Annotated in this window: 53 protein-coding genes, 2 pseudogenes and 2 CRISPR repeat arrays (2 of these 57 cut by a window edge); of the genes and pseudogenes, 22 read left to right on the forward strand and 33 right to left on the reverse strand. The window is 42.0% G+C overall.

The annotated features are described in order from the left end of the window. Nucleotides 1-176 carry the 3' end of a YadA-like family protein gene (locus I3B46_RS13700; RefSeq protein WP_036943751.1) on the forward strand. The gene continues 544 nt to the left of window position 1, outside the view, so the window shows 176 of its 720 coding nt (coding positions 545-720); its start codon lies off the left edge, out of view; its stop codon occupies nt 174-176. 135 nt (nt 177-311) lie between these two features. Here the strand turns inward: I3B46_RS13700 and I3B46_RS13705 are convergent. Both I3B46_RS13705 and fliE read right to left on the reverse strand, forming a co-directional pair. Continuing rightward, a pseudogene (locus I3B46_RS13705) lies at nt 312-430 on the reverse strand (IS200/IS605 family transposase); the annotation flags it as partial. A 675-nt stretch (nt 431-1105) separates the two neighbouring features. Next, nucleotides 1106-1417 carry a flagellar hook-basal body complex protein FliE gene (fliE, locus tag I3B46_RS13710; protein ID WP_014658077.1) on the reverse strand — a complete coding sequence of 104 codons (312 nt, stop codon included), beginning with the start codon at nt 1415-1417 and terminating at the stop codon, nt 1106-1108. A 238-nt stretch (nt 1418-1655) separates the two neighbouring features. Between fliE and fliF the strand changes: the two genes are divergently transcribed. The 14 genes and pseudogenes from fliF to I3B46_RS21835 form a co-directional block, all read left to right on the forward strand. After that, nucleotides 1656-3344 (forward strand): flagellar basal-body MS-ring/collar protein FliF, encoded by a 1689-nt coding sequence (gene fliF / locus I3B46_RS13715; protein WP_004918690.1) that lies wholly within the window; start codon nt 1656-1658, stop codon nt 3342-3344. After that, entirely contained in the window at nt 3341-4333 is a 993-nt protein-coding gene (gene fliG / locus I3B46_RS13720) for a flagellar motor switch protein FliG (protein WP_036944176.1), read from the forward strand. Before fliF ends, fliG begins: the two co-directional genes overlap by 4 nt. Then, the gene (gene fliH, locus I3B46_RS13725) at nt 4326-5057 is read left to right on the forward strand and encodes a flagellar assembly protein FliH (protein ID WP_014658075.1); all 732 of its coding nucleotides are present in this window, start codon (nt 4326-4328) and stop codon (nt 5055-5057) included. The genes fliG and fliH overlap by 8 nt, the downstream gene beginning before the upstream one ends. Continuing rightward, on the forward strand, nt 5054-6418 hold the full coding sequence (gene fliI, locus I3B46_RS13730) for a flagellar protein export ATPase FliI (protein ID WP_004918680.1): 1365 nt from the start codon (nt 5054-5056) through the stop codon (nt 6416-6418). Before fliH ends, fliI begins: the two co-directional genes overlap by 4 nt. 10 nt (nt 6419-6428) lie before the next feature. After that, entirely contained in the window at nt 6429-6872 is a 444-nt protein-coding gene (fliJ, locus tag I3B46_RS13735) for a flagellar export protein FliJ (RefSeq protein WP_004918676.1), read from the forward strand. Next, nucleotides 6873-8234, forward strand: coding sequence for a flagellar hook-length control protein FliK (locus tag I3B46_RS13740; protein ID WP_104873397.1), 1362 nt, complete (start codon nt 6873-6875; stop codon nt 8232-8234). It abuts the gene before it with no gap. Between the two features lie 165 nt (nt 8235-8399). Then, entirely contained in the window at nt 8400-8882 is a 483-nt protein-coding gene (gene fliL / locus I3B46_RS13745; RefSeq protein ID WP_004918672.1) for a flagellar basal body-associated protein FliL, read from the forward strand. Nucleotides 8883-8887: 5 nt separating this feature from the next. Continuing rightward, nucleotides 8888-9895, forward strand: a complete 1008-nt coding sequence (gene fliM, locus I3B46_RS13750) for a flagellar motor switch protein FliM (RefSeq protein ID WP_004918669.1) — start codon at nt 8888-8890, stop codon at nt 9893-9895. Next, nucleotides 9888-10304, forward strand: a complete 417-nt coding sequence (gene fliN / locus I3B46_RS13755) for a flagellar motor switch protein FliN (protein WP_004918665.1) — start codon at nt 9888-9890, stop codon at nt 10302-10304. The genes fliM and fliN overlap by 8 nt, the downstream gene beginning before the upstream one ends. A gap of 24 nt (nt 10305-10328) precedes the next feature. After that, nucleotides 10329-10757, forward strand: a complete 429-nt coding sequence (fliO, locus tag I3B46_RS13760) for a flagellar biosynthetic protein FliO (protein ID WP_004918662.1) — start codon at nt 10329-10331, stop codon at nt 10755-10757. A 12-nt stretch (nt 10758-10769) separates the two neighbouring features. After that, entirely contained in the window at nt 10770-11513 is a 744-nt protein-coding gene (gene fliP, locus I3B46_RS13765; RefSeq protein WP_014658072.1) for a flagellar type III secretion system pore protein FliP, read from the forward strand. A gap of 9 nt (nt 11514-11522) precedes the next feature. After that, complete coding sequence (gene fliQ, locus I3B46_RS13770) at nt 11523-11792, forward strand: flagellar biosynthesis protein FliQ (protein ID WP_004918656.1); 270 nt, start codon at nt 11523-11525, stop codon at nt 11790-11792. A gap of 2 nt (nt 11793-11794) precedes the next feature. Beyond that, nucleotides 11795-12577 (forward strand): flagellar biosynthetic protein FliR, encoded by a 783-nt coding sequence (fliR, locus tag I3B46_RS13775; protein WP_004918654.1) that lies wholly within the window; start codon nt 11795-11797, stop codon nt 12575-12577. A gap of 1273 nt (nt 12578-13850) precedes the next feature. Next, nucleotides 13851-14006 (forward strand): annotated as a pseudogene (locus I3B46_RS21835) (type VI secretion system tube protein Hcp); the annotation flags it as partial. Between the two features lie 10 nt (nt 14007-14016). Further along, nucleotides 14017-14405: a CRISPR direct-repeat array (repeat unit 28 nt; unit sequence TTTCTAAGCTGCCTATACGGCAGTGAAC). 140 nt (nt 14406-14545) lie between these two features. Here the strand turns inward: I3B46_RS21835 and cas6f are convergent. From cas6f to flgB, 17 genes are all read right to left on the reverse strand, one after another. Continuing rightward, a complete protein-coding gene (gene cas6f, locus I3B46_RS13785; RefSeq protein WP_004918644.1) occupies nt 14546-15181 on the reverse strand; it encodes a type I-F CRISPR-associated endoribonuclease Cas6/Csy4 in 636 nt (211 codons plus the stop codon). An 8-nt stretch (nt 15182-15189) separates the two neighbouring features. Beyond that, nucleotides 15190-16215 (reverse strand): type I-F CRISPR-associated protein Csy3, encoded by a 1026-nt coding sequence (csy3, locus tag I3B46_RS13790; RefSeq protein WP_104873396.1) that lies wholly within the window; start codon nt 16213-16215, stop codon nt 15190-15192. Between the two features lie 2 nt (nt 16216-16217). Beyond that, nucleotides 16218-17165: a type I-F CRISPR-associated protein Csy2 gene (gene csy2 / locus I3B46_RS13795; protein WP_004918642.1), complete on the reverse strand. Its 948-nt coding sequence runs from the start codon at nt 17163-17165 to the stop codon at nt 16218-16220. Further along, entirely contained in the window at nt 17162-18433 is a 1272-nt protein-coding gene (locus I3B46_RS13800) for a type I-F CRISPR-associated protein Csy1 (protein WP_150376673.1), read from the reverse strand. Before I3B46_RS13800 ends, csy2 begins: the two co-directional genes overlap by 4 nt. 150 nt (nt 18434-18583) lie before the next feature. Further along, nucleotides 18584-22132, reverse strand: a complete 3549-nt coding sequence (gene cas3f / locus I3B46_RS13805; protein ID WP_004918638.1) for a type I-F CRISPR-associated helicase Cas3f — start codon at nt 22130-22132, stop codon at nt 18584-18586. After that, on the reverse strand, nt 22129-23106 hold the full coding sequence (gene cas1f / locus I3B46_RS13810) for a type I-F CRISPR-associated endonuclease Cas1f (protein ID WP_104873394.1): 978 nt from the start codon (nt 23104-23106) through the stop codon (nt 22129-22131). Before cas1f ends, cas3f begins: the two co-directional genes overlap by 4 nt. 342 nt (nt 23107-23448) lie before the next feature. Further along, nucleotides 23449-23777: a CRISPR direct-repeat array (repeat unit 28 nt; unit sequence TTTCTAAGCTGCCTATACGGCAGTGAAC). Nucleotides 23778-24034: 257 nt separating this feature from the next. Then, the gene (gene flgL, locus I3B46_RS13815; protein ID WP_014658063.1) at nt 24035-24970 is read right to left on the reverse strand and encodes a flagellar hook-associated protein FlgL; all 936 of its coding nucleotides are present in this window, start codon (nt 24968-24970) and stop codon (nt 24035-24037) included. Between the two features lie 27 nt (nt 24971-24997). Then, a complete protein-coding gene (flgK, locus tag I3B46_RS13820) occupies nt 24998-26638 on the reverse strand; it encodes a flagellar hook-associated protein FlgK (protein WP_014658062.1) in 1641 nt (546 codons plus the stop codon). Between the two features lie 244 nt (nt 26639-26882). Further along, complete coding sequence (gene flgJ / locus I3B46_RS13825; protein ID WP_004918619.1) at nt 26883-27863, reverse strand: flagellar assembly peptidoglycan hydrolase FlgJ; 981 nt, start codon at nt 27861-27863, stop codon at nt 26883-26885. Then, nucleotides 27863-28966, reverse strand: coding sequence for a flagellar basal body P-ring protein FlgI (locus tag I3B46_RS13830; RefSeq protein WP_014658061.1), 1104 nt, complete (start codon nt 28964-28966; stop codon nt 27863-27865). The genes flgJ and I3B46_RS13830 overlap by 1 nt, the downstream gene beginning before the upstream one ends. Before the next feature lie 41 nt (nt 28967-29007). Beyond that, nucleotides 29008-29775, reverse strand: a complete 768-nt coding sequence (locus tag I3B46_RS13835) for a flagellar basal body L-ring protein FlgH (protein ID WP_004918615.1) — start codon at nt 29773-29775, stop codon at nt 29008-29010. 89 nt (nt 29776-29864) lie between these two features. Further along, on the reverse strand, nt 29865-30647 hold the full coding sequence (gene flgG, locus I3B46_RS13840) for a flagellar basal-body rod protein FlgG (RefSeq protein WP_104873393.1): 783 nt from the start codon (nt 30645-30647) through the stop codon (nt 29865-29867). 19 nt (nt 30648-30666) lie between these two features. Then, nucleotides 30667-31422 carry a flagellar basal body rod protein FlgF gene (locus I3B46_RS13845; RefSeq protein ID WP_004918610.1) on the reverse strand — a complete coding sequence of 252 codons (756 nt, stop codon included), beginning with the start codon at nt 31420-31422 and terminating at the stop codon, nt 30667-30669. 15 nt (nt 31423-31437) lie between these two features. Then, complete coding sequence (gene flgE, locus I3B46_RS13850) at nt 31438-32658, reverse strand: flagellar hook protein FlgE (RefSeq protein ID WP_004918608.1); 1221 nt, start codon at nt 32656-32658, stop codon at nt 31438-31440. Nucleotides 32659-32688: 30 nt separating this feature from the next. After that, entirely contained in the window at nt 32689-33528 is an 840-nt protein-coding gene (locus I3B46_RS13855) for a flagellar hook assembly protein FlgD (protein ID WP_061064158.1), read from the reverse strand. A gap of 12 nt (nt 33529-33540) precedes the next feature. Beyond that, on the reverse strand, nt 33541-33945 hold the full coding sequence (gene flgC / locus I3B46_RS13860; protein ID WP_004918605.1) for a flagellar basal body rod protein FlgC: 405 nt from the start codon (nt 33943-33945) through the stop codon (nt 33541-33543). A gap of 5 nt (nt 33946-33950) precedes the next feature. Next, on the reverse strand, nt 33951-34364 hold the full coding sequence (gene flgB / locus I3B46_RS13865; protein WP_004918603.1) for a flagellar basal body rod protein FlgB: 414 nt from the start codon (nt 34362-34364) through the stop codon (nt 33951-33953). 276 nt (nt 34365-34640) lie between these two features. Here flgB and flgA point away from each other — a divergent pair, with 276 nt between their 5' ends. The 3 genes from flgA (at nt 34641) to I3B46_RS13880 (ending at nt 36224) form a co-directional block, all read left to right on the forward strand. Further along, nucleotides 34641-35297, forward strand: coding sequence for a flagellar basal body P-ring formation chaperone FlgA (gene flgA / locus I3B46_RS13870; RefSeq protein ID WP_104873391.1), 657 nt, complete (start codon nt 34641-34643; stop codon nt 35295-35297). A 173-nt stretch (nt 35298-35470) separates the two neighbouring features. Beyond that, complete coding sequence (gene flgM / locus I3B46_RS13875) at nt 35471-35773, forward strand: flagellar biosynthesis anti-sigma factor FlgM (protein WP_036943741.1); 303 nt, start codon at nt 35471-35473, stop codon at nt 35771-35773. 10 nt (nt 35774-35783) lie between these two features. Further along, nucleotides 35784-36224: a flagella synthesis protein FlgN gene (locus I3B46_RS13880; protein WP_169342339.1), complete on the forward strand. Its 441-nt coding sequence runs from the start codon at nt 35784-35786 to the stop codon at nt 36222-36224. Between the two features lie 810 nt (nt 36225-37034). On the opposite strand, the gene flhA is transcribed toward I3B46_RS13880, so the two are convergent. Next, on the reverse strand, nt 37035-39131 hold the full coding sequence (gene flhA / locus I3B46_RS13885) for a flagellar biosynthesis protein FlhA (protein ID WP_014658057.1): 2097 nt from the start codon (nt 39129-39131) through the stop codon (nt 37035-37037). Continuing rightward, nucleotides 39124-40275, reverse strand: coding sequence for a flagellar biosynthesis protein FlhB (gene flhB / locus I3B46_RS13890; protein WP_004918591.1), 1152 nt, complete (start codon nt 40273-40275; stop codon nt 39124-39126). The genes flhA and flhB overlap by 8 nt, the downstream gene beginning before the upstream one ends. Nucleotides 40276-40579: 304 nt before the next feature. On the opposite strand from flhB, the gene I3B46_RS13895 reads away from it, so the two are divergent. Then, nucleotides 40580-41137 carry a hypothetical protein gene (locus I3B46_RS13895; protein ID WP_102781066.1) on the forward strand — a complete coding sequence of 186 codons (558 nt, stop codon included), beginning with the start codon at nt 40580-40582 and terminating at the stop codon, nt 41135-41137. An 84-nt stretch (nt 41138-41221) separates the two neighbouring features. On the opposite strand, the gene I3B46_RS13900 is transcribed toward I3B46_RS13895, so the two are convergent. From I3B46_RS13900 to flhD, 12 genes are all read right to left on the reverse strand, one after another. Then, nucleotides 41222-41860 carry a protein phosphatase CheZ gene (locus tag I3B46_RS13900; protein ID WP_004918584.1) on the reverse strand — a complete coding sequence of 213 codons (639 nt, stop codon included), beginning with the start codon at nt 41858-41860 and terminating at the stop codon, nt 41222-41224. Nucleotides 41861-41884: 24 nt separating this feature from the next. Further along, complete coding sequence (gene cheY / locus I3B46_RS13905; protein WP_004918582.1) at nt 41885-42277, reverse strand: chemotaxis response regulator CheY; 393 nt, start codon at nt 42275-42277, stop codon at nt 41885-41887. A 40-nt stretch (nt 42278-42317) separates the two neighbouring features. Beyond that, nucleotides 42318-43385, reverse strand: coding sequence for a protein-glutamate methylesterase/protein-glutamine glutaminase (locus I3B46_RS13910; RefSeq protein WP_014658053.1), 1068 nt, complete (start codon nt 43383-43385; stop codon nt 42318-42320). After that, a complete protein-coding gene (locus I3B46_RS13915) occupies nt 43385-44221 on the reverse strand; it encodes a CheR family methyltransferase (protein ID WP_104873390.1) in 837 nt (278 codons plus the stop codon). Before I3B46_RS13915 ends, I3B46_RS13910 begins: the two co-directional genes overlap by 1 nt. Nucleotides 44222-44291: 70 nt before the next feature. Next, nucleotides 44292-45857 carry a methyl-accepting chemotaxis protein gene (locus tag I3B46_RS13920; protein WP_004918577.1) on the reverse strand — a complete coding sequence of 522 codons (1566 nt, stop codon included), beginning with the start codon at nt 45855-45857 and terminating at the stop codon, nt 44292-44294. A gap of 114 nt (nt 45858-45971) precedes the next feature. Continuing rightward, the gene (locus I3B46_RS13925) at nt 45972-47657 is read right to left on the reverse strand and encodes a methyl-accepting chemotaxis protein (RefSeq protein ID WP_014658052.1); all 1686 of its coding nucleotides are present in this window, start codon (nt 47655-47657) and stop codon (nt 45972-45974) included. Between the two features lie 94 nt (nt 47658-47751). Beyond that, nucleotides 47752-48249, reverse strand: a complete 498-nt coding sequence (cheW, locus tag I3B46_RS13930; protein WP_014658051.1) for a chemotaxis protein CheW — start codon at nt 48247-48249, stop codon at nt 47752-47754. Nucleotides 48250-48265: 16 nt separating this feature from the next. Further along, the gene (gene cheA / locus I3B46_RS13935) at nt 48266-50341 is read right to left on the reverse strand and encodes a chemotaxis protein CheA (RefSeq protein ID WP_004918571.1); all 2076 of its coding nucleotides are present in this window, start codon (nt 50339-50341) and stop codon (nt 48266-48268) included. A gap of 69 nt (nt 50342-50410) precedes the next feature. Further along, on the reverse strand, nt 50411-51364 hold the full coding sequence (motB, locus tag I3B46_RS13940; protein ID WP_004918569.1) for a flagellar motor protein MotB: 954 nt from the start codon (nt 51362-51364) through the stop codon (nt 50411-50413). 7 nt (nt 51365-51371) lie between these two features. Next, a complete protein-coding gene (motA, locus tag I3B46_RS13945; RefSeq protein ID WP_004918567.1) occupies nt 51372-52259 on the reverse strand; it encodes a flagellar motor stator protein MotA in 888 nt (295 codons plus the stop codon). 95 nt (nt 52260-52354) lie between these two features. Next, nucleotides 52355-52942, reverse strand: a complete 588-nt coding sequence (gene flhC, locus I3B46_RS13950; RefSeq protein ID WP_040133449.1) for a flagellar transcriptional regulator FlhC — start codon at nt 52940-52942, stop codon at nt 52355-52357. Then, nucleotides 52942-53289 (reverse strand): flagellar transcriptional regulator FlhD, encoded by a 348-nt coding sequence (flhD, locus tag I3B46_RS13955; protein WP_004918564.1) that lies wholly within the window; start codon nt 53287-53289, stop codon nt 52942-52944. Before flhD ends, flhC begins: the two co-directional genes overlap by 1 nt. A gap of 1899 nt (nt 53290-55188) precedes the next feature. Between flhD and I3B46_RS13960 the strand changes: the two genes are divergently transcribed. The 3 genes in view from I3B46_RS13960 to I3B46_RS13970 are tightly spaced (at most 41 nt apart) and all read left to right on the forward strand, a layout consistent with a single transcriptional unit that may run on beyond the window. Beyond that, nucleotides 55189-55716, forward strand: a complete 528-nt coding sequence (locus I3B46_RS13960) for a Csu type fimbrial protein (RefSeq protein ID WP_223854747.1) — start codon at nt 55189-55191, stop codon at nt 55714-55716. A gap of 41 nt (nt 55717-55757) precedes the next feature. Further along, the gene (locus I3B46_RS13965) at nt 55758-56471 is read left to right on the forward strand and encodes a fimbrial biogenesis chaperone (RefSeq protein WP_104873389.1); all 714 of its coding nucleotides are present in this window, start codon (nt 55758-55760) and stop codon (nt 56469-56471) included. Further along, nucleotides 56443-57671 carry the 5' portion of a fimbria/pilus outer membrane usher protein gene (locus I3B46_RS13970; RefSeq protein ID WP_104873388.1) on the forward strand. 1168 nt of this gene lie beyond the right edge of the window, so the window shows 1229 of its 2397 coding nt (coding positions 1-1229); its start codon is at nt 56443-56445; its stop codon lies beyond the right edge, outside the window. Before I3B46_RS13965 ends, I3B46_RS13970 begins: the two co-directional genes overlap by 29 nt.

The raw sequence follows: 57671 nt of genomic DNA on the forward strand, positions 1-57671 counted from the left end.
ATTCGTTAAATACACGTTTTAGTGCTGGCATTGGCTTGGGTCATTACCGTAATGGCAATGCTATTGCTGCTGGAGCACAATACCAATTAAAAAAGGATCTGAATCTGCGTAGCTCTATCGCATGGAATAATGCCGATAGTGCGGTTGTTGGTGCAGGTATCGCCATTGGTTGGTAACTCATCATTTTTGATGATATTTATGCTTAAGTAAAAAATATCCTCCGGCGTAGCCGGAGGTTTTTAATATGCGCCGATAAGGCTTTGTTACCTACCGCGCCCTAACAGGCGCACAACGGCTCTGACATTCTTCTACTCACATAACTTTCTTAAAATACTGCCTACCGCTCTACGTTTTTCACCGTGAAAAACTTGTCTTCTATATTTGGGTGCAAATTCCATCGTGTATGCGCTAAGCTCTTTTCGTCTCCCATTGGAACCCCCCTTTTGATTTCTTATTTGACTCTTCCCGTTGCCAGGCCGCAAGATGTTTTAACAAATCAAAAGGGGTTTTTATATCTTATTCAAAACTGAAAGCTTTACGGCCCCCCAGCCTAGCTGGGGTTTTCTATATACAATGAACTGTTTCCATTTACTGAGCGCCTTCTCAACTTTCTGCTTCAATTGAAAGTAAAAAGAAACAGTTAAAATATTTATTTATCCACCCCCAAAATGTTCAAAACAATTTAATCAACAGAGTAGTTGTCTAAAAAAACACGTAAATTAATCCCTCAACCCAATATATGATGACATAGCTTATCTTTAATTTATTAATGTAGCGTTTCATTTAAGTTTTTCACTCGCGGAGCCAATACCTCTGTGCCTTCTTTTGCAAGGTATAATTGACCCAATATCTAGCTCTATGACTTTTGTGCTCCAACAAAGTAATAAAAGAAAGAGACTCTAGAGCATACACAAGTATGTAACGAGGGCGAGCGAGCGTCGCCAACACACGAGGGTGCAAACAGTGGCAAGCTAGCGCTATAACATTAGTGTTCCGACAAAATAGCAAAGGCAAGAAACCCTAGGAGCATACATAAGCATGTCACTAGGGCGAACGAGTGTGGACAACATCGTTAGGTGAAAAAGGTGACGAGCGAGGGCGACTGCTAAACAGGAATCGACATCACCTCTTGGTACGCCGCAACCAACTTATTACGCACTTGGATCCCCATTTGTAGGCTCAAGCTGGCTTTTTGCATATCCACCATAACATCATTTAACGAGACATTACTTTTACCTAATGTAAAGTCTTCTATCTGTTTTGCCGATTGGTTTCTCACGGTATTGATTTGATTAACCGCTGAAACCAGATGATCGGCAAATCCAACGGGTTCAACCACCGGTTTTTGATGGTTTGCGGCCTGTAATGCCGTTGTCTGTAGCTGCGACAACACCCCTTCAATTGCTTGGATTGTCATTTTCTTCTCTTCAATGTCTGTGCGAACAACCATCGCTGTTTTATATAGCTGCATACCCTAACACAGCCTTTTTAACTTGAAGCCGATAAATAACACCAAAATGATAGGCTGATTCCGTCATTAGATTTATCAGAGTCATCAATAATAGCAGCGTAAAAAAGTGACGTTACGAAGAGGGAATAACATTGTTTCGCCAAAAGTGTTTTCATCTGTTGATTCTGCAAGGCAGGGAATATCTATGAGTGCCGCATCGAAAGAGACGGGAGAAGCTTCAAAAGGGTTTGCATCTATTGCAGCACGCTTCAAAGCATCCCCAAAAATCCCATTAATGATTGCTGGCGCCGCAGCGATTGCCGTCGTTGTCGCCCTACTTCTTTGGCTACGCAGTCCGGATTATCGTGTATTGTTAAGCAATCTCAGCGCAAAAGATGGCGGTGATATTGTCAGCCAATTAACCCAAATGAACGTACCGTATCAAATTGCGGATAACGGCAGTGCAATTTTAGTACCCGCCGAAAAAGTTCATGAACTTCGTCTGAAATTGGCACAATCAGGATTACCTAAAGGTGGCAATACAGGCTTTGAACTATTAGATAAAGAGCAGTTTGGGATTAGCCAATTTAGTGAGCAAGTTAACTATCAACGTGCATTAGAAGGTGAATTATCGCGCACGATTGAATCACTCAGTCCTGTTCAAAATGCACGAGTGCATTTAGCTATCCCCAAACCGACATTATTTGTCCGTGAACAGAAACTCCCCACCGCTTCGGTGACCGTCGGCTTATTGCCCGGACGCATGCTAGACGAAGGACAAATCACGGCAATTGTCCATATGGTATCAAGCAGTGTCTCTGGCCTAACGGCGGCTAACGTGACCATCGTTGATCAAACGGGTCGCTTGCTCACAAATAATGATAATAGCCAACAATCTGCCAACAATGCGCAAATTAAAATGACCAAAGAGATGGAATCCCATCTAAAACAGCGCATTGAAGACATCATTTCGCCTTTAGTGGGGCGCGCTAATGTGCATGCCCAAGTCACGGCACAAATGGATTTTTCGAAGGTTGAACAAACCTCCGAAGAGTATAAGCCTAATCAAACGCCAAATAGCGCAGCCGTACGCTCTCGCCAAAATAGCCAAAGCTCGCAAAACAATACCAGTGGTGTAGGTGGTGTGCCAGGTGCGCTATCTAATCAGCCACCAAGTGCGCCAAGTGCCCCTATTTCTACCGATAATAAAGGTGCAAATTCGGCACAAAATAGCCCTTCTAATAATGGCTCTAGCCTTTCACAAAGTGATGAAACCACAAACTACGAAGTCGATCGCAAAATTAGCCATACCCAACGTCAAATTGGCGTTATCGACAGACTATCCGTAGCTGTGATCATCAACTATTTACCGCAAGATGGTGAAGATGGCACACAACAGATGAAACCATTATCACCAGAAATGATGCAGCAAATTGAGTCGTTAACCCGTGAAGCGATGGGCTATTCCAGCACACGCGGCGATTCACTGAGTATCACTAACTCATTGTTTACCAACGATACTGTCGTTGAAGAACAACCATCCATGCTTGAAAACCCTCAATTTATCGCTCAAGTGTTGGATTACGGCAAAATCATCTTGATAGCCATCATTGCTTGGTTGATGTGGCGTTTCGGCGTCAAACCACAATGGGTGAAATATCGTCAAACTCAACAAGCCCAATCGGCGGCAGAAGTGTTTGTGGCGGCTCAGCCTAAAACCCCTCTCGTGGTTGATGAAGAAATTAATGAAGATATGGACGAGCAAACCCGTCGTCGCTTAACTCGCCAACGTGTGAGTGCAGAGATCCAAAGTCAGCGTATTCGTGAAATGGCTGAAAAAGATCCACAAGTCGTGGCAATGGTTATCCGTCAGTGGTTAGGAAAAGCACAATAATGTTAAGTGGAACCGAAAAAAGTGCCGTGATGCTAATGACTCTCGGCGAAGATCAGGCCGCTGAGGTCTTTAAGCATTTGAACCCAAAAGAAGTGCAGCAACTAAGTATGGCTGTTTCAAACATGCGCCAAATCTCTAACAATGAGTTAGCAGAAGTGCTCACTGAGTTTGAAGAATCGGCGATTCAATTTGCGGCATTAAATATCAATACCAATGATTATCTCCGTTCGGTACTGGTTAAAGCGCTGGGTGAAGAGCGCGCAGCTAGCCTACTTGAAGATATTTTCGATAAGCAAGAGAGCACATCAGGTATTGAAAGTCTTAACTATATGGAGCCACAAACTGTGGCCGATATTATTCGTGATGAGCATCCACAAATTATCGCAACCATATTAGTTCACCTTAAGCGTAACCTTGCTGCCGATGTTTTAGAGCTGTTCGAAGAGCGTCAACGCAATGACATTATGTTGCGTATCGCAACCTTTGGTGGTGTGCAACCTGCTGCTTTAGCAGAACTGACGGAAGTCCTCAATAATCTGCTTGATGGACAAAATCTCAAACGCAGCAAAATGGGTGGCGTAAGAACAGCGGCTGAAATTATTAACTTAATGAAAAATCAGCAAGAAGAAAGCGTTATCAACGCAATGCGCGATTACGATGGTGAATTGGCACAACGCATTATTGATGAAATGTTCCTATTTGAAAACCTTATCGAAGTCGACAATCGCAGTATTCAACGCATCCTACAAGAGATCTCCAACGACTCTCTGGTTATTGCGCTCAAAGGCTGCAATCAAGCTCTACGCGACCACTTCCTCAACAATATGGCTGTTCGTGCGGCTGAAATTGTGCGCGATGATTTGGAATCCCGTTCACCAGTACGCATGTCTCAAGTGGAAAACGAGCAGAAAGCTATTCTTATGGTTGTCCGTCGCCTAGCAGAAAAAGGCGAGATCACCATCGGTGGTGGAGACGATGTCTATGTCTAAATCCCCGATTAATCCAGAAGCATGGCAACCTTGGCAGTTGCGCGAACTGAATCAATGGGATCTCAACGCCTCCGGTGTCTCTTCACCGGAGGAACTCCCTGAGCCAACCAAACCAGCAGTACCGTGTCTTGAACCCCAAGAGGTACTCGAACAAATTAATATTCTTGATAACTTAAAAGAAGAAGCTCAACGAACAGGTTTCCAACAAGGTTATGAGCTAGGTAAAAAAGAAGGCTATCAAGCTGGTTTTGAGCAAGGCCAACGCGAAGGTACAGAGCAAGGCCGCCAGCAAGCACTGGCTCAAGAGCAACCAATTATTGATACATGGCAAAAGCTGCTATCTGAATTTCATTATTCATTAGATAGTTTCGATACCGTGATCACCACTAAGCTTTTACAAATTGCTTTAACTGCCGCAAAACAAGTGCTCGGTCAATCCACCATTTGTGATGGCACGGCCTTGCTGGAAGAGATCAGCCATTTGTTACAGCAAAAACCGCTGTTTTCTGGGCAACCTGAACTACACGTTAACCCAGCTCACACAGCATTGATCGAGCAACATTTAGGCTCGCTGCTGAATTTGAATGGCTGGCGCTTAGTTGGCGATCCGAAGCTGCATCTTGGTGGTTGTCGTGTCGTCGCTGAAGATGGCGAAATCGATATGACAGTGGCAACGCGCTGGCAAGAGCTATGCCGCCTCTACGCGCCGGAGACACTCTCATGACCGTACGAATGAGTCGCTGGATTGCTGCACTTGAAGGCTTTGAATCCCGAATGAAAGGGATCCCAATGATACGTCGCTATGGACGACTGACAAAAATAACCGGGTTAGTCATGGAGGCAGAAGGGATCAAGATGCCATTAGGCGCCACCTGCTTTGTCGAACGAGCCATTAACGATCGCCATGACGAAGTGGTTTGTGAAGTTGTCGGTTTTAATGGCCCACGCATGCTACTGATGCCACTTGCTGACCTAGAAGGGATTGCGCCGGGCGCGCGCGTCTATGCACAAACTAACGGTGATGATGGACAAACCAGTCGTTTGTTGCCATTAGGGGATGAACTATTAGGACGTATTCTTGATGCGCAAGGTACACCGCTCGATGGAAAAGGCCCATTGGACGCCAAGCAACGGGCGCCATTGATCACGCCTCCTATTAACCCATTAGAACGCACGCCTATCCATAGTGTTTTGGATGTGGGCGTACGCGCCATTAACGCCTTACTGACCGTTGGGCGAGGCCAACGCATGGGGCTATTTGCAGGTTCAGGGGTCGGAAAAAGTGTTTTACTCGGCATGATGGCGCGTTTCACTCAGGCTGACATTATTGTGGTTGGCTTGATTGGTGAGCGTGGTCGTGAGGTCAAAGATTTTATCGAAAATATTTTAGGGGCCGAGGGCTTAAAACGTGCCGTTGTGGTTGCGGCACCTGCTGATGTCTCGCCACTATTACGTATGCAAGGGGCTTCTTATGCGACACGGATTGCCGAGTACTTCCGTGACCTAGGAAAAAACGTATTGCTGATCATGGATTCCCTCACCCGTTACAGTATGGCTCAACGAGAAATTGCCTTAGCCATCGGTGAACCTCCTGCAACAAAAGGCTATCCACCTTCTGTTTTTGCCAAATTACCTGCATTAGTCGAACGGGCAGGTAACGGCAAAAATGGTGGCTCTATTACCGCTTTTTATACCGTATTAACCGAAGGGGATGACCAACAGGATCCTATCGCAGATTCTGCCCGCGCCATTCTCGATGGGCATATCGTGCTATCAAGATCACTGGCGGAATCAGGCCACTATCCGGCTATCGATATTGAGGCATCAATCAGCCGAGCGATGACAGAGTTAATTGATAAACAACATTATCGCCAAATCCAACGCTTCAAGCAGCTCACCTCCAGTTATCAACGCAACCGCGATCTGATTAATGTGGGTGCGTATGCAACAGGCAGTGATCCGCTGTTAGATATGGCAATCCAATATTACCCCCGTATGTCGAAGTTTTTACAACAAGACATTGATGAGCGCTGCGATTATCAAAGTGCTTGCGAACAATTGGTGCATGCTGTTCCAAATGAGTAATGAGGGTTAAATGAGTAAAAACAATGCGTTAGATACATTATTGAGTTTAGCCGTTGAGGCCTCTGAAGAAGCCGCAAAGGTGTTGGCCCAAGTTCGACAAACGCAGGTACAAATGACTCAACAACTCAATATGTTAGAGAACTATCAGGCTGAATATCGGCAAAAATTAAACCAAACACTGCACAGTGGGATAGATGCTGATAAATGGCAAAACTACCAGCAGTTTTTAGTCACATTAGAACTCACCATTGAGCAACAGCAGCAACAGCTTTCATTATGGGAGCAACGTGTTAGCGAAGCTAACCGCCATTGGCAAGAAAAACAGCAACGCGTCAATGCATTCGACACTTTAATTCAACGTGCTGAGCAAACTAAAAACCAACGTTTAAACCGCCTAGAGCAAAAGCAGATGGATGAATATGCTCAGCGCGCAATGTTACGGAGAAATCAATAAATGGACGTCAATAATACAGGCTCTCCAGCCATTACGGCAGCAAATGGCGCTAAAAACGGCCATACGCAGCCAAATCAATCACGTGCTGATGATAACCAAGAGGTGGTGGTGCCTTTTCAAGCCGCGTTGGAAAGCCAGCAACCCACGCCACAAAAAGCGTCTACGTCTGAACCAACGATGGACAAGCAGGCTAATCAAAAGCCTACAAGTGCTGATGAGCGTTTAACAACCAAAGCCCATGAGCCATCCACGGGAAAAGAAAAGGAACAAGCAGAGCAGGCAATTGAGCAACTAAATTATAGCCGCCACTTACGCAACGGTAGCGAGCAACCTGCTTTACAATCGCAATTATTGGCGCAATCAGACGCTGTTGAGCAAGTGTGGTTAGCTAACCTGAAAAATGCCGTTGATCAGCAAACCCTGTCGTCAGCAACAACAAAATTTGCTGATGGTCAGCGAGCGGCTTTAGTGCCATTTGCCCAAAAAACTCAACCTTTAAATGACTCGTTGGTGGCGATGGCAACAATGGATGAGCCAATTGACCTAAGTGCTCAAATGCAATTAGCCGGCGAAGAAGAATCGCCATCATTAGGGGCTTTCATTAAAAATGAGCGAGAGCCGCGTAAAGATCAACCACTTTTCTCACTCAATGAAGGCCGCGAGAGCTTAACCAAAAACTTATCCTCAGACTTTATGCCATTAAATAAAAAACTGGCGGATAAAGAGGCACCAAGCTCCATCGTACCTACCTTTGCGACGGCAGATAACGGCGCCCTAATTAAAGGGGCATTTACCCCGACAACGGGCAGTGATGCCATTCAAATGGCACCTTCATCACCCACTCAAACGGTCAGCTTAACGCCGCTGCCTAACAGTTCTCAAATAGTTTCGACGAATGTGCCCGTTATCCCCATGCAGCCGGGAGTACCATTAGGCAGTGAAGCCTGGCAACAGCAATTGAACCAACATATGCTGTTTTTCTCACGCCAAGGGGTCTCACATGCACAAATTCGCTTACATCCGGAAGAGCTTGGCTCGTTAAATGTTCACCTACGCATTGAAGATAACCAAGCCGTTATGCATTTTGTGTCGCCTCACAGTCAAGTACGTGCCGCGATGGAAACCATGATGCCAATCTTACGTAATGCGTTACAAGAAAGTGGCATCCATTTGGCTCAAGGCTCGGTTGGGCAAGATAACTTTAGTGATCAATCGAATGCGGATACGCACTCAGAGCAAGGTCACGAAAAAAATCTGTATGGCGGACAAACGCTTAGCAGCGTGACAAGTACTGAGATGGCGGCAGTGTCACCGACGACTTCCACCATTCGCACACGAGGTGGGATCGATACATTCGCTTAATTTTTAAACGAGAGGTGGTGATTTCGTAATTAAAGCGCCGAGTTACCCCCTTTTTGTTTCGTTTTTCCCCCCTTTAGTCTGGCTCAATCAAGCCATAATGCTAAAGATAACAAAGTAAAAAACCCCGAGGTGGGTTTGGTCTTCATAAATAGGAATTTTGCTAACATGTCGTCTTCAAGCAATACATCTAAGAATTCAAACAAAGGGTTGCTCGTGCTGTTCGCCCTTCTCGCCATTGCCGGTGCGGGTTTTGGTGGTTATACATGGTGGACAACGCAACAGACGGCAAATTCAGTTAATGAGGAAGAGAAATCACCTAAGCTATCCCAACCTATTTTTATGGATTTAGAACCTTTTACCGTCAACCTTCCGGGACTGAACGAATCCCCCGATCGGGTTCTGTATATCAATATCACGTTACGATTAGCAAATGAGAAATCACGCAAGCAACTGCATGATTTTCTACCTGAAGTCCGTAGCCGTTTGTTGTTATTGCTATCAGAGCAGAAGCCGAAAGCACTCAGTACTCATGACGGTAAATTGCAATTAATGCAAGCCATTAAAAAAACTTTGTCTCCAACTGTGATCCCCGGCGAAAACGATCAGGAGATCACCGACGTGTTATTTACGACATTTATTTTGCGGTAATTCAGATGAGCGATAATATTTTATCTCAGGCTGAAATCGATGCGTTGCTCAATGATGACGCACCATCGTCAAATGAATCAGCGACACAACCTAAAGACAAAGAGCAGGTTCGCCCTTACGACCCGAATACCCAACGTCGTGTTATTCGGGAGCGGATGCAATCACTCGAAATTATTAACGAGCGGTTTGCACGCCAATTCCGTATGGGGTTGTTTAATATGTTACGCCGTAGCCCTGACATTACTGTTGGTGGCATAAAAATCGAGCCTTATCATGAATTTGCTCGTAACTTACCTGTTCCTACAAACTTGAACCTTATTCATATGCCACCGTTACGCGGTACGGCATTATTCACATTCGAACCTGCGCTGGTGTATATCGCGGTCGATAACTTATTTGGTGGCGATGGACGTTTTCCTGTTCGCTCAGAAGGCAAGGAATTTACCAATACCGAGCAGCGCATTATTCATCGTATGCTGAAATTGGCATTAAGCGCTTACCGTGATGCTTGGAGGCCTATCGCTGATATTGATGTGGAATATGTTCGTTCCGAAATGCAGGTGAAGTTTACCAATATTACGACATCGCCTAATGACATCGTGGTCACGACACCTTTCTTAGTCGAGATAGGAAATACCATTGGTGAATTCAGTATCTGTATCCCTATTGCCATGATTGAACCGTTACGTGAACGGTTGATTAACCCACCTGTGGAGCAAGGACATCAAGAAAATGAAGCTTGGGTGAGTAATTTAGTCACCCAAGTCAAGCGCTCAGAGTTAGAGCTAGTCGCAAATTTTGTCGATATTCCACTGCGGATATCTCGCTTACTGCAATTGCAAAAAGGGGATGTTATCCCTATTGAGAAGCCAGATCGCCTCATCGTTAGTGTTGATGGCGTGCCTGTGTTGACCAGTCAATACGGAACCCAAAATGGCCAATATGCATTGCGTGTAGAACATTTGATTAACCCTGTTTTAAACACTCTAGATGAGGAAAGTACCAATGAGTGAGGCGAAGAATTCTCCTGATGCATCAACCAATCACGACAGTGAGGACTTATGGGCTGAGGCACTGGAGCAACAAAAGAAAGCGGAATCCGCCTCTGCCGGTGCACAGGCGTTTGCAAATCTTGATGGGCAAAATGCACTCAATCAGCTTTCTGATATCAATCTTATTATGGATATCCCCGTTCGCCTCTCTGTCGAACTGGGGCGCACAAAAATGACGATTAAAAAGCTATTAAGTTTGTCACAAGGCTCTGTCGTTTCTCTCGATGGATTAGCCGGTGAGCCATTGGATATTCTCATTAATGGTTACTTAATTGCACAAGGTGAAGTTGTAGTCGTTTCTGATAATTACGGTATCCGTATCACGGACATCATTACACCTTCAGAGCGTATGCGCCGTTTAAGTCGTTAATAAGACAGCGGAGACTAGACTGAAATGAAAACAACACCTTTTATCAGCCAGACCGAACAACCTAGCAGCCAAATATCCCCTGCGATTAGCAATAGCGATAGTTTAGTGCAAGTTTCAGGGGCGTTAGGTGGCATCATTTTGTTGATATTGGCCGGTGCTTGGCTAGTGAAAAAACTTGGTTTTGCGCCTAGAAATTTAGGTAAACCCTCATTAATAAAAGTCAAATCGAGTTGCTCACTAGGCAATAAAGAGCGTGTTGTTGTGGTTGAAATGAATAACGAATGGCTGGTGCTTGGTGTCACGGCACAATCTGTTAATTTACTCCATCAATGCCCAGCTAAAAATGAAACTGCACTCACTTCAGTGACTGAGCCACTCACATTTCAGTCTATCCTAAAGAAAAAACAAGATGCCGCCAACCATGCGGCTTCAAATCTCTCTAATTATAACTAACTGGAAGCGCTCATGTTTTCTGTGAAATCCCCAGCAATGATCGCTTCGTTATTATTGATGCTGCCTATGCAAGCTCTAGCATCATTACCACCTGTAATCAGTCGAACATTACCCGATGGTGGGCAAAGTTGGTCGTTACCTGTCCAAACCTTACTTTTTCTAACATTGCTGGGTTTTATCCCTGCACTGTTATTGATGATGACAAGTTTTACGCGCATTATCATTGTGCTAGGTTTGCTGCGTAATGCGCTTGGAACCCCTTCTGCACCACCAAACCAAGTACTATTAGGCCTTGCGTTATTTCTCACATTTTTTGTGATGTCGCCTGTTGCCGACCAAGCCTATCGTGAAGCTTATCAGCCATTTAGTGAAGATAAAATCAGTTTAGAAACCGCTTTAGAACGCGGCACAGCCCCCTTTCGTACTTTTATGTTAGGGCAAACTCGAGAAAGTGATTTGGCTCTTTTTGCACGCATTGCCAAAGTCGGTGAGATCCAAGAGGCAAAAGATGTTCCAATGCGGATTTTAGTACCTGCATTTATCACTAGCGAACTAAAAACCGCATTCCAAATTGGTTTCACTATTTTCATTCCATTTCTGATCATTGACTTAGTGGTTGCCAGTGTCTTGATGGCGCTTGGGATGATGATGGTACCACCCGCCACTGTCTCTTTACCGTTCAAATTAATGCTTTTTGTTCTGGTTGATGGATGGCAATTATTACTTGGCTCTTTATCACAAAGCTTTTTTAATTAAGGGATCACAATGACACCCGAATCGGTTATGGCACTGGGCACTGAAGCAATGAAAATTGCCTTAATGTTAGCGGCCCCACTATTATTGGCGGCACTCGTTGCAGGGTTGACGATCAGTTTGTTGCAGGCTGCAACCCAAGTGAATGAGATGACGCTGTCATTTATCCCTAAAATTTTGTCGGTCATCGCGGTAATTATTATTGCAGGGCCTTGGATGCTCAACCTATTACTGGATTATATGCGTACGCTATTCAGTAATCTGCCCTTTATTATTGGCTAATCATGTTAACGATTACCAGTGAGACACTCACACTCTGGTTAAGCCAAGGTTTCTATCCTTTTATACGCCTTTTAGCGCTGTTTGGTACAGCGCCCTTTTTTAATGAAAAGCAATCCATTACTAAGGTACGAGTTATCTTAGCGTTTTTTATAATCTTAATAGTTTCTCCGCAACTTCCTGTCGTTAACATTCCCTTATTTTCAGCGATGGGGTTATGGGTCATTGTACAACAGATCGTGATTGGCGTGGCTATTGGACTGACCATGCAGATGGCATTTGCGGCTGTGCGCCATGCCGGTGAAGTGATTGGTTTACAGATGGGGTTATCTTTTGCAACGTTCTTCGACCCAACCGGTGGGCCAAATATGCCTATTTTGGGGCGTATTCTAAATTTAATTATGTTGCTGCTTTTTCTCTCATTTGATGGGCATTTATGGTTAATTTATATTCTTATTCACTCATTTGAATTGATCCCAATTCAAGTTTCCCCTCTTAGTCGAGATGGCTTTTGGTCATTGGCTCAATTTGCGAGTAGCATTTTTATTAATGGATTAATGTTGGCATTACCATTTATCACGCTGTTTCTGATACTTAACCTTGCTCTCGGTATTCTTAACCGAATGACTCCGCAGTTATCGGTGTTTGTGGTCGGTTTTCCACTGACTCTAACTATCGGTATCAGTATGCTTGGGTTAATTATTTCGATTCTTCCTCGTTACAGTGAACGACTGATTCATCAAGCTTTTGAGCAGCTATCCTTGATGTTTGGGTTACTTGGGGGGTGATTCAGAAGATGCGAATTATTGAAATATTCATGGTCATAAATAATTAAGTAGGATAGAAACATCCTACTTATGTTCTTTTATTGAGTTATCAAAAAATACATTTTCAAAAGAATGATAACATTATCCGCAATAACATCTCTTTTAAATAAAATATTATAAAAATTTCAATCATCATAATTATCCCTCGTTTTATACACTGCACCAGACAAGGGAAAATAGTAACAGTAAAATTACCGAGGTATTATTCACAAAAAATAACACACAGAGATAAAAATCATAATTGAATTTTAACTAGTCTTAAATACTATTAAGACAATAAAAATCTAATAATGGTTATTCTAAAAGCTGCTCATATAGCAGTGAACATATATAAATAACAGTAAAATCACCGATTTCTAAGCTGACCTACGTCAGTAACTATGTTATTCCCCAATAATTCAACCTAAGCATCAAAATGTATATTTATGGCTATCTCAGTCTATTCTCTAATTTAGTATTAAAAACAAAAAAGTAAAATCTTTATTTAAAAAAAACTCATCAGAGAATTATCATAATTTGTTAATCTATATTTAGGATATATTTAATTTTCAAACCACCTATACAACAATATAGGTAGCCTACTGACTTGTAATCAAAAAAAGTGAAGCGACAGCGTCTGCTTTTCTCCGAGGTCAGTTATCGATGATGGCTTTTTAGCCCATTAACTTAGCTAAGCCTGGTTAGGTTGGGCTTCTTTTGACGGTGCAATCCAAAATATCCCTAGTCCATTGATTGGTGCTCTTATCAGGTACACGTTGTAATCTTTCGATACTACAGCGTGATTCAGAGGCTGAGTCGAAAAACGCTAATGGCGATATTGAGGTGTTTCGAGTTAATTCGAAAAAAGAGCTCCGCTTAAAAGGCGGAATTTTGCCCTATTCTATTTATGATCAGCTGTCCGAGGTTGACCAAGGGCTATCGTTGATAATACACGCTTAGGCCGCACATTAGAATTGATAAAATTGGTTCAGGATAAATGGTAATACGCGTTCTCAAGGCGCTCCTCCGGATAATGGGCCATCTAACTGACGGAAAAGAAGCCGCAACGCACACTCAATCATGATGATATACTTGAAGCCTTAACTCAACTTCAAACTCGCACTAAGGAAATATTTGTTTTATTTCAGTAGGATGCTTATCTCAGAGCTCAATTGATAATCGTTATCAAATTGGTCATAAAGATGAAGTCTAAGTGATTGGGGCTAACTAATATGGTTCTTTTCGTGAGCAAAGTGTCTCATATAAACCAGTTGTATTTACAAAGCCGATTGATAAATCCTCGCCTCTATTAGCGGTGACTTTGGACGAAAATAAAGAATTAGAAGCTACCTTTGTATTTTATAGAACAAGCCAAAATGGTCACCTTGAAAAATATTATAAAATCAAGTAGATGTTTCATTTTTCTAAGCTGCCTATACGGCAGTGAACTCGGTTTCGCCTTGTTCAACACGAACAACAACTTTCTAAGCTGCCTATACGGCAGTGAACGGCGAGACTCAGTGCATGAAGAGGTCCAGCAATTTCTAAGCTGCCTATGCGGCAGTGAACTTCTTGATGACACTCCAATAGCAAATGCGGACTTTCTAAGCTGCCTATGCGGCAGTGAACATGTTAGACGGATATCACTATATGTAAATCGTTTTCTAAGCTGCCTATGCGGCAGTGAACGTAGCGTAACTTTGCGTCAATCACTTCCGTGATTTTCTAAGCTGCCTATGCGGCAGTGAACCAAATGAAGGCTTGAAAAAATAATCTTTGTCATTTCTAAGCTGCCTATGCGGCAGTGAACTATAGCGTATCAAATAAAAAATAAGTCACAACAAACAGTTAAAGCTATTTTTATCAAAATACCTTCTTTTTTACAGCCTGCTGCAACTTATTGTTTTTATGTTTAATTTTTAAAGAGCAAAAAAACAAGGGTAAAAAAGGTCAAAAATGTGGAACGGTGGCAACCTCTTCGCCTTTCCCCATAGACTGACTTAACCCATAACAATTAAACGTGCCTGCCTTTGCTTCCTTCGCAGCAACACACCGAATAAAGAGTGGAAATGGACGATGCCCATCGCCTTCTGTTTTAGACTTTGTTTGCTGACTTTCCATCCAAATAAAAGGTAAACGACTACGCGTTTGAGGCTCTTTTATTGCGCTTAAACAGACCTCAATAGGCTGCCCTGATTTTACTGAATACAGTTGAGCTTTCTTATACCTATCCAGTTCAAGACGCTTTGCACCTTTTACATGTTGACGCACATAACTAATTGGCGTGGCATGCTCTGGCACCGCTTGAATCGACTTAATATGCACATAATCCGCTAGCCTCATTAGCCAGTGACTGATATTTAACTGAGTCAGCGTTTTTTCAGTCTTTGCGAGCAAACGCAATTTTTTTCCTAACCGGAAGCCAACACTTCCATATTCAGGAAATGCAACCGCAACTTCGCTATCACCGGCCTCAGACTTATTTTCTACCAACGCAATATGTATTTGCTGATAGACCTTTTGCCATAAAAAGTCCAACGGTATCGTCGAATCAGGCAGTAATGTGATCTCCTGATAATAGTCCATAGTTCACCTTATTTGTCACTTTCCCCAAAGACACCACCACGCACCAAGACCGCCATAACATAGTGTTCATCTTCGAGTCGTGCCAATTTTTCACCACGAGCCCATTTATCAAAATGCGTATAAAAGTCCTGTTTATCGCTAGGAGTTCGATATGCACGACCAAGGTTAGTCACGGCACCATAAGGTTCAATAGCAATTGCCCCCGCACTATTAACTTCATCGTTATAATCAGGATACCAAGTATCGATAGAGCGTAGAGCATTGCCTATTTTTTGTGAATGCATCGCCGCATGACCGTTCACATGATAAAGGATCTTACTTTTATCACCTTTACCTTTATCCAATACCAACTCTTCACTAGGATAAACTTCCTGAGACTGCCCGAGTTGGGCATAGGTGGTAATTTCAAGAAGTAGTGCCCCTTCACTGTTTGCCAGTGCAGCAGCAATTTTAGCGCCTAACTCATTCACTTTATCATCTTGCTTTTCAAAACTACGAATGCTGTATTGTGTCGCATCAAATGTCCATTGCTGCTCTTGCCCTTTATTTAATACTCTCACTTCAACTTCAATTTTTTCAGCGCCCACGCGGTTGCGCCATAAGAAGCGTGCATTAGCAATATTATGCGCATAACGGCGACCAAGCTCACGGAAACCTTCCCTAGCAATATATTCTTTTGCCGCTTTAGTATAACTTTCTTTAAAAGAGGCATTATTACAAGCAGATGGCGTCTCTACACCCCCCAAAATTTTGAGTGTAAATTGATGCTTTAACGTATCTTGTTGAGTGCCTAATGCACAAGCATCAACTGTTTGTAAGTTGGCTTTTTCTACTTCAGCGTTCAATTTTAATGGGTCGTTTTTAACCGGACCTTTTAAACGATTTGAAATGGTACCTCGGACTGACTTTTCTTGTAGCACGAGCGGTGTACATTGTGATTTATGATCCCAACTCGTACCATAAAAATAACCATCTGAAGGAACTAATTTTTTTTCAAATGCCAGTACTGATGCTACATCATTATTCTTCGCCATTGTTACTCTCCGCTCGTAAAATATTTTGATTCAACTTGTTGGCATAAATAGAGACTATTTTCTAAGTTATTACTGTATTTCCATAATATTTCATTGGGATGGCCTATCTTATTGACCATGACAAATTGACCAAGCGTCACAAGACTTTCCGCAAACCGATGGGGAACGTTTGGGTCTCGTTGATTTTTAGCCTGACCTAATGGGGAAATACCTTGGTAACCTGTCGCTATTGGTACAATCCAGCCCGCTGTTTTACGCTGAACTTTCCACTCATAGTGTTTGTTTTTTGATTCATTTTGAATGTCTACTTCAACGCATTGATTATGGACAGTCACATAGTCTAAAAGCGCATCCATGGCATCTTGACCATCTTCCATTGCAGATACCATTAAGTCTCTACGCTCAATCAAAGCGTAGCCGGGCATTAAACTATTGAATAAGCTACGTCTATATTTCCCCATATCATCATTGGCAGGCAAATAATGCATCTGAGGCAGATCCACAGACAAAATATCGCCACCAGCCAGTTTCATCATTGGGATTAGCTCATAAATCCGGTCAACGATTGATTTATCCGTTAACACATTACCGTACTCATCATTTCTATCTGAAAATTCAATCAGTAATGAAACGTCTAAATGACACCGGGCTTCTTCAATAAACGCTGAACGGTTACCCTCTTTATCGAGTGGGTTACCCGTACCGACGATTGAACTTACAAAATCACTAGGACCTTTATACGTTTGTAAATTACATTCGTGGCTGATAACCGCGATTGACTCGAGTTGTAATTCTAAAAAGCCTATCTTTCTTAATTTAAGCTCTAGCGCATGCATAAACCCTAGCCATGCTGTCATGGCAGGAAAACCGATAGTGAATGGACTTGATAGTGCATTAGCATTATGTACTTTCAGATGTGAGAGCTTTATTAGATTCATTGAATTGTTCATCTCAATAATTCCTTATATCTCGCAACAACATCAACAATGGCATTAAACTCATCGTTACCTAAAAATAATGCTTTTTTGCCATTAACTACCTTGTAGCCTGCAATAAATTGACGAGCAATTTCTGGAATTAATATTTCGAGCCAGTCATCCGTATTATCTCGTTGTTCTTGATTATCTGGAAATAACCATGTTTTTTGATAGTTGGAAATCTTATTTGGTAATGTGATATTTTCCTGTTCCAAAGCACGGCGAACTTTCCACATCATGACGATAATATAATCCACATATTCTTGAATTCGGTTATCTCGGTATTCAATAAAGCGGTTACCTCGTTTATCTTTCGGTAAATTAATTAATCCATGGAAAGCTTGAAATGTTTCCTTGGCGTGCCATGGATTTATCGCATCAGTAAAAAAATTCGTTTTTGGTAAACGTGTTTCTCGAATATTCAACACTGGGGGCAAAGAAAGCAATAAATGGGCTTTCCCTGCATTTTGATTATTTAAAACTGAAATATTTTGTGGTTTAGTGCCACCAAAACCAATGGTTGTGAGCCCATAAATCTCTTTAAAACCTACCTCGCTATATTCCCCTTTACGTTTTAGATCACGTAATGTCTTAGTCTGTTCAGAAAAACGAATATCATCAATGCGGCGGCGCATTTCAAACAACAATCCTGAAGGGGTTAAAATAGACAATAAGTGATAGTCTTCGTCATCAAGCCACACCGGAAAATAGACTTGTTTGATTTTTGAACTCGTCACCACCGAATCATCCGTTGCGCTCATTGCCAAAAAACCATTTCTTATCTCTTGATAAGACTCGTTATTCAGAGTTAATAACGTTTTTGCAAGTTGCGTTTCCGCTTCAATATGCGCTAATAACGTTGCCCCATCTTGCATCTGTAATGTAAGAAATTTATAGACATCTAATGCCGCTGCATTACCTAATGCATCAGGCTCTACAGCAACATTACTTGAGCGTAAAAAGCCATCATTCGCTTGCTTTGCATTAGCGATAATTGCACTAACATAGCCATTTTTATTTTTACGTGCGCTAGGATGGCTAAAGGTACACGGGTGAGTCGAAAGCGATATTTGCCCTGCTCGTTTTGCCGCATTCGGTAACCATTGCGATAAAGCAAAAGTATCTTCACACTGTTGCTCTATTTGATGCACTTCTGCTTCACTCATAGAAGCTTTTAGATTCTTTTTAAGCCAGCCTTCTTTGCGCTCAGCAAAAAAGGCTTCTATTGCTGGATCTAACATATTTTGGCCCTTGTGACTTAACTTATCTATTAATCTAGCTTATACACAGATAGCTCCCCACTTATCTCAAGCTATATCCTATTTCCCCATCTGATAAACATCACGTTCAAAAATAAGTAGAAATACTCCTTTTTTGCTAAGTGATGCAAACTACCTTTTTATTGGGTATACCCCCATCTGGTCATCATAACGATATCCATCATGTACATTTAAACATTTTAAAAACGTTATCTCGCCATAAAACCGTGAAAGTGAAGTGATTTGCTCTGCTTCCTCTGTCTGGGATTCAAGAGATTTCGCATAATCCCGAACTAACCAAAGCCTCTTTTTCATTGACTCAGGGAACTCTATGAAATGAATTCCATTCTGAGCCCCCACATTAACCCAACCATTTTCGCGATGATATTCACTAAATTGCATTTCCCCTCTTGGTAAGATTTCCAACACCAATCGAAAAGAAGGGGCGCCGCTACGAAAAGATGCTATCTGTTGAGATATTGCTGTCATCCACCAATTACCATGGGTATAACCCCAAATATGAGATGCTGCATTACTGGGTATTGTTTGATGATTTGAACGTCGAGTGGTTCTTCTTGATGATGTTGCTGAATTTTCTGCCCGTTTAGGCGGGAAAATATGCTCAATTTTAAATGTATACTTTATCGCTGCATGCTCTAAACAGGCCAAATTAGTGTGTTTTTTACTTTCATAATTTGCTTGCTTTTGTATTCGAGGGATCGCATCAACTGATTTGTTCAATTGTTGTTCATCAACCAGTTCGTAAAGATCATGAGTCGATAACCCTAAATTAATATATCTATTTTCATAGCCGGGTCGAGAAAATGGATTATCATTGCCTTCTTCAAACCCTTTTAAGTTGTATTGCAATAACGCCATATTAGGTTGTGCCACTTCCCCTTCTCGATGACGACGAACACGCCCAGCGATTTGAATAATAGAACGCCAGGATGAAGGCTCTACCACCGCCCAATCAAAATCATGATCGCGCCCTACTTCTTCTACTGGTGTAGCAACTAGAATAAATATCAGATGCTTAGCTTTCCCCTCTGCACTGACTTGTGCGAGATGTTGGCGAATGATCGCATCATTTAGCGCATCAGGTTCTTCTCCTGATTTTTCCTTACGTTTTAAAACACTATCTAAATGTTGTTCCTGTTCATGCCGTAGCAATAGAACTTGCTGGCTATGGTAAGCCATAGTGCGGATCTCAACCTCATCAGGGCACTCACACTCAAGTAAGAAACGCGTTAGATCAATACAAGGTAAAATATTGGCAACACGGATTACGCCAAATGAAACTTGGATACCCGTGCGTTTATCAAGAAAAGCATGGTAATGATGTTGGGTTAATACAGCATTGAGGATGTGATTAAAATAACATTGCTGACTCTCTTGCGTATTATCCTTTGGTGTAGGAACTATTAATGCCTTACGGCGTGCAGGTTGCTGCCCTAACACTTTGGCTCTTTTATCAATAAACTTGCCATGGTACTGCTGATAAAAGTAAGGGGTATTTTCATCATTAGCCACAAGCGTAGCAGCTAGCGTTGAAGATTTACATTTCTCTTTTACGGGGTCATATTCCCCCTCATCAATCCACATACAACCAATCTCTAAAGACTGTTGACGGCTTTTTGCATGAGCATGCCACCCAGATTGATAAGCGTGAAAGTAAGCTAAAGCAGTATCTGGGGTTATTGTAGCGGAAGAGATCATCACTTTACGCCCAAGTAACCCAACCATATGGATCAGACGCGCGATGGCTGCCGAGTCAGCCTCAATAAAGTCATCGACCTCATCAATCACAAGATCTGAAGACATTAAACGTAAACAAGGCAGAATATAACGGCCGCCACGAATGGTTTCAGTAGCCCCTATAATATGGTCGATAGTACAAGCTAATACAGGAGCATAGAGTAAAGCCCTATCTTTCTCCCTTGTCAGTACGGTGGATAATACTTCTTCTGGCAGAATACCTGACCATTTATTCTCATCCCATCTGAGCATTTCTTCATTTTCATCAAATAACATTTCTTGTGATTCAGAGCCAGTTTGGTGAGGCTTCAAATCATTTGATTCGCTATTAGTCTGATGTGAAGAGGTGTCATTCGAGGCTTCTGATGCATTTTCATTCTCTTTTGCATTCTGATGCAGTTGAGCCACCGCTTTAGAGCCAATTAAAACCGCAAGATCCCTTTCGCCTAGCCCAATCTTGTTTTGATCTTTATACTCATCCCCTGTTTGTAACGTTAATGTGCGTAACCCTAACGCTAAAATATAACGTAGACTCTGCTTATCTTCAGATAATGCTTGCATGATTTTGGCATTAGCCCGCGTTTTACCGCAGCCAGTACTCGCCATATTGACAATAAAATAACCTTTAATGTCATCATTACGCTCTTTGCGGTATTGATAAATTGAATTAACCGCATCTTCTTGCCAACTAAATTTCCCTGTGCTGTTTTTATCATATGCAAGCTTTGGAACATCACTAGCAAACGGCGGTTCACTTTCAAAATAAGGTAATGTTTCTGCAATATCTCGAGCAGTTTCAGCGACCTTGACGAGATGTTCATCAAGTTTCTGTTTAAATGTAACTTGCGGAATATTGTTAATATTGCGGATTTTGTGTGTGTTGGCATAAAGTGCAATATCACTGTGCCATTGTGGGTCATTCCCTTGAGATGAGTAATTATGATCTCCTAGCATTAAGCAAAGGCGAGCATAGTGAGCGATAACTCGCCAACTCCCATCTGCCATTGCTTGTTGGAACAAAGGGAGTTGATTTTTTAAATCAGTTGCCGCTTGTTGAACCGCTTGGACCCACGCTTTGGAGTTACTCAATAAGCCATTAGGGAATTCAAAACACATCTTGATGCGTTGTTGAAATTGAGCATCGTCATTCCCGTTTCTATAGCCCCAACTTTGTTTTATCTTAGCCAATAATTGAGTATGCAAATTAATGGCTTTGTCCTGCCAATTACAAAGCTCTTGCTCATCTAAGAAAGGTAACTTATGGTGAGTTAAAATTAGCCAAGTCAACAACGCTGCCGCATCGGGTAATTCAGCGAGTGGATTTGATGCTAAACAATTATCGTTTACGCATTGCTGTAGCTGTGATTCATCCCATTCTTGGTGAATGAGCGCATCAAGCCATTTTTCCTCACTCCCTTCCGCTGAATGGATTTTAACCAATGAACTAAACAATATTGAGGACACCCACTCATGCCGAACAGGGTCACCTTTAAAAGGCATTTTAACGGCTGGATTCAGTTTATCTTGAAATAAGCGGGATGCTTTCCCCCAGTCATGGAATAAGGCTGCTAACCTAGCAACAGCGGCAATTAAAGAGAGATATTTCCAATCATTTTCAAACTCGCTGCCTAAAAATGATTTTTCAGTACGGTTCACCGGAACATGCCCCTGTGAATTAAATTTATTGCGATTCCCGACGACCCATAAGAGTTGAGAGCGTGATCGAGAGCGTATCCAATGACAGCTTACAGCAGTATTGCGACTGGCGCTTTGCCTCAGCATTTTTTTGACTGTTTGTAAGCCGTCTTCAGTGATGAGGGTTTGCCATGTGTTATCACCAATACGGTTAGCAAATGCATCCAATACACGTCGTGTTCTTTTTAGTGCATGTTTTTCACATTGCGAAACAAAAGTGACCATCATAATTTAGGCTCCTGAATTTGTTGCTCTGAGCCGGTATGTAACGCAATCGTTTTAACGGTATCAAAAAGAAAGTCTAAGGCGTGATTATCGATGAAAGATTGTAAGATTTGCTGGCGGAACTCTTGCTCTGAGGCTCCCTCTTTAGCGCAAATAAAGGACCAAGGGAGAACGATGGCATCTTTAATTAAATCTGCGACATCAAATACCAGCGCGCCGCGTCGGGTTTTGCCATGCATAACCGCAAAACCGTGAGGGATCCCGAGTACCCATAAGCAACTCGCTGCCAAACCATATGCCAAATAATTACCGTGGTTTAAAAAGGCATTCGCTTTATCCATGGCTTGATGTTGACGTGTGAAATTTTTTTGCCCCGTGTTATTTGCTGCATATTTATAAAGTGCCTTCGTTAATTGGGCTTCTGTGAGTAATAGCGTCTGAGGGTCATCCGCCGCCTCAGTTCGTGTATGAAAGGTTTCTAAGGCATTTTGGATCAACGTATCATTATAAATAAACCCTTCATTCTGCAATTCTCGGGAGCTTTGCCAAGTCTTCTGTAAATAGCTGATGCGAGATCGTTGTAACGTTTTAGCGGCAGCTAAACGCTTTTTATCATCGAACCAAAAACGCATCCAACCTTGCAAATATTCGGTTGGCCGATATTCACTTTGTGGTGTTAACCATTCTACTTCCGTTGACATATATAAAGGTGTGCCACCGCCACCACAAAAACCAACCAGTACCCCAGCCTGTGAAAGCATTCTCATCGCAGCTTGAGTAATAGAGGTGCCAGTGCCTAATAGCAAAACTGTTGTATTCGCAATGGGAATATTGAAATAGAGGTTTTCATTTTTCGCTTCGGTGAAGTAGAGAACTCGACCATCTTTTTGCATAACGCGGCAATGCTCTAAATAGTACATATTAGCGCGCTTGGAATGAAGGATAGTTTTTAAATCAGCGGGAGAAAAGTCATCCATGTTGAATTAGCCTTCCATTGACTTGGTTAAATCATATGACTATTTAAATACAGTTTAACTTAAGTGTTGTCTATAGCTGTTCATTGTTTGTAAAGAGTACATGGTGATTTTGGGAAGCTGATCGCAAAGCGTTTTATCAAAAATAACTTATTAATTGTATTTAAACGTACATGTTAATACTTGTTTATTTAATCTATATTAATAAATGGATAACTGCCTATACGTTTATGTATGTGACCTACGGCCTTCTAAGCCGTTGGCCTTATGTCTAATCTTCCTATACCAATGTGAGTTTTATTTTCCCTTTATTACTGCGCTGGCGGGAGTTGAACCCGCGTCTTATTTCTAAGCTGCCCATACGGCAGTGAACGTCATAAACTTCTTTAGCTTTCGCTTGCTCTGTTTCTAAGCTGCCTATACGGCAGTGAACCCTTACTCGATAGCCTGGTGTATTCGTGATGATTTTCTAAGCTGCCTATACGGCAGTGAACGCACTAGCAGTCTTACCAGTACGCATCGTAGATTTCTAAGCTGCCTATACGGCAGTGAACAAAAGATGACAATGATAAATGCCATGTTTGCATTTCTAAGCTGCCTATACGGCAGTGAACTTGATGCAGATGGAATTCGGGTGCTGTTTAATTTTCTAAGCTGCCTATACGGCAGTGAACAATTAGCTTACCAAACAAAATCCCTAAATAACAATTCGTTAGCCTATTTTTTAGAAAAATACCTTCTTTTTTATGACGCTTAGTAACTTATTGTTTTATTGGCTAATTTTTTAAAGAGCAAAAACAAAGGGTAAAATAAAGAGTAAATCATCTTAAGAGAAATGCAATATAGGATAAGAGAAAAGAAAATAATTGTAGGGAAAAATAACGATACGGTAATTGCGCCAGCCTCAAATGAGTTGAGACTGGCACACGTCTTAACGACCACCAAATAATGACATGCTATTTAAATCTTTAAAAATATCTTGCGATGCTTGGAACATAGCCATTTCTTTATAATAGTCTGTTGTGACTCCAGTCCAATTTGTATCCAACAACTCACTTATGCGCTGACTATTTTGAATACTTCTTGTATCTGCTAGAAAGTTTAACTGATCAATTTCTTGTAGTTGCAACCCCTGCTTCGACTCAATATTTGAGATTTTATCTAACGCTGATTTAACCGCTGTATTGGCGCTATCTAATGCTTTTTGAGCTGCCTCTTTTTCGCTTTGTGTTGCTTGGTCTTGAGGCGTTTTCAGCGCAGCAATGCCTTCATTTAACGCTTTGAAAACATTCACGACATTATTGCTATCCGTTGCAAACACTTGTGCGCCAGTAAAGTAAGTGGTCATTTCGCGATCGCTGGATACATTCTGCATAATCGCTTTATCGCCGCCTTTGTAAATCACATCGCCCGCAGCATTCACCTCAAATGGTGGCTTGTCAGATTTATAACCTGCAAAAATATAGCGACCATTACCATCTGTCGTATTGCCTAACGCTACCAGCTGATCTTTCAAACCGCTTAATTGCTCCGCAAGTGACATTCTGTCACTATCACTCAAACTACCTTGGTTTGAAGCTTGAATAATTGTTGTATCAATCTGAGTGGTAACCTCTGTCATCTGGGTCAACACGCTCATCTGTAGCAGCATGCCTGTTTTGGCAAAACCTCGACTTGCCACATATTGCTGGTTACGGTTTTCAGATTGATTAACACGCACCGCCTGCGATGAAGCTTGGGGGTCATCCGACGGCTTGCTGACACGCTTACCGGATGCCAGTTGGCTACCCGCATCCATCCAACGCGCTTGAGCATTATTCATATCTTGCAAGCGCTGGTGATAAATCATATTCGTACTTAAACGCATAATATAATCCTTTTAAATGACTAGAATTTAGAACGCTCTCATTAGGGCATTAAAGAGGTCATCTACAGTTTTTAGCACTTGCGCATTCGCATTAAAAAACTGTTGGATTTTTTGCATTTGAATGCTTTCTTCGTTCATATTGACGCCCGAAACCGCTTGCTCTTGCTGATAGAAACTTTCTGTCATTTTGTTTTGTGTTTCAGAGTCAATCTGTGCTTGCTTGGTTTGGTTACCCACATCATTGACGATAGTGGCGTAATAATCGGAAAACGTTGATGTGCCCCCAATTAATTTTTGGTCTTGAAGCTTAACCAGCTCTTTTAGGTTATCATTATCACCAGGTCCGCTCCCTTTCTCACCCGCCGCCGCAAAATTTGCCGCATCGCTTATCAAAGATTGCATGCCATTGATGACGCCATTAACTGGTTTGACTAAAAACGAATCACCACTTTGGGCATTGTTTTGGGTAATTTTCAGCTCGATACCATCAAACTTCAATGTATCTGGGGTTGAGCGATCAACGGTAACGGCAAAGCCTTCAGGTAGTCGAGTGACATTCCACTCTTTACCATCAAAACGCATCTCATAATTATTGCCAGTGACTTGAGAGACATCGCTATAGTTAAAATCAAATTCTGCTTTACCGCGGTTAAAGGTATTACTGACTACATTACCTTTGCCGATTTCGAAAAAGTCCTTACCCGGATTACCATTAGCATCAAAGCCTTTCTTATGTACTTCGTTGAATTTACTTGCGAAGACCAAGGCCAATTTATTGAGTTTTTGGTATGCAGGATCAATGACCTCTTTGCGAGAGCGTAATACACCGCTGAGCTCACCACCACGAAACGCATCGTCTGCAATTTCGCGCACTTGACCATTAGCACCAACAAAACCAATACTAAAGCGGCTGTCATCCTGTGAGGAAGGAACGGCCTCAAGGCGGTTCGCATTTTCTCCAGTCACCAACGGTAAACCATTTGCAAAAGTGACGTTGTAGTTTCCATTTTGCTCAATCACTTTTACGCCAATCAATGAGTTGATCTCACTGACTAGGCGATCACGTACGTCCAGCAAATCATTAGGCTCTGAGCCGCTCACAGAGCGCACCCGCGCTATCTGTTGGTTCAAACCAGCGATTTTCTCTGCGTAGGTATTGATGTCTTTCACCTTAGTTTCAATTTGGCGATTAACATCACGCTCCATTTCTTGTAATCGTCTATCTGCTTCCTTGAACTGCCCTACCAGTGCATTTGATTTACCTAAAAAAACATCGATTAATGTTTTATCACTCGCATCACTGCTTGCGGCATCAAGCGCAGTAAAAAAACTCCCAATATTGCTCGAAATATCTTCAATATCATTAGTGAGTAAGTCATCGACTTGGCTGCTGTTTTTCGCATAAGCTTCATACTCACCACTACGAGCGCGTGATTGACCATATTGCTGGTTAATAAACTCATCAAACTCACGGCGAACATGGCTAAAATAGGTGCCGTTACCAAAATAACCGTTAGGTGTCATTGTGCCGGGATTCTCCCCGAAAACAGCACTTTGGCGATGATAGTAACCCACACCTGCGTTAGCTAAGTTATTTGAAATCACACTTAACCCACCCTGTGCGGCATTCACACCACTAAGTGCATTATTCATTACATTGTTCAGCATAAGCTTTTCCTTTATCTGCTGCTTATCGCCATGGTTCATCGATAATAACCGTCGCAATATCAACCCGAACTTTTTATTTATATTTCAAATAATTCGAGGTGCAGTTAGGTAACAAATCACTGTATCCTTGCAGCACCAATAAGCATCATCAATCGTGCTGTCACTTGAAATATGACGAATATAGTTAGTTATCGGAAAGATGCCGCAAATGTTTAGTGTTTACGGCACCTTTCAAGATGAAAATTTAAAAAATATCACTCAGATCGACGGTATAGGCTTGAACCGCTCGTGACGCCGCTTTGTCTGCCGTCTGATAGCCACGAATTTGATTGATCAGCGTAATTAATTTATCGGCATAATTAGGGTCTGTCGCATAACCTGCTTGGTGTAAGCGACGCGCCGCTACCTCAGGGGATTGCGCGTGTTTAACATCACGATAGCGTGGGTTCTCAGTCAATAAATTAATGTAATCGGCTATCGCTTCTTCATATGAGCCATACACACGGAAATCGTCTCGCATTTTGATGCTTTTGCCATTAATCACTTCCGTTGTCATAATATTGGTTACTGGCCCTTGCCAACTTTTACCCGCTTTAATACCAAACAGGTTATGGCTGGTTTTGCCTTCCGCCGTTAAAATTTCTCGACGCCCCCAACCACTTTCTAATGCCGCCTGAGCAAGGACCAAAAGGTGCGATATACCACTTTTCTGGCTGGCAACTTTTGCAGGCTCTATTAGTCGACTAATAAAGTTTTGACTATTTAAAGAGAGGGATTTGACCTTCTGCATGGATGACGATAGAGCATCTCCTAACGGAGCAAAACGACGGACAATCTGTGCCATTGCTTGATTAGGTAGAGAGTCTATCAATCGATCATCCATGTTAAAGGGCTTCACTGGTACGTCTTCTGAAGATGTATCACCTTGCATTTGAGTTAGCTGCTGATACATCATTTCACCAAAGCCTAACCCTTTTTGTGACAGGTCTTGCGCAATTTGCTGATCATACATACTGGTTAGCATACGCGTCTGATCGGAGGAAAAAAGACCATCTTGCGGTAGTGCATCACGCATGCTTTTTAACATCATTTGTACAAACGTCGCTTCTAATTGCTGGGTGACTTGACGCAACCCTTTATCTGGCGAATCAGTTAATTCACGCTTTAAATGGCTGAGCGACTGCAAATCAAATGCGGCACCTTGCATTAATTGCATATCATTCATCAGATGATCTCCAGCTTAGCGCGCAAGCATCCAGCGCTTTCCATGGCCTGTAAAATCGACATTAAGTCGGTTGGCGTCGCCCCTAAAGTATTAAGTGCTTGTATCACTTGATTAAGTTGTACGCTGGCATTGACTTTTTGTAATGCACCGCCTTGCTCCCTCACCCCAATATTCGTATTACGGGTAACAACGGTTTGCCCGCCTGCAAAAGGCGTGTTCGGCTGACTGACCTGAGTTTGCCTCTCTACCATCACCGATAAACTGCCGTGTGCTACCGCACAGCTTTCTAATGTTACACTGCGATTGATCACAACTGAGCCTGTTCGCGAATTTAAGATCACTTTGGCTTCGGCAATTGGCGTACGTACATTCAATTCTTGAATTTGTGCAAGAAAACGCACCTGATCACTATTGTTCATTGGCACACGTAGCTGAACTGTGCGTGAATCTAATGGTGTTGCGGTGCCTGCGCCACGTAATCGGTTAATTGCATCACTAATATCTTGCGCTAATGTGAAGCTATCATCGTTCAGTTGTAAGTTAATGATGCCATTTTGACCAAAGCTAGTAGGTAGCTCACGCTCAATGGTCGCCCCTCCAGTGATCCGCCCACCAGCTAATTGATTGACTTTAATACTGCTTCCCCCTGCACTCGCGCCAGCTCCACCAACTAAAATGTTGCCTTGTGCCATGGCATAAACCTGCCCATCAACGCCTTTAAGTGGGGTCATTAGCAAAGTACCACCTCGTAAGCTTTTCGCATTCCCCATCGAGGAGACCACCACATCCACGGCTTGTCCTGAGCGAGCAAAAGGCGGCAATTTCGCGGTAACCATCACGGCTGCCACGTTTTTCAACTGCATGTTAGTGCCAGGTGGCACGGTGATCCCCATTTGAGATAACATATTGCTCAAGCTTTGAGTGGTAAAGGGTGTTTGCATGGTTTGGTCACCGGTGCCATCCAGCCCTACTACCAATCCATAACCAATTAACGCGTTGTCACGTACACCCTGCACTGTTGTCAAATCCTTGATACGTTCGCTATATGCTGATGTAGCAAATAGACAAAGCAGCGTTAGCAGAAGAGTCACTAATTTATTCATTCGATTATCTCTATGGGTTTACAGCTCAATTTCTACCTAAATTAATAAGGCGAAACGTTTAAGAAAAAGCGTTGCAACCAGCCCATGGTTTGCGATTCATTAATATAACCATCACCAACATATTCAATACGCGCATCCGCCACTTGTGTGGAGCTGACATTGTTATCTGCGCCTATTGTGCGAGGGTTTACCACGCCCGAAAAACGAATCGACTCCGTTCCTTGATTAATCGCTATCCGTTTTTCGCCCACTACATGCAAGTTACCGTTAGCTAAGAGTTGATCGACCGTGACGGTTATGGTGCCTCTAAAGGTATTGTTGGCATTGGCCCCGCCTTTCCCTGAAAAATCACTACTGCCTTTCACATCCAGCTCTGTATTACTGCCGCCCAGCCAACCTTGCATAAAACCAGGCAAGATTGCGGCTAAGAACCCCGTTTTACCGCTGCGATTTGCATTCGCGGATGAGTTCTTACTGGCGCTCACATTCTCTTGCAAATTAATGGTTAAAATATCGCCTACATTGCGAGGTCGCCTATCTTCAAACAGTGGTTGGTAGCCGTAATAGGCGGGCTGAGCACTTTGAAAAATAGCGCCATTGGGTGCGGGGGCTGTGGGTGCTGTCGGTAACGCACTTGTTTGAGTATCCACCAGAGGACGAGGTTTGACATAAGCACAACCACTTGTGGCTAATACCAAAGCAATCACCAAAACCTTACTCGGTGAAAAGAATGAATCGCCCTTAATTTCAGGGGTAAAACCGTTTTTCGTCATCATGGTACTCTTTTGCTGCTGTGTCTGTTTTATCATCACATCAAATGCCTAGTTATCACCAAATGACAACTTACCTTCTCGGGCAAATTGTCATTTGGGATCAGGCCGCGCGTTATGCCATCAAATTACAGTTGCGTTAAGCGTTGTAGCATCTGGTCGGAAGCTGAAACCGCTTTACTGTTAATTTCATAGGCGCGTTGGGTTTGGATCATATTCACCAATTCCTCAGCCACATTGACGTTCGAGGTTTCAAGCATATGCTGATACAGCAAACCAGCACCATTCGTGCCCGGCGCGCTTTCATTTGACGCTCCTGAGCTAGCGGTTTCCATGTACAGGTTCTCACCCATACTTTCCAAGCCCGCATCATTAATAAATGTTGTTAGCGTAATTTGCCCAATTTGCTGTGGTTGGTTATCCCCATAGACCGTGATTGAGACCGTACCATCACGTGCGATGGTGAGGCTATTGGCATTATCAGGGATGGTGATGGCAGGTACGATTTGGTAACCACTCGAAGTGACTAGCTGACCATCTTGGTTTGGCTGCAAAGCACCGTCGCGTGTATATGCATCCGTACCATCGGGCAACTGCACATGTAGGAAACCTTGTCCTTTGATAGCAATGTCGGTGGTGTTTCCGGTTTTATTCAACGCACCTTGGCTATGAATACGCATTGTCGCCACAGGGCGTGACCCTGTACCCAGTTGTAAACCTGATGGTAAAGAGGTCTGCTCAGAGCTCATTGCCCCCGGTTGACGAATATTTTGATACAGTAAATCTTCAAATACTGCACGTTGACGTTTGAAACCATTTGTACTGACGTTTGCCAAGTTGTTGGAAATAACATCAAGGTTGGTTTGTTGGGTATCAAGCCCAGTTTTAGCAATCCATAATGAACGGATCATCGTTATTCCTTACTGAAAATTAGCTAACGGCAAGCAGTTGGTTGGCTTTTTGTGCATTTTCATCGGCACTACGAACCACTTTCATCTGCATTTCAAAATACCTAGCGTTGGCAATCATCGACACCATTGCTTCTGCGGCATTGACATTACTGCCTTCAATCACCCCAGATGTCACGGAAGCTCGCTCACTTTGTGCAAGCCCATTACCATTCGCCGCCGCGGCTTGTGGTGATAGATGAAATAAGCCATCTTCACCGCGAATTAAATCTTGCGGCTGAGCTTCAACCACTTTTAAGCGCCCTATCTGCCCTAACATTGTTGGCGGGTCGGTCGCCAATAAGGCCGTCACTGTGCCATCTTCACCGATGGTCAGTTCCGCATTCGGCGGCACATTGATCGGGCCACCATCTCCTTGTAGACGGCGCTCACCAATCACCAATTCACCGTCAGGTGAAATTTGAATGTTACCGTTACGGGTATAAGCTTCACTACCATCTGCAAGTTCAACGGCTAGAAAGTGTTTGTCGTTTAATGCCACATCCATTGGCCTGCCCGTATAGTTGAGCGGCCCTTGGCTCATATCCGCTCCGGGCGTTGAAGCAACCACCAACGTTCGTGTTTGCTCGCTATCTCCATGAATAGGAACAGCCCGCATCGCCGCTAATTGCGCTTTAAAACCCGATGTGGAAACATTCGCAATGTTATTAGAAACAATCGCTTGGTTTTCAAGCGCATGTCGTGCGCCTCCCATTGCGGTATAAATGACATGATCCATAGCCACCCTCTACACTTAGCGTAAGTTAACCATCGTTTGCAGCATCTGATCTTGGGTTTTGATCGTCTGTGCGTTCGATTGGTAGTTACGTTGCATCACAATCATGTTGATCAGCTCTTGGCTCATATCTACGTTGGAAGATTCCAGCGCACCGCTCGTTAGCTTACCGAATTGACCGACGCCCGGTACGCCATCCATCGGGTTACCAGAGGCATTAGACGGTGCCCAAACGTTACCACCTTGTGATACTAAGCCATTCGGGTTAGCGAATGCTGAAAGTGCCACTTGCCCAACAACACGTTTTTGTTGGTTTGAGTAATTCGCCACGATTAAGCCGTTATCTTCGACTTTGAAATTGGTGTACTCACCTGCCGGATAACCGTTAACATCAATCGCACTCACCGATGATTCGCTGACTTTTTGCTGGCGTGTTTTATTTAGGTCAATCTGCAACGTACCGTTATTGGCACCATTTAGACCTTGATAATCAAACGCAAAAACGGCATTAGTTGGGCTATTTAGGCGGCCATTTCCATCAAACTCCATATCTCCCAATTTCTTAGCCACTTTATCGCCAGCATCTTTTGCATAAGCCGTCCATTTGTTATCGTCTGTTTTGACAAAGTAAACAGAGATTTCATGGGTATTACCTTGGCTATCAAATGCGGTCATGGTGGTACTGAAGTTATAGCTGCCAGTATCATCTGGGTTATTGATATCAAAAGGTTTGGATTTAACTTTGTCTTCAGAATTCAGGTTGATAGTCAGTTTTGCCAAATCAGAGGCTTGAGCATCCATCATATCTGTTGGGATATTTAGCCCTTGAGGAACACCACCACTTTGAACGACCACATTACCATTCTCATCCAAACCAGCCGGATAACCTGTCACTGTCATTCCTTGGTTGTTGACGAGGTTGCCGCTTTTATCGCGAATAAATTGCCCATCACGGCTATAAAAAATATCACCGTTTTGGTCTTGCACACGGAAAAAACCATTTCCTGAAATGGCCACATCCGTCGGTCTGTCAGTACGAGTGATTGGGCCATCTTTAAAGTTTTGGGTTACCGCGGCAACGTTAACCCCCAGACCTACACCTGAACCGGCAAACATATCGGCAAAAGAGGTGGTTGCACCTTTAAAACCATTAGTTGCGGAGTTGGCAATATTATTACCAATCGAATCAAGCCCCGCTGAGGCAGCATTTAAGCCACTAACTGCTTGTGAAAAAGACATGTTTTCTCCATGACGGTTGGGGAAATAAAATTAAGATGATGGATAGACTTTAAAAATGCTGCTAAGCGGCACACTTTGTCCTATACCAACATCCAATAAAGGAGCATCTGTACCCGGCGTGACACCATTAACTCGGGTATATCCCAATTTGGTGACTTCAATTTCTGCGCCGTTACTGACAGCCCTTACATCAAAGAAGTATTTGCTGTTCGTATCAGCAACGAGTTTTCCATTGTCATCGCGCCCATCCCACGACATGTCATAAATGTCAGGTTTCACTTCTGTGTCGTAAGAGATGGTACGAATAATGGCTCTATTTTTATCGCGTATCGTGATCTCAACGCTGTCAGCCATTTTGGGAAGGAAGAAACCAAACGGCGATGAGATATAATCCCCTTGGGACGCATCATCATCTCCGCCATTGTCATTGGCTGCGGACAACGCACGGCTAGTTTCATCATCAGGTAATGGATTTGTTGGTTTAGAAATAGCCGTATTATCACTGTCATTTTGCGTTTTTAATGGCGCAAGAACGATTTCATTACGCGGTATCAAAACCCCTTTTCCGACCAATTGAGTCGCTTGCAATGATTGACCAGAGCCAATTTGGCTTGAAATTCCGCTGACTTTATCACTCAGCTTATTCATACTTTCAAGGGTCGCGATTTGTGCAAGTTGGCTGGTCAACTCTGCGTTTTCCATCGGCTTAGTGGGGTCTTGATTTTGCATCTGCGTCACAATCATTTTTAAAAACGTGTCACGCATATCATCCGTTTGACTCTTATTTTTATTTGGAATATTACTTTTCAGCGGCTCTGGGCCTGCTGTGGTGTTATCCAAAGAGTCATACATGGTGGCTGCTATGCCCATTTAGCTTCCTCGTTACTGGCCTATGGTTAAGGTTTTCTGAAGCAGCGTTTTAGCTGTATTCATCACTTCTAAGTTTGCTTGGTAGCTACGCGATGCCGAAATGGTATTGATCATTTCACCGACCATATCGACGTTAGGCATACGCACGTACCCCTTCTCATCCGCCAATGGGTGACCGGGTTTGTATTCCATACGTGGTGGCGTGGGATCTTCAATCAACTGGCTCACACGAACACCGCCAACGCCATTACGGCCTTGAGGCGTCATTTGGAAAACTACCTGTTTAGCACGAAACGGTTCGCCATCAGGGCCTACAACACTTTCCGCGTTCGCCATATTGCTAGCGCTCACGTTAAGACGCTGTGATTGCGCGGTCAGTGCAGATGCTGAAATATCAAAAATACTGAGTAACGCCATTTTTATTACCCCTGCTGTAACACGGCCAACATACTTTTGACGCGGCTATTAATAAAAGTGAGATCTGCTTGGTACTTCAATGTGTTATCTGCGAATTGACTGCGCTCTATATCCATATCGACGGTATTACCGTCCATTGAGGTTTGATATGGAACACGATATTTAAGATCCAATTCGGGCTGTTTCATGTTTCGACCTTCGATATGGCCTTTTGATGTCACCGCCAAAGCAACGCCTTTACCTTTTACAACGCCATTTTTCATGGCTTGCTGTAACTGGCGGCTAAAATCAATATCACGCGCCTGATACCCCGGTGTATCCGCATTAGCAATATTTGCAGCCAAAATAGTTTGCCTTGCCTCGCGTATTGATAACGCCTGTTGCTGAAAAGCAAATGTGGCATTTAATTTATCAATCATGTTCAACCCCAATAAATTTTGCTTATCTCTCTCTTATCGTTATCACGATAAAATAAGCACCAATGCGTCACGCCATTCGCTAACTGTAATTTTCAAAGAATAGCAATGCAGAAAACGCTGAAATTTAAAATTCGACGCGCTTATATTAGCCGTATAACAAAAAATCTAATGGCAAGATAAAGGCAAAATTATTGACCTATTTGGCCCATTCATTATTGATGAGATGCGTAAACTGCGAGCAATTAGAAAAGTATGTTTTGATGAGGAGGCAACTCAATGAATGGTTTTCATACAACGCTATTTGGCTCGTTAATTTTACTAACGACAACAGCGCAAGCCTCTTTACCGCAAGACATTAATAACTATTTTCGTAAAATACACACCAAGCCGAATCAAGTCTCTATTGAGATAAAAACACCTATAGAACGTTGGCCTAGTTGTGAAAAGCCCCAAATTCTTCCTCCTGTCGGTAGTCGTAATATGGGAAATGTTTCATTACCAGTGCAATGCGGTAAGAAAAAACAGTTTATTCAGTTAACCGTTAATGTCACCGGACAGTATTATGTGGCAACACGTAATATCGCTCGTGGGGAAAAAATTGAATTTGTCGATATTGGCACCCAAAAGGGGTTACTCCATAAGCTACCTACAGGGGCTGCCACCGATAAAGTGACAATACGCGGCAGCATCGCATTGCGTGATATCAATGCAGGTCAAACATTGACACAATCTATGATGCGTCGACCTTGGGCCGTTAAAGCAGGACAAAACGTTTATGTCTTTGCAAATGGCCATAATTTTTCGGTTAAATATGAAGGACGAGCCATCAACAATGCCGCCACCGGGGAAAACACGCGTGTTCGATTAATCAACGGTCAGGTTGTTAATGGAGAAGCCTTAGAAAATGGCAGTGTGCGGGTAGCGCTAAAGTAGCGAATTTTGATTGAGACTCAATAAGATAATCGATATTATGCGCCTACTCATATCAAAGGGTATCATTATCATTCTCAAGCATTAGAATAGTCTTAAAGATAAGCATTAGATTAAAGAATTGGTAATTAACGCCGATATTCCATTTATAAAAATACTGGAACAGGAAAAACACTATGGCTATCGAGCAAACATCTGCAATTTCAGCGCTAACGCAAGTGACAAACCGTGACCCACAGGATCCCACGGCACCCCTTCGTGAGAAAAAAGTATCAGCGGCTGAATCCGTTAAAGAAAGTACTTTTTCACCAAGTGAACTAAAAAAGAAGTTATTGCAACCTCAAGCCAGTGATATCAACAGTGAAAAAGTTGAACGAATTAAACAGGCCATTAAAGATGGTACATTGCAAATGAATACCGAGAAAGTTGCCGACGGTATTTTACGTGATGCCCATGAATTCATGCTATCAATGAAGTAAGACAATGAATATGAATGATGATTTGTTGACGTTGCTAGAACAACAGCTCACTCATTTACAATCACTGCAAATAGTGATGAAAAATGAGGAGTTACTGTTAGGCTACCATCGTGTTCCCCCATCACCGTTTCAAGAAGCCACCGAGCAAAAGCGTTATTTGGTTGCCGCTATTGGACATGGTGAAACACATCGTCTACGCCTTGAGCAAGAAATGGGAATTGTGGCGCCCTACGATGAAAACCCTGCGCTTCATAGCCTGTGGGGTGAAATCAAAGCGCTGACAACAACATTAAAAGAGTTAAATTACCGTAACCACCAAATGTTGCAGTTACATATTGAACTGAATAACCAGCGTCTTGCTTTTGTCAAAAAACATAATAACCAATCCACTTATGGTGCAGACGGTTTAGAAGAAAAGCGTCCAGTATTAGGTAAGAAAATTTCTATTTAGGCGACGGTGATAAACAAGATCACCGTTCTGTTCGGTAACGTGCAGTCATGTGCTTGTAAGCCATATTGAATATACTCTTTATCTTCTCTTGTTTTTCGACTAAATAAATCACGCCATTTTTATGTCTATAAAAGAAAAGTGGTCACCTATATCCACTATCGCATTAAGTGAACATAGGTGACCGTTATACGAAATGATTAGCTAGCGCTATCCAATATCAGCCTGCCTTTTGTAACCTTAATGAAGTGCTAGCGTAGTTTTATTACCAAGGCAATTTAGCACTCAAACAAGATGAGGCTCTGATTTTTATTCCTGTCATTTTAAGACAAAAAGCGCAATAACCACAGAAAAGTGTGAATTAAGCGTTTCATGCCTCCACTACGCTATTAAAGCGCTCAAAACAGTAAGTTAAAAAAGATAACCCGCTCTCTTATGCATCAAAGCAGTTGTATAACAACTGCTTTGATATCCGTATCAGGAATGCGTTAACGCTTTGCTTGTGCATGATAAAAAGCGCTTCTTACGGCATCGCCCATAAGGCGAGACTTTAACTGTTACTTCTGCAATTTTAAGCAAAATAACGTAATAACCACAGAAAAGTGTGAATTAAGCGTTTCATGCTTCCACTACGCTATTAAATCGCCCAAAACGTTAAGTTAAAAAAGATAACCCGCTCTCTTATGCATCAAAGCAGTTGTATAACAACTGCTTTGATATCCGTATCAGGAATGCGTTGACGCTTTGCTTATGCATGATAAAAAGCGCTTCTTACGACAAAAGCGATAAAACCTCATTCCTATACTCAGCAACTTAGTTACCACTGATCATCGATGTCATGCGAATTTTCCGGCGATCGTTTAGCTCAAGATTCGACATTACCACCAGTTCAGGCAAGCTTCTGCGTAAAAAGCGAGATAAGATCAAACGTAGTCCATGATTGACCAATAATACCGTCGGTGCGCCCATCGCCTCTTGGTGCTTCACGGCCTCTTCGGCTTGCGTCTGAATAAATTGCGCAAGGTTTGGCTCTAAGCCACCACCATTTTTGGCCGCTTGTAATAAAATCTGCTCAAGCCCCGCATCTAGACCAATGACTTGTATTTCATCCGCATTGCCGAACCATTGCTGAGTGATTGCCCGCCCTAATGCGATACGTACCTGTGATGTTAGATAATCCGTATCTTTTTGCTCACCATTTTCACCCGCCATTTCTGCAAGTGTTTCGATGATTGTGCGCATATCACGGATCACAACATCTTCCATTAATAGATTCTGTAATACCCGATGCAATGTGGTCAAAGAAATGGTATCCGGTATTAAATCATCAGCCAGCTTCGGCATCTCTTTCTTCACTCGGTCATAAAGCATTTGTGCTTCTTGGCGACCAAACAATGTGCTCGAGTTTTGTAGCAAGATCTGATTAAAGTGCGTAGCAACGGCAGTGCTTGCTGAAACCACGGTATACCCTTGGATTTGCGCTTGTTCACGCAAATCATCATCAATCCAAACGGCAGGTAGGCCAAAGGCAGGCTCTTTGGTTGCATCTCCGGGTAGCGTACCTGCGGCATTACCTGGGTCAATCGCCAAGCTTCTTCCTGGTTGCGCCTCACCATGTCCGACAACCGCACCTTTAATAAGGATACGATATTCACAAGGCGCTAACTCTAAGTTGTCACAAATATGCACTACAGGTGGCAAGTAACCTACCTCTTGCGCAAATTTCTTGCGTAAGCCACGAATTCGTCCAAGTAATTCACCTTGTTGGTCATTATCTACCAGTGGAATTAAGCGATAGCCCACCTCCATGGCAAGTAAATCTTCAAGCTGAACATCATCCCAAGTGGCTTCAACGACCTTATTTGCCTCTTGGAACTGTTTCATTTGCCCATCATCTGTCTGACTTTCTGGCTGTTTAGCTTTGCGAACCAAATACCAGCCTAGCCCTGCTAATGCGGCAGTAAACAGTAAAAATACAAAGTTTGGCATACCTGGGATTAAACCGATTAACCCCAACACACCGGCACTTAGCCACATCACCCGTGGGTTATTAAATAGCTGAGTGACCATCTGCTCACCGACATCTTCATCGGTTGCGACTCTGGTCACAATCACCCCTGCCGCCGTTGAGATAATCAAAGCTGGGATCTGAGCGACTAAGCCATCACCAATCGTTAGCAAAGTATATGCACTCGTGGCATCGCCCAATGTCATATTATGTTGACCAACACCAATAATTAGCCCACCGACAACGTTGATCACCATAATCATGATCCCCGCGATGGCATCCCCACGCACAAATTTACTTGCACCATCCATTGAGCCATAAAAATCAGCTTCTTGGGTCACTTCAGCACGGCGCTTTTTGGCTTCATCATCATTGATAATGCCAGCATTTAAGTCCGCATCAATTGCCATCTGTTTACCTGGCATACCATCAAGGACAAAGCGTGCGCCTACTTCGGCAATACGCCCCGCACCTTTGGTGATCACCATAAAGTTAATTAACACTAAAATGATGAAAACCACTATCCCTATGGCAAAGTTTCCCCCCACCAAAAAGTGACCAAAGGCTTCAACAACACGCCCAGCCGCATCAGGCCCAGTATGCCCCTCCAGCAGAATAATGCGCGTTGACGCAATATTTAGTGATAGACGTAATAGTGTGGCAAACAGCAAAATGGTTGGGAAGGCTGCAAAATCAAGGGTACGCTTAGTGAACATTGCCACTAATAGCACCATGATCGATAAAGCGATATTAAAGGTAAACAGTAAATCTAAGATAAAAGCCGGTAATGGCAGTACCATCATCGACAAGATCAGCAAGATGAGAACAGGCCCAGCAAGAATTTGCCATTGCGTTCCCTGTAAGTTTTTAGGCAATTTTAATAATGCAGCCAAATTAGCCATCGCGATTGTTTTCTCCAGCAAAATCCAGCGCCGGTGGCACTGGTAAATTTTTCGGTTTTCTTGGTTTTAATCCACCCTCACGCCGCCAGCGACGTAGCTGGTAAACCCATGCTAAAACTTCTGCCACCGCAGCATATAGCGCTACAGGAATGCTTTGCCCGATTTCGGCATGGCGATACAGTGCACGCGCTAATGGGGGAGCTTCTAATTGTAAAATTCGATGTTCTTGGCCAATTTCTTTAATGCGTTGAGCTATCACGCCTGCGCCTTTAGCGAGCACTTTCGGTGCTCCCATACGTTTATCATCATATTTCAGTGCAACCGCATAATGAGTTGGGTTCGTCACTATCACATCCGCTTGAGGTACATCAGCCATCATACGATTCCGCGCAATTGCACGCTGCTGTTGGCGGATTTTGGCTTTTATCTGAGGGTCACCTTCTTGTTGTTTAAACTCATCTTTAATTTCTTGGCGACTCATGCGTAATTTCTTCAAATGTGAACGAAATTGATAAAAAACATCAAATGCCACCATTGGGATCAGCAAAAATACGATTAGGTATCCAGCAAAAATCACTTTATGCATTGCATTCCCTAAAGCGGTTACGGGAGATTCAGTCACAAGATGCAAAAGTGATGACCAGTTTTGCCAGAGAAAAATAGCTGCCCCTAGCCCAACAAAGAGCGATTTCAAAATGGCTTTAAATAATTCAGAAAGCGCATTCATCGAAAAAATTCGTTTTAATCCACTGATAGGATTAAGTTTTTTCAAATCAAATTTAATTAATTTGCTATTAAATAATAACCCTCCAACCAGCGACGATGCAGAGATCCCAACTAACGCCAATCCACCAATAACAGGTAATAAAGCAAATAATGCTTCGCCCACCATGCGCCCAAAGTAGCTCACCATTAACAAGGTGTTTTGTATGTAATGCCCATCGAAAATAAAACCTTGACGAAAAATTTGCCGTAGTTCATCAGCAAGATGCCCACCACTGAGCCACAGGAGACTGACCCCTGCTAACATCATCATGAGTGAACTGAGTTCTTTTGAGCGAACTATCTGCCCATCATCTTTCGCCTTCTGTTTTTTATGGGGCGTGGGTTCTTCTGTTTTTTCTACATCACTTTCGTCGGACACGCCGTTTCCTTGCTCGTCAGCAGATTAGAAGTTTGTGCTATAGCATGACAGAGTGTAAAAAAATCAATGCAAGAAAATAGACGAAGTTCACAAGGGTTATTTGCCAATTGAGTAAGATGACATCCGTTTTGCGAACCGTTACGTAACGCCTAGTAATAACACCACGCCGAGGTGGCGGTAGGGGAAAAGATAGGTTATTTTTCCCTGAGAATGAGTCAGAAATAAATACACTAAATCCTATTTTGTTAGGTAATTTCAAAGGGTAAGCTACCTACCCACTCTTTAGCTTAAAGGTCATAAATATATGGATAGTTGTCATCTCGTCGCCCCAGATGTTTCAGCAGAGAATGCAGAAAAAGAAGCGGAACGCATGCTTAACTGGCTCAAGCAACAAGGGATTATCGACCCTGATTACCAACTCATAGAAGATGATGAGGTGATATATCGCCCCACCCCTGAGTATAAGCAGCCTATCCTCTATATTATTGATGACAAAATTGTGCCCACTCAGTTACCGGAACATATATTAAAAAACTATCTCACCATTACCACTCAACGTACCGTATTTCATGCAGGTGGAAATGGTCTTGGTATCTACTGCCCTGTTTGTAAAAATGAACAAAGCAAACAAAGTGAAGATTGGAGCGATGCTGTAACTGCATGGTATGAAGGTAATCCGCATGATTTGTCATGTGTTAATTGTGATTATCGTGCACCAATTGGCGACTGGCATTATGACCCAACCTGGGCATTTGGCGAGCTTGGTTTTAGCTTTCATAGCTGGGATATGAGTGATGCGTTTATTCAACAATTTACCAAAGCATTTGGGGGGAGAATCATTGATGTCTATCAGCATGACTGAGCATCATCGCCTGATTACACCGATTAATTTGCAATTCGCTCTTGACCCCCTGCTTTTTGGCAAGGGGGGAACTTCAACAAAGATTTAAAAACCTAGCTCGTCTAATAAATCATCAACTTGTGATTGTGATGCCATCACATTGACACCTTCCTTGTTAATTTGCGGGCCATTTAGCAAACTGTCATTTTGTTGCTTCACTCGCATCTCTGGTGGCGTATTTTCCATAAGCAGTGCCAACAGCTGTTTTTCTGCCTCTTCAACCACTTCCATCATTTTTTTAATCACTTGCCCAGTTAAATCTTGAAAATCCTGAGCCATCATAATTTCAAGCAACTCGGCTTTCGTCGTACAGCTGTCATTAATCACACGCCCCAAAAAAGCATGGGTTGATTGATGGAGTTCAGGTGTGATTTGATTCGTATTCACCCCTTCCCATTGCTGTTGTAGTTTGATTGCCTCATCATGCATTTCTACTTGAAGTGGCTTGATTATATCAATACCGTTTAGGGTTTTTTCTGCCGCTTGAGCCGTCATTTGGGCGATATAACGTAAACGATCTTTACCATCAGGAATGCTAGCCACCGCCTGCTGAACACTTTTTTCTAAACCGAGTTCACGCATGCTTTCGCGTAGCGTTCTCATCAAGGTGCCAATCCGCGTAATGACCTGTTTTAAATCTTCATTACCTGTAGGATTGCTCGTCGTTACTATTTGCTCTGTCATCACACTCTCCTTTTACAGGTTCGTTTATTGCAATCCCATTTTTTCAAAGACTTTATTCAGTTTCTCTTCCAATATAGCCGCGGTAAATGGCTTCACGACATAACCACTCGCGCCCGCTTGTGCCGCCGCAATGATATTTTCTTTTTTCGCTTCTGCCGTTACCATCAAAACAGGAATGTGCTTCAACGCTTCGTCGCCACGGATCGTTTTCAGTAGTTCTAAACCATCCATGTTTGGCATGTTCCAATCTGCTACGACGAAATCGATATGGCCCGCACGAATTTTTTCTAATGCATCAACGCCATCTTCTGCTTCTTCTATTTTATTAAAACCAAGTTCTTTTAATAAGTTACGGACAATACGTCTCATTGTGGAAAAATCATCAACAACCAAAAAACTGAGATCTTTAGCGGCCATAACCACTCCTTCAAAAATACAATAGTAAATTCTGTAACCGCTAAGCGGAAACAGATGAAAGTCGAGCCAAAACGCTTGGGGCAATTTTGGCGATATCCTGAATTTCGTCCACGGCATCCAGCTCAATAGCGGCACGTGGCATGCCAAATACCACGCAACTACTTTCATTTTGTGCGTAAGTCACCGCACCTTGTTGGCGCAAGTTGAGCATACCTTTGGCCCCATCCATCCCCATTCCGGTCAATAGAATGCCAACACATTTACGCCCCACACATTTCGCAACAGAATCAAATAACACATCGACAGAAGGACGATGGCGATTAACCGGCTCGGTTTGTTGCAAACGAATCTGATACCCTCGCCCGTTATCAACCACCAGCATGTGAGAGTCACCCGGCGCAATATAGGCATAGCCCTTTTGCAAAGGCTCATTGTGCTCCGCTTCTTTTACCGTCAATGAGCATAACTTGTTTAGCCTTTCTGCAAACGAACGCGTAAAACCCGCAGGCATGTGCTGAGTGATCACGACTGGCGGACATTCGCGAGGCAACATTTCTAAAAATTGACGGATGGCTTCTGTTCCTCCCGTCGAAGCGCCCACGGCAATCACTCTGCTATGGCAAACATAAGCAGATAATGGCTTAGCGATATTGGCTGGCTCTGGAGTTGCTTTTTCTGTGCGCGCAAAACGGTTTCGATGTGTTATTTTCGACATGGCGGCAGCACGAATTTTTTCACCAATCACATCTCGATAGCTCATCATCGTTTCACGAATACCAATCTGTGGTTTGGTAACAAAATCAACCGCGCCCAGCTCTAACGCTTTTAATGTGACCTCTGAGCCTTTAGAAGTTAATGTTGATACCATCACGACAGGTAATGGGTGTAAACGCATCAATTTCTCTAAAAAATCAATTCCATCCATACGTGGCATTTCAACATCGAGCGTTAACACATCGGGTTCATGTTGTTTAATTAAGTCACGAGCTACATAAGGATCAGGCGCTGTGTCAACTACCATCATATCGGAGTGACTGTTAATGATTTCACGCATGATTTGACGCATTAGTGCTGAGTCATCGACACAAAGCACTTTAATTTTTTTCATCACCCCCTCCTCGCCGGTTGTAGGCTGTAGACGGTTTGTCCTTTAATTACAAATCGTTGTGATAATTGAGATAGATTTTCTGAATGGCCGATAAATAACAGTCCATCCGGTTTGAGTAACGGTGCAAATCGTTCTAATAATTTGATCTGCGTGTCTTTATCGAAATAGATCATGACATTACGACAAAAGATTGCATCGAAACGGTGTTGAAGCTGCCAATCGCTATCACTGAGATTTAAATAACGAAATTCAATCATCTGCCTAAGCGTTTGTTTCACTCGCGCATAGCCTTCAAAGTCGCCAACGCCTTTCATAAAATAGCGTTGACGTTGCAACGCGCTGAGGGCTTTTAACTCCTCGATACGATAAACACCTTGTTTTGCTTTACTTAACACTTCCGTATCAATATCACTCGCAATAACTTTGGCATTCACCGCTTGTGAACCGAGCACATCACTTAATGTCATCGCAATGGAGTAAGGCTCTTCACCGGTAGAAGAGGCCGCACACCAAATATTGATATTGCTACCTTTACGAGAGCGTACAAAGTCAGCCAATGTCACGAAATGATGAGGCTCTCGGAAGAAGGCGGTTAAATTTGTCGTCAACGCATTAACAAATGCTTGCCACTCTGGGTGTAAAGGCTCGCGCTCCAGCATACGTAGGTATTCAGAAAAATTATTGACGTTACAATCACGTAGTCGTTTTAGCAGCCTGTTATACACCATGCTTTTTTTATTCATGGTAAGAACGATGCCTGATTTTTTATGAATAAACCGGCAAACCCGACCAAACTCTTCATCGGTCAATGGTTCTATTTGTGGTGCAAAAAGCATCGTACTTTGTCCTATTTGATAAAAACCCAGAAGCAGCCGGTTATCGGCTGCTTAGTCTTAACAATAATAACTAGCTAACCTGTGCGGCTTTTGTTTCTGACACTTCAAAAAAGGCAACTGTATCGACTAAGTTATTTGCCTGATCTTCCAAGGCAGCCGTTGCACTTGTAGATTGCTCCACTAATGCAGCGTTTTGTTGCGTCACTAAATCCATTTGGCTCACTGCGGTTGCGACCTGTTCGATACCACGACTTTGCTCATTAGAGGCAGAGGCGATATTGCCCATCAATTCGGTGACCTGATTAACTGCCGCCACTAATTCATTCATGGTTTGTCCGGCCTCATTAACTAATTGAGATCCTTGATTAACACGACCCACAGATTCATCAATTAGTGTTTTGATCTCTTTTGCCGCTTCTGCGCTACGCTGAGCTAAAGCGCGTACTTCCCCTGCCACCACGGAGAAGCCTCGACCTTGCTCTCCGGCTCTTGCCGCTTCTACTGCCGCGTTTAAAGCCAAAATATTTGTTTGGAAAGCAATGCCATCGATTACGCTAATAATGGCGCTAATTTTTTGCGAGCTATGTGAAATTTCCGTCATGGTATCAATAACATCAACGGTAATATCACCACCTTTTGTTGCTGTTTTTGATGCTGATATTGCTAGCTCACTGGCTTGACGTGCGTTATCTGCGTTTTGTTTCACCGTCGCTGTGAGTTGCTCCATGCTAGCCGCTGTTTCTTCTAGCGACGCTGCTTGCTGTTCGGTGCGAGATGATAAATTATTATTACCCAACGCAATTTCACGAATACCGGTATACATTTGGTCGGTATTGGTACGTAAATTAATGACGGAGGTCGCCAGTGATTCTTGCATTAATTTTAGTTGCTCAAAGACCTCACCAATTTCGTCACGTGTCGTCACTCGAATATCTTGGTTCAACTTACCTTTCGCCAATTTCATAAAGTGATCGCTCATGCTCATCAATGGATAAATGAGTTTTCGTTTCATCCAAAAATGGGCTAAGCCAGAAACCGCTAAAATAATAAAAGTCACCGCAAAGAACATGAACCATGCCACTTTGTTATAAAAATTGGCGGAATCTAATGAGTTTTGGCTATCGGTATTCAATAAATTCAGGTATTGGTCGATAACTGCGGCCATCTGTTCTTGATGTTGTTGTGCAGGTAATGCGACATAACCAGGAATATCATTTTTATCAATTAACGCTCTTAACTCTTTTAAAATAGCTAGAAACGCTTGATATTTTTCGTCAATAACCGCGAGGTTTTCGTGTTCACTCAATAATGGCTGAGCTTTAAATTTTTCGTAGTCGTCAGCAGCTTGTTGTAAAAATTGCTCAAAAACCGCTTTTGCGTTATTAATACTCGCGGTATCCGAGTCCACTTTCATATGCACGACAATTTGAGTCAATGTGCTACGAGCCTGCATCAAATCTTCATAAGTTGTTTCGAGTAAATCACGTTTTTTCGAACCAAGATCGATACGCTCTAAAGAGGAGAGCTCACTTGACACTATCCCTAATGAGAGTGCGCTCGACACAATTTGCATCCCACAAAACATCACGAGAAGCAGATATAAACTGACTGAAATCCGTATACTCTTACCAAACATATTTTATCCCCACATACGCCAGCCAAGATTTCCATGCGTTACAGTCACTATCGCAGTGATGCACAGAAACGCTGCCAAGTGTAAAACTTGGCAGCGCTAAGCTGAGCTGAGTCTTTAGAAAGTTTCCCAATTGTCATCATCTTGATGATTTTTCGATGATATTTTATTTAGATCCGGTGTCTTCACGACATTTGAAATGGTTCTTGCCGCAGGCTCAGTTGTTTGTAACTCTTTTTGTTTCATTGCAGGCAAACGGAAAATAGAGATTAACTGAGCAAGTTTTGCGACTTGTTCTTCCAAGACATTTGCCGCAACCGCTGACTGTTCAACCAATGACGCGTTTTGCTGTGTGACTTTATCCATCTCTTCAACAGCAATGCTGACTTGTGAAATGCCTTTGCTTTGTTCATCTGAGGCCAACGCAATATGCGACATGATGTCGGTAACACGGGTCACTGACTCGACAATTTTAGTCATTGTCTCACCTGCATCTTCTGCTTGGCGCGCGCCTGTATCCGTTCTTGATACAGAATCTTCGATGAGTGCTTTGATCTCTTTGGCGGCATTTGCACTACGTTGTGCCAGATTACGCACTTCATCGGCAACAACTGCAAACCCACGACCATGCTCCCCAGCGCGAGCAGCTTCAACCGCCGCATTTAGGGCTAATATGTTGGTTTGGAAAGCAATACTATCAATGACAGCCGTGATATCTGAGATTTTTTGCGAGCTTTCTGCAATATTCAGCATGGTATTTACCACGTTGGATACCACTTTCCCGCCCTCTTTCGCAATCGCTGAAGCTTGGCTTGCATATTCGCTTGCTTGGTGAGCGTATTCTGTATTTTGCTTAACCGTCGCCGTCAACTCACTCATACTTGCCGCGGTTTCTTCTAAACAAGCCACCTGTTGTTGAGTGCGTGCAGAGAGATCATTATTACCCGCAGCAATTTCGCTGGTGCCTTGATAAATAGTCTCACTACCATCTCGAACGCCGCGTACGGTGTTGATCAGCTCTTTTTGCATATGCTCTACGCCACGCGCTAATTCACCAATTTCATTTGTTGCTTTAGTATCAACACTTGGGGTTAAATCACCCGCAGCAAAAGTGGTAATTCGTTGAATTAAAGCTCTTAATGGTTCAATGATGCCTTTGCGTACATAGCGATAACTAAAGAAGCCAATCAGTGCTAATACGATTGATAAAACAATAATCATATAAAGTGATTCGCGATAATTTGCTTCTGCACGTTTCACTTCACTTTGGAAATCTTCCGAAATATCCGCAAAGTAAGCATTAAACTGTTCTTCAAATTTAATTTGATACCCAGATGTACGGTGAGCATAGAATTCATCTAACTGCCCTTTTTGAGCATATTTTCCTAGCTGGATCAGAGCGTCCCGATAAGTTTCATAGGTGGAAAAAAGCTGTTCAAATTTCGTTTTATCATGGCTCGTTTCTGCCATCAGGTTGATATATCGCTGATAAGCAGCATCTGCGGCTTTGAAATTACGCTCTGCCGCTTTAATTAAATCTTCGGCAGAAGCATCATCTTGGTAGGTACGCCCTTCCAATAAAAAAGCATTGACCGAGCGATTTAAATTAGAGCGAGCTTGTAATAAATTAACCCAACTTTCGGTTAATACTTGTCTTTGGCGTTGGAGCGAATTCAAATATTTAATACTGTCACTATTATCCCCAAGTTTATTGAACATCAAACCGCTGGATATTAATTGCAACAGAATAAAGATAACAATGACGGACAAAAGTCCTGATACGATTTTAATTCGGCTATGCATGATGTTTTACTAACATAATGTTATTGTAATTTGGATATCGGTCATAAGGCTAAAAACTTTAGCCATAGTAGATAGAATATTTGAGGCCAAGTTATTACTCGGCCATGTTGTCAATCAGTGCCATCTCATCACTGGTTAAAAGCTTTTCTATATCCACTAAAATCAGCATTCTTTCACCGACTGTACCTAGCCCTGTCAGGTACTTAGTAGATAATGTCACCGCAAAATCAGGCGGAGCTGCAATTTGTTCTTCGTTTAAAACCAATACATCGGAAACACCATCAACAACAATTCCAACAACACGATCTTTTAAATTCACCACAATAACGACGGTATTATCGTTATAAGTGACATTTTGATGAGAGAATTTCACACGCAGGTCAATAATAGGGATAATCACACCTCTTAAATTGGTCACCCCTTTAATAAAGTCTGGTGTATTGGCAATACGAGTCACTTGTTCGTAACCTCGGATTTCCTGTACTTTTAATATTTCAATGCCATATTCTTCTTCACCTAAAGTAAAAATGAGATAACCTTCCCCATTTTTTTCTTCATCAAGTTTATTTAAATCATCATCCAACATTGACATGGTGTTTAGCCTCTATTTAGTGCATAACGGGTTGTGCAATTTGCTGCTTCTTTTTGAGCAGAATGCTGTTATTCATTTGTTGTAGCTCGGCAACATCTAAAATCAGAGCGACCGAGCCATCCCCCATAATGGTGGCGGCGGAAATACCGGGGATTTTTCGGTAATTACTTTCAATATTTTTAACAACGACCTGCTGTTGCCCAATTAACTTATCAACCAACAGTGCAAAACGGTGTCCGGCATGTTGAATAATCAGCACAATACTGTTGGTTAAATCGCGCTCTGCGCCTGTGATGCTAAACACTTGATGCAACTCAACTAATGGCAAATATTCACCACGAACCAATAACATTTTTTCCTCACCAGCAAGGCGATAAATATCTTCTTGGCGTGGTTGCAACGTACTGATAATGGCACTTAAAGGAACAATAAAAACATCCTCTGCAACTTTAACCGACATACCATCGAGGATAGCCAATGTGAGAGGCAGCAAAATGCGAATAATGGTTCCTTTTCCTTCGGTAAAACCAATCTGAATACGGCCCCCCATATCTTGAATATTGCGTTTCACCACATCCATGCCAACGCCGCGTCCAGAAACATCGGTGACCACTTCGGCTGTAGAAAAACCAGGCGCCATAATTAACATGGCTATCTCTTCATTACTCATGCCATCATGAACATTCATGCCTTGGGAGCGTGCTTTCGCCAAAATGCGTTCACGGTTAAGCCCCGCCCCATCGTCACGGACTTCAATACAGATGTTGCCACTTTGATGTGATGCAGATAAGGTCAAAGTCCCTGTTTCCGGTTTACCATTTGCCACACGAACTTCTGGTTTCTCGATACCATGATCGAGGCTATTACGTACAAGATGGTTAAGTGGATCTACAATCCGTTCAATCAAGCTCTTATCAAGCTCTGTTGCACTTCCTTCCACCTTCAGCTCTATTTTTTTGTTAAGCTTAGTGGCGATATCTCGCACCATTCGAGGGAAACGGCTAAATACATAATCCATTGGCATCATGCGGATCGACATAACAGACTCTTGCAACGCTCGCGAGTTGCGCTCTAGCTGCACAATCGAACTCAATAAGTCACCGTATTCGTTATGGTCAAGCTGCTGGCTATGTTGTGTCAGCATGGATTGAATGATCACCAGCTCGCCGACTAAATTAATCAGTTGGTCCACTTTTTCCACGGCAACACGAATACTACTGGAGTCCGCTTTCGCTTTTGCCGGAGGCGCCTTACGTGCTGTTGCCGTTGGTTTCGATTTCGTCGTCTCTTCAGCGTCTGTTTGTGGAGCCTTAGGTTTCATCGCCGCTTCAGCTACTGCCGTGGTAGCAACATCTTCGGCAGGTGACTTGGCAGCTGGCGGTAAATGGGCTAAACAAGTTTGAGCATCAACCACTTGATGTGTAATTTGTGATTCATCGACCACAAAACAGAGCACCCCACAAATATCGTCAATCACGGTATTTGTTCCAAGCCAAGCTTTTAAGCTATCTGCCGTTTTTTCGGTGTCATAAAGTGTGCCAAATAAAGCCAATTCTTCTGCTAATAAATCGACTTCATTGGCTTTTAGCTGACTTAGCGTGATAACAAAGTAATGGGTATATTCATCACTTGCCGCTATTTCAGTTACCGTCGGCTGTTCAATCGGAGTCGGTGCTTGGATCGGAAGTGCCTCAGTGACCACTTCTTCTGCTTTTTGTTCAACGCGGCCAAGCACCTCACAAATATGTTTAAATGCTTCTTCATCAGGTAACGAGTCATTTTTATAAGCTTCAAGTTGTGATGCCATCACATCTTTAGCATCTAAAAAAACATCAATAATATCTGGCGTTAAAGTCAGTTCATCGTGACGTGCTTTATCGAGCAGGTTTTCCAATGTATGCGTGGTGTTTTGCAACTGTGTGAAACCAAAGGTCGCAGCGCCCCCTTTTATTGAATGGGCACTACGGAAAATGGCATTTAACTGTTCGCTATCTGGGTCGAAAGGATCGAGCTCAAGTAAATGTTGTTCCATATCCCTAAGTAGCTCATCAGCTTCATCGAAAAACGTTTGATAAAACTCGGTAATATCCATGGTTCTTATCCAATTTAGCTTAGGTTTCACTTAACGTTGTAAGTCTGTTTTTAAGTGTCACAACGAAAATTAATTTGAAGGCGTTAATACTGCTGCTGAATGAGTTGCCCCATCCGCCTTTTTTTCTGCATTCTCTATTGATGATGCCTCAGCGTCTTGCTGCGGTTTGTTCAATAGTTCATTCAGTGGCGTTGCACCATCGTATTCATGCAATATCTGTTCAGTCTCAGTTTCATTTAATACAATGATACTAATACGGCGATTGACTGGCGCTAATCCATTGTTTTTATCCAGATGAATACTGGAAGCCATCCCTACAACACGTAAAATTTTGTCTTGGTTTAATCCCCCAGCGATAAGTTCACGACGCGAAGCATTTGCCCTATCAGCTGATAATTCCCAGTTGTTATAGTTGGCTCCATTCGCATACGGCAGATCATCGGTATGACCTGATATGCTAATTTTGTTTGGAACATCATTGAGTAAAGGTGCTATGGCACGCAAAATGTCGCGCATATGTGGCTCAACATAGGCAGAGCCCACCATAAACATTGGGCGATTTTCACTATCAACAATTTGGATGCGTAAGCCATCATCAATCATGTCGATCAGTAGATGAGGCTTCAGTTCATTTAACCGTGGGTCTTTTAGAATCGCTTGCTCAAGCGATTGCTTTAGTTTTTCAAACCGATAATTGGATTGATCTTCTATTTTGTTATTCGGCTCAGGTAAGATATCCCCATCACGAAACACGATATCTTTCCCCCCGCCCGGAATTGGATTGGTGGCATCACCACTTTTAGTGCCTGAATTAATGGCTGTTTTTAATGGGGTACGAAAATATTCGGCAATCTGTGTCAATTCTTGTGGGCTAGATATGGAAATTAGCCACATCACTAAAAAGAACGCCATCATCGCCGTCATAAAGTCTGCATAGGCAATTTTCCAAGAGCCACCATGTCCATTTTGATGGCTTGCAACGCGCTTTTTGACTCGAATAATATGGGCGTTATTTCCTCTCATTGGCTCATTACTCCTCGCTCTGTGCTTGTGAACGATGACTAATTTTGACTTCGCGAACCTTATCTTCTAGTTCCATGAATGAAGGGCGATCAGCGCTGTACAAGACTTTACGACCAAATTCGACAGCAATTTGAGGGGCATACCCTTGTAACGCGGAAAGGAATGTCACTTTTATACATTCCAACATTTTTAATTGTTCATTGGTGCGTAAACGAATCAATGCAGCCAGCGGTAAAATAAACCCATAAGCCACTAAAATACCAAGGAAAGTACCGACCATCGCATGCGCAATTAATGCGCCTAGTTCACCCGCAGGGCGATCGGCTGATCCCAATGCGTTAACCACACCCAGTACGGCGGCAACGATACCAAAAGCCGGCATTGAATCCCCAACCATATTTAAACCAGAGGCAGGCACCTCACTTTCTTGGCGAAAAGTCTCAAGCTCTTCATCCATCAAGGCTTCAATTTCATGACTTTGTAGATTGCTTGTTACCATTAGGCGTAAATAATCCACAACAAACATCAGCGTTGTTTTATCTTTTAATACACGGGGATATTGCGAGAAAATTTCACTCTCTTGAGGGTTTTCAATGTCTTTTTCAAGCGCCAGTAAACCTTCTTGACGTGATTTATTTAATAACTGAAATAGCAATGCCATCAAATCCATGGACATCGCTTTGTTGTATGAAGAACGGCGGAACACGCGGGGTAACACTTTGCATAAGGCGATAATCGACTTACCACTGTTACCAACAACGAATGCACCGAAACCGGCACCTAGAATAATGACAAATTCAGCAGGTTGGTAAAGTGCCCCTAAGTGGCCACCAAGCATCAGATAGCCGCCGATGACTGTACCTGTAACAATGATATATCCGATGAGTATTAACACAATATTCCCTTCAACTCAGTTATGTAACAGATGGCAGTTAAAGGGAATATTAGGAAGGACAGATAATTTATTATCTGTTTACCACATCAATCCAATTACATTACCGCTTTAGTAATGCCATCCTGTCGATATACCGTAATATCGGCGAGATGTTCGGAAAGTTTACGTTTTTTTATTGCCCGTGATGGCGGCTGGCATAAACTGCAAGTAAAACTATTTTCTGGTATATGAGCATAAGTAATAAATGAGCCATGACAGCAGCTACACACCGAGCTTTGCAACATGCCACTCTCAACGAATCGAACTAGTGTCCATGCGCGTGTTAAAGCTAATAATGGTTCTTCTGATTGCGGTGCGCATTGTTCCAAATATAGACGATAAGCTTTCACAATGGCATCAACACCCTTGCAGTGCCCTGTGTTAATTAAAAACTGATAAGCGTTATAAAACATGGAAGAGTGAATATTTTGTTCCCAAGTCATAAACCAATCAGTTGAAAACGGAAGCATACCCTTTGGTGGTGGGCATCCTCTTAACTCTTTATATAAACGGATTAATCTACCTCGGCTAATTTGGGTCTCACTTTCTAACATTTGGAGACGAGCGCCTAAAGAAATCAGTTCCATCGCAAGGCGAATATCGCTAGCTTCTTTAACAATACTTTTTTCAGTAGTGCTACTCATCATTTTCTCGCTGTTTCATTGTCATGTGCCTTGTGCGTTTGCAACAAGTGAGTTGAAAGTAATATACCTGTATGAATTTGTTGTAATTCATCCACCCTTGAGTCACGTGTTAACTTCTCTATCGTGTCACTATTTTCAAATCTAAATTGGCAGATAAGCTGGTTTGTTTCTGCTAATTTAACTAATTGAGGCAAGGAAAGATCTGCTAATGTAGTCGCCATTGATTCAGAAATACCAAGACGAAACATCGCGGAGGCCTTTTCTTGAGAGATAAGTTTTTGAGCAAGCAGCAGATAGGAAAGATTAATATCGTATATATGCTTCAGAAAATCAGTCGTTGAGGTCATTTTTTTTCCTTTTAAATATTATCTACATCTGTGTGCAAATAGGACAAACATGAAGTTTAAACGTACCGCTATAACCTAATTTTTAATAATAAGAAAAATATACTAGGCGACAGTCTCCATTACCGATTCATGCCACTCATTAAGCGAATACCTATTAAGGAGTATAAAATACGTGAAAGTTAAAACTTAAATTAAATCTATTTCCTAAATACTTACAAAAAATAATGAACCAACTAAAATCTTTATCAAATGTAGGAATTTGCCGATATCAATTTTAGTCGTTATTTATTATGCACCACAAAATTAACTATTCAAGATGCTGATGTTTCTTTTTACCCTATTAGAACGATAATCCGTCGATTCATAAACAATTCTTCATTATAACTATATCTTCTACTTCCATATCTCAAATAACCACGACATATAAGTTTGACATAACCCAAATTGCAACACCTTAGATAACCTTTCTACTCATATTTGTTTAAAAGTCAACTAAAAAGACCAAGCATAATAGACAAAACAGGATATTGATCTATATCAAAGAAAGTTATTGGGAAACTCTTATCTATTTTAGGTAAACGTTCAAATTGAATGAGAAACAGATTTAATTTTATCCATTAAATTTCAATTAATTCAATAAAGTAAATATTATTCATTCAAAATTCCTCAACCTCAATTGTTTGTTTTTTATACTGCAATTCAAATGATGCATTATAAATCCCACTTAATATTTAATAAGTTTCATTAATCAATTAAATGATATTGATTATTATTTACTCTTTCGCTTTACTGGTAATTTTTTCTTAACAAAATACAATTTATTTTTTCAAAAACCGCTATTTTTTTATCTGAGAAATAGCAATATCAATTAATGTTTAAAGAGAAATTCATTATTTACCTCATTTATTCTTTATTGGTTGGGCAATAATTTTACTTTTGGCAATTTGTCATTGGCGTCTATTTTTTTTAATAAAATGATCAACCTACATTTCCAACGTCGCAAATAGTGAGATCAAGAAAATAAATTATTCGGGTTATAAACATTATTTTTCTATTAATTTATTGTTTCAATATTTAGAGATTTAGTTGCATAAAAACATAAAAATTCAAGCATTATCTGATTACTAATTTTCTTTCAGAAAGGTAAAATTTTACTCCCTTCTAGGTAACAATTAGTAACATTAGGTTATAGTTTATAACTGATACTATCTATTTTTATTTTAACAAATTGACTATTTTCAATAATCGACATAAGTAAAATTTCTTAGCAACTGCAAAATGGATCCAGCTATCTCCTCTTTTCATTTCAAAATTTCATTTCAAAAATAAAATAGGATCTAATAGCCAATTTGTTGAATTTATGAGCAAAAATAGAATCTCAAAAATGAGATAAACATCACAATTAGTTTCATACTTTCTGAAAGTTTTCCAATTAATGGGATAGTTTCAAATAATGCCGCTGAATAGAGCTTCATCAAGTTATATAAACTGTTTTAAAAGTAATCACTTAGCTCTTTTCTATCTCACTAGCTTAAAAATTTTTTTTCATTGCCTACCCACCTTGATAAAAAGGCGATAAAGCGCCGAAAAAACCGCCTTAAAACGATAAAAAAGTCCTTGCTTTGACTTTGTTTACAACATTAAACAATTGATTAACTTTATGATAACAAAAATAACAATCGCGACTATTCGAAGATAGTGAGCTATTTTCCATCCCAAAAAATACCAATATTATCAATTAATTAAATTATTCCTCATACATTAACCATCTCAATAACAAAAAATAACAGATAATAATATTGCTTTTATTCTTTTTATGATGAATTAATTTATACGTTTGCGCTGTCAGAAGGTAAAAATTCAAGATTAATATAACGATAATCCCTACACGAGGTTCCTATGATACCGACAGTGAAGAACGTATTTCTTCTAACTATTGGCTCCTATTCAATGTCATCCAGTCTTAATGCAGCAAACTTAGCAACAACCACTTTTCAAGTTTTAATGACAGTAACCAGCTCCTGCCAAGTGAGTGTTAATTCTGATATCAACTTAGGCTCCGTCAGTTTAAACACTAGCAATCCATCGTCGAAAACCACATTGAGTGTGACCTGCTCGAAAAACATTCCTTTTAGCATTGGGTTGTCACCTTCGGCGCTGAATAGTGGTACGGATGATGGCACAGGCACTTTATCTTCAGTGACTAATTCAATAAGCAACACCGATAAAATTCCTTATCAGCTCAAACAATCATCTGCAACAGGAAGTCATTGGGGAAATACCGCAACATCGTTAACGCAAGGAAATGGAATTTCCGGAACGGGCAATGGAGAGGTGCAAAATTTTACAGTTTATGCGGTAGTGACAAACACTAATTTCACGCCAGATACCTATTCTGACGTTGTCACTGTTAACGTCAATTATTAAGGCTTCGTCATTTCAAAATCACTATAAGGAAGATCAAACGAATGGCATGCAGACTTTCACCATTATTTATCTGTTCATTCATCTGGTTATTCTACTCAAGCCAGCTTTATGGAGGTGGGTTACAAGTCACACCTGTCACACTGACATTTAATCCCCAACAGAATTCCGCAGGAATTTGGCTAAGTAATAATGGAAAAGAGCCGATACAAGCGCAAGTGAGGACATTTCTCTGGTATCAAAAAAATTCAAGCAATGAGCTAGTGGCTACCAGAGACATTATTATCAGTCCTCCTATGATCAAACTGAACCCCAATGAACAACAATTAGTCAGAGTGATCCGGAACAACAATATAATGGGGAGTGAAGAACTAGCCTATCGCCTTTCAATAAATGAGTTGCCTACCGGGCAGAATAGCAGCAATAAATTACAATTTGTTTTGCATTATTCACTGCCTATTTTTGTACAACCCTTAAATATGCCAAGTGCTACCGTTTTCTTAGAATGGCAGCTCATAAAACATCCATCTAAAAACACCCTGATTGTACATAACAATGGCAATAGCCATGCCCAACTATCCAATATTCACTTCATTGACTGCAAAGGGAAACATACGATCATCAATTCCGGCTTGTTAGGATACGTATTGCCGCGCTCAACGATGCAATGGGAAGTAACACTGCCCGAAGTTTGCTCCAAACCAAACAATACAATAAAAGCTTTGATCAATGGTGAACAGCAAACCTACTCTATTTAATATTTGTTACCTGCATTTATTAGCAGAAATTTTCCTGCTATTTGCTGCTTTTTATCCTATTTTGGTTACCGCCCAGCTAAATGCTTACCCAACTTCCTTTGAACATTTGATTGATGATACTTCATCGCTACCCGGCACTGAGCTTTATCTTGAGGTCATCATTAATCAAACGCATTTTGGTATTGCTCGCTTTGGTTATCAAGATGACACACTGTGGGTAAGTGCTGAAACATTAAAACAATTACATTTCAATCTCCCCACACAACATAAAAGCCTTATCGGCTTGCATGAACTAACCGAGATTAGTTATCGCTATCATGCCGATCAGCAGAGATTGATTATTGACGCCCCACTTTCATTATTAACTCTTAACGCTACCACTATTGACTTAATAGCGTCAGAACAAGTGCAAGCTCACGCCTCAAAAGGCGCTTTATTAAATTATGATTTGCATCTAGCGAAAAATATCACCAATTCATTAAGCAGTTTCTCTGAATTACGATTATTTAATCCATTTGGCCTATTGAGTACGACACAGCAAAGCCACAATACACTGGGACACCCTGAATTATCCTCCTCATTGACGCGCATAGATACTGCTTGGCGCTCCTCATTTGAAGACAAACACCTATTTTTGAATTTAGGGGATACCGTCACTCGTACTTTAACATGGTCACGCGCCACACGGATTGCAGGGTTACAAATAGCTACTGATTTTTCCTTACAGCCATATATGCCAACTGCACCATTGACGACTTTTTATGGTTCGGCAACGGTGCCATCAAACGTGGAATTATATATTGATGGTATTAAACGCTATAGCGGTGAAGTGCCAATCGGTCATTTTGCATTAAATAGCTTACCGACGGTCAGTGGTGAAGGAAAAGCGCAAATTGTGTTAACTGATTCATTAGGTAGAGCCACGACTCAGAATATTTCATTTTATAATGACCAAACATTATTACGTGAGGGGCTTGTTGATTGGTCAGCTGAAATTGGCTTTATACGTGAAAATTATGCTATTCGCTCATTTGATTATGCTAGCAAGCCCGTTATAAGCACAACGGTTCGTTATGGGGAAAAAAATTACTTAACAACCGGCACTCATGCCGAATTGGCAACCGATTTGTTCAATTTGGGGATTGAAAGTCATTGGATACCACAAATAGGAGGAGGAACACTTTCAACCGCTATCGCGAT

The sequence above is a fragment of the Providencia sp. 2.29 genome (assembly GCF_015832305.1).
GTDB lineage: Bacteria > Pseudomonadota > Gammaproteobacteria > Enterobacterales > Enterobacteriaceae > Providencia > Providencia stuartii.

Coding starts and splice junctions, on each gene's coding strand:
- I3B46_RS13845 (WP_004918610.1), bottom strand. CDS start 31,422: ATGGATCATGTCATTTATACCGCAATGGGAGGCGCACGACATGCGCTT.
- flgC (WP_004918605.1), bottom strand. CDS start 33,945: ATGGCGTTACTCAGTATTTTTGATATTTCAGCATCTGCACTGACCGCG.
- flgJ (WP_004918619.1), bottom strand. CDS start 27,863: ATGAATGATATGCAATTAATGCAAGGTGCCGCATTTGATTTGCAGTCG.
- cas6f (WP_004918644.1), bottom strand. CDS start 15,181: ATGGACTATTATCAGGAGATCACATTACTGCCTGATTCGACGATACCG.
- I3B46_RS13915 (WP_104873390.1), bottom strand. CDS start 44,221: ATGCTTTTTGCACCACAAATAGAACCATTGACCGATGAAGAGTTTGGT.
- I3B46_RS13880 (WP_169342339.1), top strand. CDS start 35,784: ATGAATGATGATTTGTTGACGTTGCTAGAACAACAGCTCACTCATTTA.
- cheA (WP_004918571.1), bottom strand. CDS start 50,341: ATGGATATTACCGAGTTTTATCAAACGTTTTTCGATGAAGCTGATGAG.
- I3B46_RS13920 (WP_004918577.1), bottom strand. CDS start 45,857: ATGTTTGGTAAGAGTATACGGATTTCAGTCAGTTTATATCTGCTTCTC.
- I3B46_RS13740 (WP_104873397.1), top strand. CDS start 6,873: ATGGACGTCAATAATACAGGCTCTCCAGCCATTACGGCAGCAAATGGC.
- fliE (WP_014658077.1), bottom strand. CDS start 1,417: ATGACAATCCAAGCAATTGAAGGGGTGTTGTCGCAGCTACAGACAACG.
- flgG (WP_104873393.1), bottom strand. CDS start 30,647: ATGATCCGTTCATTATGGATTGCTAAAACTGGGCTTGATACCCAACAA.
- I3B46_RS13895 (WP_102781066.1), top strand. CDS start 40,580: ATGGATAGTTGTCATCTCGTCGCCCCAGATGTTTCAGCAGAGAATGCA.
- flgB (WP_004918603.1), bottom strand. CDS start 34,364: ATGATTGATAAATTAAATGCCACATTTGCTTTTCAGCAACAGGCGTTA.
- I3B46_RS13900 (WP_004918584.1), bottom strand. CDS start 41,860: ATGACAGAGCAAATAGTAACGACGAGCAATCCTACAGGTAATGAAGAT.
- fliN (WP_004918665.1), top strand. CDS start 9,888: ATGAGTGAGGCGAAGAATTCTCCTGATGCATCAACCAATCACGACAGT.
- flhA (WP_014658057.1), bottom strand. CDS start 39,131: ATGGCTAATTTGGCTGCATTATTAAAATTGCCTAAAAACTTACAGGGA.
- fliH (WP_014658075.1), top strand. CDS start 4,326: ATGTCTAAATCCCCGATTAATCCAGAAGCATGGCAACCTTGGCAGTTG.
- I3B46_RS13960 (WP_223854747.1), top strand. CDS start 55,189: ATGATACCGACAGTGAAGAACGTATTTCTTCTAACTATTGGCTCCTAT.
- flgA (WP_104873391.1), top strand. CDS start 34,641: ATGAATGGTTTTCATACAACGCTATTTGGCTCGTTAATTTTACTAACG.
- fliF (WP_004918690.1), top strand. CDS start 1,656: ATGAGTGCCGCATCGAAAGAGACGGGAGAAGCTTCAAAAGGGTTTGCA.
- I3B46_RS13855 (WP_061064158.1), bottom strand. CDS start 33,528: ATGGGCATAGCAGCCACCATGTATGACTCTTTGGATAACACCACAGCA.
- flgK (WP_014658062.1), bottom strand. CDS start 26,638: ATGCTGAACAATGTAATGAATAATGCACTTAGTGGTGTGAATGCCGCA.
- fliM (WP_004918669.1), top strand. CDS start 8,888: ATGAGCGATAATATTTTATCTCAGGCTGAAATCGATGCGTTGCTCAAT.
- fliQ (WP_004918656.1), top strand. CDS start 11,523: ATGACACCCGAATCGGTTATGGCACTGGGCACTGAAGCAATGAAAATT.
- flgL (WP_014658063.1), bottom strand. CDS start 24,970: ATGCGTTTAAGTACGAATATGATTTATCACCAGCGCTTGCAAGATATG.
- fliP (WP_014658072.1), top strand. CDS start 10,770: ATGTTTTCTGTGAAATCCCCAGCAATGATCGCTTCGTTATTATTGATG.
- csy2 (WP_004918642.1), bottom strand. CDS start 17,165: ATGAACAATTCAATGAATCTAATAAAGCTCTCACATCTGAAAGTACAT.
- I3B46_RS13835 (WP_004918615.1), bottom strand. CDS start 29,775: ATGATAAAACAGACACAGCAGCAAAAGAGTACCATGATGACGAAAAAC.
- I3B46_RS13925 (WP_014658052.1), bottom strand. CDS start 47,657: ATGCATAGCCGAATTAAAATCGTATCAGGACTTTTGTCCGTCATTGTT.
- cheW (WP_014658051.1), bottom strand. CDS start 48,249: ATGTCAATGTTGGATGATGATTTAAATAAACTTGATGAAGAAAAAAAT.
- csy3 (WP_104873396.1), bottom strand. CDS start 16,215: ATGGCGAAGAATAATGATGTAGCATCAGTACTGGCATTTGAAAAAAAA.
- I3B46_RS13965 (WP_104873389.1), top strand. CDS start 55,758: ATGGCATGCAGACTTTCACCATTATTTATCTGTTCATTCATCTGGTTA.
- flhC (WP_040133449.1), bottom strand. CDS start 52,942: ATGAGTAGCACTACTGAAAAAAGTATTGTTAAAGAAGCTAGCGATATT.
- motB (WP_004918569.1), bottom strand. CDS start 51,364: ATGAGAGGAAATAACGCCCATATTATTCGAGTCAAAAAGCGCGTTGCA.
- fliL (WP_004918672.1), top strand. CDS start 8,400: ATGTCGTCTTCAAGCAATACATCTAAGAATTCAAACAAAGGGTTGCTC.
- I3B46_RS13910 (WP_014658053.1), bottom strand. CDS start 43,385: ATGAAAAAAATTAAAGTGCTTTGTGTCGATGACTCAGCACTAATGCGT.
- flgE (WP_004918608.1), bottom strand. CDS start 32,658: ATGTCTTTTTCACAAGCAGTTAGTGGCTTAAATGCTGCCTCAGCGGGG.
- flhD (WP_004918564.1), bottom strand. CDS start 53,289: ATGACCTCAACGACTGATTTTCTGAAGCATATATACGATATTAATCTT.
- I3B46_RS13800 (WP_150376673.1), bottom strand. CDS start 18,433: ATGTTAGATCCAGCAATAGAAGCCTTTTTTGCTGAGCGCAAAGAAGGC.
- fliR (WP_004918654.1), top strand. CDS start 11,795: ATGTTAACGATTACCAGTGAGACACTCACACTCTGGTTAAGCCAAGGT.
- I3B46_RS13830 (WP_014658061.1), bottom strand. CDS start 28,966: ATGAATAAATTAGTGACTCTTCTGCTAACGCTGCTTTGTCTATTTGCT.
- fliO (WP_004918662.1), top strand. CDS start 10,329: ATGAAAACAACACCTTTTATCAGCCAGACCGAACAACCTAGCAGCCAA.
- cheY (WP_004918582.1), bottom strand. CDS start 42,277: ATGGCCGCTAAAGATCTCAGTTTTTTGGTTGTTGATGATTTTTCCACA.
- fliJ (WP_004918676.1), top strand. CDS start 6,429: ATGAGTAAAAACAATGCGTTAGATACATTATTGAGTTTAGCCGTTGAG.
- cas3f (WP_004918638.1), bottom strand. CDS start 22,132: ATGATGGTCACTTTTGTTTCGCAATGTGAAAAACATGCACTAAAAAGA.
- cas1f (WP_104873394.1), bottom strand. CDS start 23,106: ATGGATGACTTTTCTCCCGCTGATTTAAAAACTATCCTTCATTCCAAG.
- fliI (WP_004918680.1), top strand. CDS start 5,054: ATGACCGTACGAATGAGTCGCTGGATTGCTGCACTTGAAGGCTTTGAA.
- flgM (WP_036943741.1), top strand. CDS start 35,471: ATGGCTATCGAGCAAACATCTGCAATTTCAGCGCTAACGCAAGTGACA.